The following is a 42248-nucleotide window of genomic DNA, read 5'->3' as shown; positions in this document are numbered from 1 at the left end:
ACCATCGCCTCCGCGACGGCCTTCCTCTACGCAGCCGCCGCCATGGTTCTTATCCGCCGCATCGCGCGAGCGTCATGAGTTCCGGGACGGACTCTGAGGGAATGCGACCTATCGAGCTGTGGCCCGTTTTGGCAGACCCTCGGGAACCGGGATGAACGGGTTCAGCTTGTAGGGTCGCTGATACCGATTGATCAGAATATTTCTCGCCATCTCCCACGGCGTTGCTGGGTTGTCCGCCGACACCTTCATGAGAGTGCCGAGTGGGTACCCAACATCCACCTTATAGGCCTGCGCCGCATACAAAAGCGCGCGTGCGATGAAGCCGTTCAGAGCCGCCGGCGGGACAAACGTGTGATCTCCCAGGACCATATCGCACGTGTCCCAGGGACGGCGCCCGCCTTCGACCTTCCCGATTGATGATCCCATGACGCGCTCAGCCACAGGAGATGGCGCCAGAAGCACGAGATGAGGGTCCGATACGGCAACCCTCATCGCAGTTTGGAGCTCGAGACGCTTGTTGCGCTCCACCATCCCGAGAGCGCTCGTAACCGCCATTTCCTTGTGAGCGTCTGGGTTCGGAAGCGCAGACCTCCTCAACCTGTCGTAATCGACAATTCGGAGGATCCCGAGCTTCGCGTGCCGCTCGCTGCCGGACTTCTTGATGGGCTCACATTGCTCTGCATTTACGGCGCCGCCGTCATCCGCAAAATAGCATCCACAAACGTCGTCGCGTGTCAGATCCGTGATCGGCCGGCCGTACTCGGGCGCGCTCCCTTGCGGCAGAGCGAAAAGCCGGTGGTGAGCCAGAGACTCGTAGATGGGAACCAACGACGCCGCGAGCTTTGCGCCCTCTGGGTCAATGAGGGCATCCTGTGCCATCTGGGAATTCGTCTGCGCTGCTGTCGCGATCTGTAGAAGCGCAACCGTCGCCGCTAGGCGAACGGCACTAGAGAACGACAACATCACGTATCCTCATCTCAGCACTAAGCGATCCGCCAAATTCGGAAATGACAGGCTCGCCAATGACGATTGCCTTCCGCCCTCGGCTCTCAAGAAGCTTCATCAGCCCATTGTGACTGGCGCGAAACGCAACGCCCTTGAAGCCAGCGTTCACGCGAATGGTGTCCTTATTTTTCCCGATGACTGCCACCTCGTAGAGCGTGCACGGGATACCGATCACCGGCTGCGGCCATCCTTGTCCGTACGGGGCTAGGCCCGAGAACGCGCCAATTTCATCGACGTTCAACGCCGCCACGTCGATGACCATATCAACATGGCTCGTCGCGCCGTGATCAGCCCGCAAAACATCCTCCTCGAGGAACAGGCGGAAGCTCTCCCACTGCTCGGGAGCACACTGGAACCCGCAGGCTGCAGCATGACCGCCGCCGCCCAGGAGGATGCCGGCCTGAACCGCCGCAATAACGGCCCGGCCGAGATCGAAGCCCGGGACGCTCCGGCCCGAACCATGGATGACATCGCCGATCCGAGTTGCGGCCAGCGCCGGCACCTGCAACGCGTCGACCATTCCGCTCGCAACCAGCCCAACCAGCCCTTTTTCCCAGTCATCACCGACGAAAGCGGCGATCGGACGGTTGCGGTCGACGGCGCCCATGGCCTCGTCGAACATGGCACTCTGGAGCTGCCTTCTGCCATCGTTGAGTTCTACAAGGCGCGCGGCGAAAACCTCCGCATCACCAGGCGCATCGGACATGAGCAAGCCGATCGCAATTTCGGGGGAAGAGAAGCGACCAGCACTGTTGATCGCGGGGCCAACGCCAAACGAGATCGTCGAGGTTCCAATTTTCTCATCCGCGCCCTTGAAAAGAGCCCCCAACAGCGCACGCAAACTTGGAACAGGATCAGATCGGAGTTCATCCAGGCCCGCGGTGACGATCGCGCGATTGAAGCCGGGCCCGATGTCCATCATGTCCGAGATGGTCCCGACCATCGCGTACTGGAGAAGGTGCTGCCGAACCGAGGATCGAACGGCGACCTCAAGAGAGGCCTCCAACCGATCGAACACTGCCGACGCAATCGCGTAGGACTGTCCAGCCGCACAAAGCTTCGCCAGCATCGGATCGGCGGAGAAATGACCATTTATGAGAACGGTCGGGCAGGACGCCTCCGCCCTGCCTCCCTTCGGCAAATGATGATCGATCACCAAGCTCCGCAAACCAGACTGCGAGGCCAGTTCGATTTCGCGCACCCGATCAGTTCCGGAGTCGACACAGATCAACAGGCTGGCGCCGGCGTCAGACGCCTGCTGGACGGCCTTTAATGACAATCCGTACCCGTCGGCGCGTGATGGGATGAGAACGTCCACGGAGGCTCCCAGCGCCCTCAGGACGCGCAGCCAAATCGAAGCAGACGTCATCCCGTCGACATCATAGTCGCCGAACACGAAAATGCGTTCCCCGGCCGAGATCGCGTTGGTCACGAGCTCGACAGCCTCACAGAACCCACTCTGCCAACTTGCGATGAAAAGGGCGTCATCGAGGCTCAGATCCAACGCGAGCTTGCTCTTCCCCCGATCCAGCAAAAACTGATCGAACAGCGCGACCTTCACGGGCGGCTGATCAAGGCCTCCCCAGCGTGCGCCTCTCAAAGACGTTCGCGCCATCGGACTATCGCTCCGCGAAGGCGACGCGGAACTTCGACAGGTTGGCCTTCGCCACCTGAATTCGCGCGAGGAGATTGATCACCGCCTGGTTTCGCTTCCGGGCAACGTCGTCATCCACACTTTCGCGGTCGATCAAGCTTCGGTCCTGCGACCACGCATTCCGAAAGGCGAGCTGAACCTGAAGCGTCTCACCGAGATTTCGGAACTGCGGACGAGCCAATGCCTCGTACCTCGACAGATCGATCAGCACGGTGCCTTCGACGCCAGGCTGCAATGAGGTGCGCAGCACTCCCTCGACCCTGGACGAGCCCAGCATCTGGTTTCCGGTGGGATCAAACAGATCGAAGTCAATTGCGACCCGGTCGAGGGCCACATCGAGCGGGTTGTGCATGAAGAACTTGAGATATGGCCGGCCGCCCTCCCACCAATAGGCAGGCTTGATGGCCTTGAAGCGTCCTAGAAGTACCCGCCGCCGCGAAGCCTCTTCGACTTCGTTCTTGGATCGAATGCGTGTTCTGGCCTGCCAGTTTCGGGCCCACTGCTCCTGTCGAGAAAGGAGCGCGCCGTCCTGAGACACGTAAACGTCGACAATCGAGGGTGGCGACATTCCATCGACCCGATGCGCATTGCGCTGAACGGCCGAGACGTACTCTGCACTACCCTCCGCAGGCAAAACGCCCCGATCCGTCGAGAGCTTGAGTTCAACATCGGGATCGAAATCGTCCCTTGGCGGCGCATACTCGATCGGGGTCACGGCTCGAAGCAAGGCAAGCGGAAATCCCTGCTGCTGCGTCTTGTTCTTGTGCAGGGACGAAACGACGTTCTCGTATGAGCTCCGGACCGACGCCTCGTCGCCGGCGACGATCGTCGCATCGCCGCACCCACCCAGAAATCCAGAAAGAACTGCCGCCGCGGAAAGCGAAAGAATGCGGTGCATGAAATGACCTATAAAAATGATCGGCGCGAACGCGCTGCGTCAAAAAATGTGATAAGATCTATGTAGCGTCATAAGCGCAAAAATTCCAATTAAATCGTGTTTAACCCCCGCAATGTGGCCCCTATGCGTGCGCTCTCCATTCTCATGTGTCTGGCCCTGACGGCCTGTCAGACCACCGACATCAAGCAGGCCTACGTCGACCCCACCGCGAACCTCGGGGCCGCCGATGCTACCCGGGCACCGGGCCAAACTCCTATGGGCATCCAGCAGGAGGCATTTTCCTCGCCGGCTTCCTCCGGCGATCTCAATTCCACGAGTTGGGTCGAGCTGCGTATGGCAGAAGCCCCTCCCCGCGCAGCTGCTCGACCGGTGGTGGCGGTCACGTCTCGCTCGCCCCAGCGACCTTTGGCCCTCCTGGGCGCGCCGGGGGAGCTGATGAACCCTTCAGAATTCCCGACGCGATTCCTCGCAAAGCAATGAGCGCGCATCCCTTTTCCGACCAGGATGTCCGCCTGATTCCAAAGCCGTTATGGGGATGCTCGCTTGCTTCCATATGCGCTGCGTCGTCCTGGAATCGCGTGCGAGACGAAGCGCTAGCCGAGGCCAATGGCAATTGCCGATATCTGTGCCTGCCAGGAACTCACGGAGGCACGATCGAGGCCCATGAGCGCTGGCGCTATGACCTCAATGGGACCGTCATTCTTGAGGCGGTTTGGCCACTCTGCAGAAATTGCCACGAACTCTTTCATCCCGGGCGGATCCTGGCCCATCAAGGACAAGCCGGTCTTGACCGGCTCACTCGCCGATATGCCGCCGCGGCCGGCATCGATCGCCGTGACGCGCACAGGCGCTACGCAACCGCATTCCGCACTCACGCCGTTGCGAGCAAGATCCCCCGATGGACGATCGACACAAACTGCGTTTCAGGCCATTTCCCGCTGCGGGCAAAAAGAGCCAAAGCGGAATTGATCGCGCTCCATCGCTGGACGCCGAACCCTTTCGCGGCTTCAACGCTCGCTAGCCCAAGCGCCTAAATCCGAATATACGCATTATTATATCGAATTTCCGGAGCGAATAATTCAATGAGGTTTATTCCGATTTTTGCAGTGGCAATGCTCGCCTCGAGCGCCGGCCACGCCAACGACACCACGCAGCAACCGCGACGCATTGCGACGCCGACGGAGGTCTGCAACATGATCACCGTCGCTTACAAGCAAGCGCTGGAGGGGACGCCGCAGATCCCGGCGACGAAGAACCAGATCCATGACGACCTGGTTTCCGTGTCAGCGACAATATCTCGTCACGAGACGTTGGGGCGACTTCTGACGATCGCCTGGGCGCAGCAGTGCGATCTCGGCGACATTCTCACGGCAGAGCGCACGCGCATCTCCCGCATCTACCCCCAGCTCCAGGCTCAGTGAACATGAAGACGCTCGCAATCTTGGCCACCGTAGTCGCCCTTGCAGCAGTAACTGGTGGATGCGGAGCCATCAGTGATGCCCCGGAAGCTGGATCGGAACGCCTGGTTCCCATATCCAACAACGCCTACCTTGTTCGCCAGGGGCCAATGCTCGATCGATACTGGATTGATGGACCACCGACCGTGACGGCCCCGCCGGCGCGCAGCCCCGGCGCCACAAGGCAACGCCTATACAAATGAAAAAAGGCCCGCCAGGATCAAACCGGCGGGCCTTTTCCTTGCGGCCTACGCTCGCTTTCGTTTCACAAGATCCGCTCGAAGCAGCGATTGCTCGTCGGTCAACCGCTGCTCGACCACGCGGACTGGCAGTCCGGACCAGTCGATAGGGGTGCGGGCCACCAGACGGCTCGTATTCCTCTCGCCTCCGATCGGGAAGCGCGCAGAGATGGCCCCCGTCGGAATGGCTTGCGCACGAAGCGACGGCCTCCGAGAGATCACGGGGAGCTCGAACAGCTTGGCCTCTGCCTTCTCGCGCTCGTCTGAAGACAGCGGCGGGATCAAGAGCTGCGCGGCAGGCGCAGCCGCCACCACAGGCGCGGCTGCCGCGGCCTCGAGCTTTTCGATGAAGACCTTCGTTGGGCTCGCAGCGGGTTGGCCACCGACGCGGACATCGAGCGTGCTGGCGTAGAAGCTCGCATCCCGATCATCGACGATGTCGCCGGCGTAGTCCTTCTCGAAGCGCAACCCCGCCGCCATGGCGGCGTCCCCGGCATCGAGGCACTCCTGCAGCTTGAGCAGGACCTTCCCCGCAAATTCCGGATGCATCGGCCGCTGCTGCGGGGAGCGATAGCCCGGCAGGTCCGGCAGCGTCGGAACAGGCGTGCTGCCGGGTCTGGTCTTGAGCACCAGATCGCCCGAGAGGGCTGCAACGCCCTTCAGATAGATGCCGAATGCGTCCGTCAGGGCCCCGACATGGACAAAGGGTCCGAGCACGTAGTCGAACGGTTCCGGGTCGAGCAGCGGCGTCAGACGAAACCGTCCAAACACCCGGCCGGCCTTGGCGAAGGCGAGCGCCTCGGCGCAGGCGACCTCGTCTTTGATCCAGGCGACGCTGTCGTCGCCGGCGATGTTGAGGATATGCATCACTTACCTCCGAACCACCGACAGGGCTGTCGACTGGGCGAAATCCTTGGCGCTGTTGGTCTGGTTTTCCATCTGCTCGCCCATGCCGGTCATGCCGTTGGATTCCACGAGTTCCGACGCGATCGAGAAGATCGCCTTTGACAGATTGGTCACCACCAGCGCGCAGCCGACGATGTAGAAATACGCCATCCAGTCGAAGCTGCCGACCTTTTGCGCGCTCCAGAAGGAGGGCGAGAACACGTCCGAATTCCCCGGAAAGGCCTGGGCGTAGCCGGCGACGATGACATAGGCCGCCACCACGACGACGACGCCGGAGACGGCAAAGGCCGTGGCTGCAAACAAGACTTGCCGAAGTGCCTTCATCGCGATCTGGCGGGTGCCATCGAAGATCCAAAGAAAAACGAAGATTGGCACAAGTGAACCCACGACCATCATGCGTACAAGTGCATCCACGTAGCGAAATCCAAAAGTCACGGTGAGCATGAAGTATATCATCGCGAGGATGACACCGCCGATCATGTAGGTGATGCGACTGATCAGTCCCATGCCCTCGCTGCTGGGCAGCTGGGTCGCAGTCCAGATCCCGCCGGTCACTCCCGTGACGCCAATTTTGTGAAACGTCAGAAGGATGCTCCCGGCCTTTTCCTGATGAGCCTTTTCGAGCTCGGTCAGGTTATCCGAATTCGTTGCAGTGCTCGAAGTGGCGCTCTGGCAAATTGGAAGCGCTGTGAGCGCACCGTCTTTGCCCAGTGTGCAAGATGCCTGGGCGAGCCTCATGCCGATCTCACTCCCGAGCGCGAGCGGCCCTGAAATGAACAGGTCGGAGACCGGCGAGAACGAACCGTTGTCCTTGACGCCTGCCATGGTCGACGAAAAAAGGAATATGGGGAAGATGACCCCGCAACGCAGAAGGAACGTGTAAACCCCGATCCATTCCGCCGAGATATTCTCGCGGAACGGAGAAGCGATGATCTTTAAGACCTTGAAACACAGGACGATCATCAGAATGATAAGCGCGAGGCCGACGATTTCCGTCGTTTTGTCGACAAGCGACTCGTACATCTTCACGAGGATGTCGTGGAGGCCATCGTAGAGCGATTTGTAGGTTTTGCAGGACCAGCAGTATTCCGGTGTGGCCGCCTTCTGGGCGAACTCCATCATCGATTTGCCGACCTCACCAATGTTTTTGAATTGGGAATCGACAGCTCCGTCAATGAGCTTATTGACCATGCCGAATTTCTCGGCCGCCCACTTGATCGCCTCCGACGAGCCGGATTGCAGCGTCTCAAAAAAACTGGACGCGCTTTCATTCAGCGACGGCGTTTGCGTCTCTGGCGAATTGGCCATCTAGCACCTTCACAATAACGGGCATTCGAAATATAAAAATCGCAGTGGCCGCTTCAAACCAACTACGGGCAAAAATGTTTTCTCGTTCAATTTCCATAGCATTTACGCTCGGGATCGCTTTCGTTCAACCGAATTTTTCCCTTGCACAGACAAGTCCGCTTGTTGACGACGGCGGCCCCGGACAAACACCGCTATCGCGAATTATCAAGAGCGGCTGCTCCGTCCGACACATGCACAATGCGCTCAGCGCCACAGCACTCGGCGGCTTGGCCACATGGCTCGAGCGACAGCAGAGATCGAAGGAAGGCGCGCGTGTCCGCGCGATCGAGGGCGCCGCCAACCAGCGCTTCGGCGAAATCGAAGATGCGCTTGCGACCTACACGGTCAACTATGTCGCGAATATCGGCAAAGGGACAGAGTGGGATCCCGACAGTCTCACGGCGACCGCGTTGCAGATGCTGGGGGGCGAAGCAGCCGTCACGAGAGTCGTCGCAGCTTCGAGAGACGTGCGCCTTGCCGCCTTCAAGGCACCCTCCGTCGCGTTTTATCGGCAACTGCAGGTCGATCCGACGAGTTGGGCGGAGGACAACGCCAACCCGGGCCTGGTCGAGATCAAGGGCAATAGCCAACTGTTTCCAGTGCGCGCATCAATGCGCATCCCTCTGACCTTTTACAGGTTCATGATCGAGGGGACGGCCTACGGAAATGCGCTCGCGCAGCCTCGCCCAGGGATGCCAATTTTCGTTGCTCCATTGGCAAATCAGGCCTACCGCGAAACTCTGATGCAAGCGACAGCGGACTTGGTGACAAATTCACGGCTCCCGCTGAAAGAAACGTTTTCAACGCTCCTCACGGAGGAGTTCAGCGACTCAAAATCCCCGTCCGATAATGCGGAGCGCGCGATGGCTTACGTCTCCGCTATTCCGAATATCTGCCTCTCTGCATTTTTGGCCGCAGCTCCGGGATATCTGGGCCAGGATGTGATAGAGAAGCGCTACATCCCCAATCTCAGAGACGCCGGCAAATGGTGACATTGCCGGCCCAAGGCCGGCACTCGGAAAATGACCGAAAACACCATCTCAGCTGCTATCGCGAAATTTCGCGCGCTAATTTCTGTCCAGAATAATCGCAGCACGCTGTATAACCTGCCTAAGGGCGGCAGCCGAACGCTCTTTATCGATGCCGACGCGACGGCGGTCCATGTAGCCCTCGCTAGCGGCGACGAATTTGAGATTGGCAGGGGAATTCTGGCCCCTGCCAAAGATGACGTTTCCCAGTTCGAGCTGATAGCCTCGCTCGATGACCAGATTATTCTCGAGCATGGACTGTCATCTCTCTACTGCGCGCTCGGCTTCGTCGAATGGGCAGAGTCCGCTGAGGTCAAGCCCAGGACTGCCCCGCTGCTGCTCGTGCCTCTGAAGGCAGAGCGCAACCCAGCCGGTACCTATATGGTTCGGCAAGCTGGCAGACCGATGTTGAATGAGCCCCTCTTGCAGCGGCTTGGACTCCAGAAATCCTCGATCCCTGCCGATGACCCTTTGTCCTACAGGCCAAAGAAGTCGCATACCCGCGTCAAGGGCTTCTCGAACCATGCCGCCATCGGGCTGTTCAGCACCGTGAGGACAATGCTCGCCGAACGGCTCGACGTCGCTTTCGATGGCACGTTCGCCTCACACCCTCTCGTCAGCAACCTGCTTCACCCCGCCCACAAGGAAGATCCTGGCAGGGCCGACATCGAGAATTTCTCCGGATCGATCGAAACGCACCTGCCTTGCGACACTCACCAGTATCAGGCGGTCGCGTTGGCATCGGCCGGACGGAGTATCATCGTCCATGGACCGCCTGGCACCGGCAAAACGCAGACGATCACCAACATCATCGCGCACGTCACCGAGGCCGGTAAGCGCGTCTTGCTGCTTTCTGAAGCCGCTATAGCGCTGGCCCCCATTATCGAGCGCCTCGGATCCAGGGTCGCCGCCGGCGACATGCTGGATCTCTCGGTCGACGACTCAACGAGCCTTCGTGGAAACCACGGCCGTATGGCGGACCTTCGCGACGATCTGAACGCCATCCCTGAGCCGAGGCGGCCCATCATCACAATCACAACGGCTGTCGGCTATCTCGCAGCGATACCGCCTCACTGGTCGTTCGACATTGTCATTATCGACGAGGCGTCCAAGATGCGGATGTCGTATGCCCTTCCAGCAATTGCCGCGGCGAAACAGGTGGTCATCGTCGGGGACCATCAACAATGCGGACCGTCGATCATCATTCAATTCTCACAAGATGGATCGGTCGCGATGGATGGCGACATGAGCATCCTGGAGGCTGCGCGCGTCGCGAAACTCGACGCGGTTCATCTCACCCGCCATTATCGCTCGAAACACCCCAGTCTCATCGATTTCTCGAATGAACGCTTCTACATGCGGCGCCTCATAGCCGCGCCTTCGCTCCATCCACGGGGCGAATACGGCTGCATCCTCCACGAGGTGCGGGGAACCTTCGAAGGTTGGACCAACCTTGCGGAAGCGGATGCGCTCACAAAGCGCGTGCTTCACCAGCTCGCTTCCGATGAGACATCAACCATCGCCGTCATAGCTGCGACTTACCAGCAGTGCGTCGTCATTGCCAAAAGGATCAGAGCTGCCGATCCCATCGGGTACAAACGAATTTCGGTGATGCACGCCAGCGCATGCCAGGGCGTGGAATATGACGTCGTCTACCTATCGCTTACGCACGGCCCTGACAGCCGCGGATTTCAAAGACGAAACTTCGGCATCCTCAGCGACATCGACGGCCACAAGGTTCTAAACGTCTGCCTCACACGCGCTAGGAAACGCACAGAGGTCTTTTCCAGCGTCGAAACCAGCGGGTTAGATCCATTTGCCCGAACGCCTATTGGGGCGCTAGCCGACTTTCTCCTTAGCTATTCAGGCCACAGGGAATTAGAAGCCGCGGCCGTCATCCCAACCCCCCTCTTTCGAGTCCTCAAGCTGAATGGGTACGGGGTTCGAGACAATGACCACAACGTCCTGGTGACCTCAGACGGTCAGAATTTGGCGGCCATTCAGATTATTGGTCTTGCAGACGCCCTCGACGAAAAGTCAGAGCGCGCTCAGCTGGAAAATTCAGGATGGAGGGTGACATCCATCCCTGCTGAAATCCTCGATAAGGACCGCTTCGTGCTCGATCCGGCGGTAGCCAATATGCTAAAAGACCTCGATAATTTCAAAGGCCGCGGAATTTTATGAGCATTTTCGATCGGTCCCCGCCCACGCGGCGCGGCATTCTCACGGGCGCTTTGGGTCTGGCTGGACTTGCCATACCAACATGCGCGCAATCGACAACCACGCCTGCGGAGGTAGCCCTCTCGCGCATGAACGGTGGGCTCACCACCAAAGACCTTATCCAGATCGACCAGGCTGCGAAGCCGACGACCGCCGGCCTCCCCGACACGCGTGGGCTGTGGCTTGAGAATCCTCACACAGGCGAGACTGCGACGGTCCTGTTCTGGGTATCAGGCCTGTACGACAATCACGGCTACACCCAGGTTTGCCGGATCATGCGCGATTGGAGGCAAAACGCCGTTGCCTACATGGATCCCAAGCTGCTGCATTTGCTCTGGGCTATCCAACGCGGCAGCGGCTTCACGAGGCCGCTGGTGATCAATTCGGCCTACCGCACCATCGCGACCAACAACCTCCTCCGCGCCGAGGGCGCGGCGATCAATTCGCTGCACCTGAAGCGTCAAGCTTGCGATCTCAAGCTCGACGGAATCGCTCCTGGTAAGGTTTCGGAATACGTCCACTCAATGCTGGTCGGAGGCGTCGGGTTCTACCCCACCTTCACGCACGTTGATACGGGAGTCATTCGCACGTGGAGGAAGCGTTAAACGCCGTTGGCAGGCTTTCTAATCTGCGGTTTCAGATAGCTTCATTAAAAACGACCTAGAATTATTTTATAGGTAATCCCAAAGAGGAAAACATGGGAATTCATTACACCGACGTTCTGAGCGCGGCGCAGTTCCACCTCGCCAGTCAGCGCAGCCTCGCGCTCAAGATCGAGATCGCCAATCGCCACCGCGAAGAGATGTCCGTTCTCGTCGAGCGTCATGCGCGCGAGAAGGAGGCCAATGCCGCTGACATCGAGAATGCGCGGACCAACTACGTAGCCCTGGTGACCAAGATCGCCGAAGACGCGTCCGCAACCAAGAAGGCGATCGAAGAGACCGTTGCCCGCCAGGCTGCGCTGATGATCGAGGCCCAGGTCAGCATTCCGAACCTGATGATCGACGAGGAGACGTCGGCGGACGAAGGCTCGGCTCAGCCCGAAACCGAAGGCGGCGTTCCGAGCTCGCCGACCGGCAAGAAGCGCGGCCGCAAGTCCAATGCCGAGAAGGCCGCTGAAGCCGCCGCCGCAGCCGCTGCTGCGCTGGCCGCGGGGACTGCCCTGCCTGAATCGGCGCCGGCCAACGAGACCTCCGCATCCGCAGCCAACGAAACCGCAGGCGACGAGCGGGATCTCGATGAGAGCGCGAACGACGCCGGCGACGAGACCGAGAAGGTCGAGCCCGACATGTCCACAGGCGACCTCGTCGAGCGTTCCGCTGATGAACGCGCTGAGAGCGGCGAGACCGCCGATTCCGACACCGGCGCAGGCGACCTCCCTCTCGAGGCAACACCGGTCAGCGCAGAGGTCGTGGAGAGCCTTGTGGCAGGCTCTGAAGCCGGAGACGACACGTCCGAGGTGGCCGCCCCCGACACGACGCTGGCGACCACGAGCGAAGCGATCGTCGAGACCACCCAGGACAGCGAGTTCGCTGCCCCCTCCGCAGCTTCGGAAGCTTCAGAACAGCCGGAGGAAGAGCTGGACGGCTTTGCCGCTCTGGACGCTCTTTCGAGCGCTGCCCCAAGCGCCGCCGAGGAAGAGTTCGAGGTTCCGAGCTTCCTTCGAGCCTGAACGGGTCAGGTGCGGCGCCACAGGCGCCGCACTGCCACGCGAAACTGGATCCTGATCCAGAGCCCAAGAACACCGACCAGGGTGCTAGGTGGATTTTCCACCAGCGCCAGATCCGCCACGACCGCTGACCGATCAGCGTTCGGGGCTTTTGCGAACGCCAAAGCGTGCCGGGCCAGATGATGATCGCCGGCAGGACGCCCGCTCAACGATGAGACTCGCGTCCTCAGGGCCGTGACACCCCTCGTAATCGCCATGAGGTCCTCAAGCGAGGACGCGCTCTGCAGCGAGGTCAGAAAGGCGGGGAAATGATCGTAGAGATCTTTCCGCTCCGATTCCGACAAGCTCTGAAGGACGACGGAAATCTCGTCAGCTCCCTCGTTCATCGCACGCTCGATCGATCCTACGATCTCACTCAGACGCTCAGCCCGAAGCCGCTCGTGACGCTCACGCGTACGAGCAGCCTTGTTCTCGATATCGCTGAAAGTGCGAATATTTTCTGCCATGCAAGGGTCCAAAGAAGGCAGCTACGCTGCCTTCGCTCCCTTTTTCTCGACCTGCGAAACCCCATGGGTTTCAGCCGAGGGCTCGGCACCCGGTGGAATGAGCCCTGCGCCACGGAACGCCTTCAGAGTGCTCTCATTCCACTCATCGAAGGCAGCCTCCGACCCAGAAGCCGCAAACATGTCCAGATCGAAAACCTTCTCGTAGTCCTCGATCTCCATGCCAGAGAGGCGCTCGAAGCTGATGTTCTTGGCCTCGATGTTGCCCCAGATTTCGACATTTGCCTTGCCGAGATGGACGACCGTCGTCTTGGGCTCATGAACGCTTGGCGTCACCAGCTTGAGGAACGTCCGATCCTCCTTCAGTCGCGCGAACGAGCCGTGATAGTCATTGAGAACCACGAAGCGCTCGGCGATCGGCAGCGCATCTTCGTTCCCCGCAGCCAGCTTGAGCATCTCGACGGCATCGGCGATCGACTGAGCCTGGGCAGTCACCGGAATGACCAAAACCACCCGGCGATCCTTGAGCAAACGGCCGGCCTTGCGCGCACGCGCCCACTGAAAAACGAGGGGGAGGATGTTGGCGCCGAGATCGACAACGCACGATCCATCACGAAGGTGCTTGCCCAGCCGGTCCCAATAGCGAACGGCCTCGTGGTTGTTCTCGAGCACTTCCGACATGTTGGCGCCGGTGCCCAGCTCGTCGACGTTGCCCTTGCCCAGAAAGCGGCCGAGTTTCGACTCAGCGCCGACCTCCGCACTGTCCGCAGACAACGCGGAAATCGGCTGGCCGGCGAGTGAATACCCGTAGTGGATCATCTGAGAAATGAGGGTCTTGCCCTGGCCACCAGTACGGTTGCCAACGAGAATCGCCGGAGCGGTCATGAGCCTGTTCCTTGAAATGCTGATTTATGAAAATGACGGCGAGCGGCAAAACCGCATATATCGCTAATTAAACCAATTTCCGGCAAGTCGCCATGAAATTCTGGATGCCCTCGATACGGAGATTTTCGAGAGAATAACGGTCGTCGATCAACAGCACGTCGACCAGCATCTGACCAGCAAGAGCTGGAACCATGAACCCGTTGACGCGGTCTGAGTCTGCAACGACGACACGCCTTCTGCTCTGCCCCTCAGTCGCGCAGTGATAGAAGTAAAGCGACATGCTCGATCCCGTGAGATCGAGATACAGGATTGCGTCCTTATAGTCCGACTTCTCGACCGGCTTTCCCCACGCGATGAGATAAAATCGGCCATTTGGGCGACATACGACGTCGACCTCTGAACGTATTGTGGGATAGGGGCTGATCATGCGAACGCCCCATCGCCGGCGCTCGCCGCAATCCCAGGCGTCGCAGACGCACGAGAATGCCCCTCTTTGCGCATTTCTGCCTTATGCAGAGCGATCTTATGCCGCTCCAGTCCGTTGAGAACACCGCGATCGCGGCCGTCCTGGACGACTTTGTCGGGGATCGACTTGATGACGGAGGGCTTGGAGATCTTCGCTGCGACCAAGGTCGCCATCGTATCCGAAAATAGCCCCTTAATTTCGCGGGGATTGAATATTCCAAATCGCTCCGCTGCCCGCGGCTTCGCATCCTGAATCAGGGGCGCCGCAACCGTGGAAAACTCCTCGGGTTTTTCGGCAGATGCTGCGCGTTCTCGCAGAATGAGGACCAAACGGTCTGATAGCTTCTCAATATTCGCTTCGTTATGAATCATGCTGAAACCAAAGAAAGAGGGCGGGCATCTCTGCCCGCCCTCTTATACTGCACTCAGCGCTCTTTGGAAACCGATTGGGTCTGAGACTTCAGCCTCTCGGATCGCGCGATGTAGTTCTCGTTCATCTTGACGACCGCGTCGGCGATGTACGGTGCGATCTTCGGAGACTTGTCGAGCCGCTGCAGCAGTTCGTCCTTGTCGACGAAGGCATAGTAGGCCTTGTCGTCTTTCCTCACGAGCGCCTTGATGCCCGTGAGCGGAACGCTCTTGGTGCCGCCGTTCTCGCCTGGCTGCCGGGCCGTGTTGCGAAGCATGGCGATGTTGTCCTTGTCCGCAAGGAACTGCCGCCCACGATCGAGCATCAGCGTCCGGAATGCGGCCTGCTGGATCACCGGATTGTCCATCTTGGCCTTCAGCGGCACGGTGAACGACTGAAACCGACCGTTCTCGCCACGCGTGACCTCGCCGCCGTCGAACTTGACCGGATCGTCCTTGCCCATCTTGCCCTCTTTCACGAGGCGATCGACAACCTGGCCGAGAGCGGCGCCGTCGATCGGGAGCTGCTGCGCCTTCCAGAAGAAGTCGCCCTTCTCGTTGAGCGTCGGAACCCGGATGTCAGGGAGCGCGATGCCAATGCGGTTGTTGTAGTCGCGCATCTCCGAAATTGTCTTCTTGGCCGCCTCGAGGCGCTCGGCCTGAGCAGCGGCGCGATCCTCGGCGCGCGAGGGGGCGGAATTCGACGCGTTCGTATCGGTCATTTTAAATCCCTTTTTCTTTGCCGCGAATATTGCCTGCTGGAAGCGAAAATAGCGCCTAATCCGACCGCGTCGCTTCCGATAATGAAATTATATCAGGCGCAAAAGAGGGCTGACAACTGGGTCCGTTCAAAAACTACGAATAAGACGACGCTGCTCGATAGGTGCCGCATCGTAGTCACCGCGCAGCGACGTGAGCGCGGTCCAGATCAACAGCGCGACCAGCCCCGCGCTGGTCGCGTACCAAATCAACTTGCCCATGGCCCGCTTAGAACCCGAGCGCCCGACCAGCCGCGCTGTCGAGCTCGGACGGCCCGAAAAGCCGCGCGGGATCGTTCATCGCTTCGTCGATCGAGAACACGCAGCCATGGCTCAAGCGACCGACTTCGCCGGCGACCATCACAATGCGCAAGCGCGTCACCCCCTCGTCGCTAAAGCCCTGCGAATTTCTCACGGACGCGCAGAGCTTCAAGAGGTCGATTTCCATCGCCCCGTCACCTGTCGCGAGCTTGGTTCCGTCGACCACCTGCCACGACATCCCATGCCCGTGGACGAGGACCACAGCCATCTCTCCGCCCGCCACCGGCGCCTTCAGCCTCGAAGAGCCCACCAGTGACATGCGACCATCGCGCTCGACCAACTGGCGAGCGGCGCTGACGAGAGCATCCATGACCGGCAACTTCCTCGCGGCGTCCTCGCACTCGTGAAGGAGGCGATCGCGCTCAGCCAGGTCAGACGTCAATGCAGCGACGCTCAGGTTGAGCCGCTCGAGCTGAGTGGCCTCTTCGCGATTGCGCAGCACCGTCCGCTCGATCTCGTCCTGGTTTCGAACGATGGCCTCATAACGCGCACCGAGATCCTCCTGACGTGTCTTGATGATCGACGGAATTTCGGCCCGCAGCTGCGGCCTCCGTTTCAGCTCGTCGAGCAGCACCCTGATCTCCAGGAGGCCGCGATACTGCAGCTCCATCAGCATCGGATGCATGGGGTGCTTTTCAGGCGCCTCGCCCGAACGAACGCCCTCGTCGATGATCATGAGGTCGATCGGCTCAATGAGCTTCCCAATGCTGATGAAGCGCGAGAGCGCTTCCTGTGCAGACGCCGGCATACGGCTGGCGAGCAAACGGCTCACGCCAACGTTCACCGAGGCGCCGGGCGAACCGCGCGGCACAGAGTCGACGAGCCCCCCTTCGACCAGCAGGTTCAGGTCTTGCCGGCCCGCGAACGCGAAGTCGTATTCAGCTCGATCAAGGAGCGCCATGAAATCCTGCGCCATCCCCGCGAGCTGCGGGAAGACGATCTGCAGATCCTCCATGAATGCGCCCAGACCGCGATAGGCGGTCACCGCCGCAAGGTCCGAGAAGCCATCTTTCAGACGCTGCTCCATGTCCCCGACCATCTTCGACACCAGGTCGTGGAACAGCAGGAACACGATCTTTCGGTTCGCGTCCTGCGCAGACTGGAACCCCCAGCGCTCGAGAGTGACGTCCGAGCCAGCGCTGATGATCCCCTTGATAAGCGCGACCTCATCCGCCGAGAAATTCTCGTCGTCCTTGGACAAAATCGATGACATCTGCCGAAGCGCGTTCCGGCGCGTCGACGGCGAAGGCGCGTACTCCTTCAAGCGACGAAGCGTGTAATCGACTTCCTGATCGTCTGGCCGCTCCCGACCGCGCTCATCGAGAACGCGATCGATATCGTGCACGGGAAGAGGCTCGATCGCGAGCCACTCCTTCAGACGAACAAATTCCGCGTCATCGGCAATCGAGACTGCTGCGACGGCGCTTGCGGCCACGGGGTTCTCCTGCGCAGTGGCGGTGGTAACTTCAGGCAGTTCAGCAAGCATTTCGGTTGGCTCTTTTGCCGCGTTCTCGGAGGTGGCTGGCGCCTGGAAATCGTCGTCGACGGCGGCCCCCTCTTGAGGCGCCCTCTCATCGACCTCGGACGCGTTGGGATCGGGCTCCGGCGCATCGCTGTGAGCCTCATCTGAGGGAGCTGCGCCGTCCGTGACATCGCTCACCAGAGGGAGTGGCGCATCTTCACTTGCCGCATCAGAAGCACTCGGGAGCACGGCATCCTCGACCGGCTCGACAAGATCAGGCACCTCGAAGGCCTGATCGGATGTTGTTGGATCCGCCTCGCTCTCCGTCTGCACGACGGCGGGGTCAATCTCTGGCTCGACTGGATCGGAAGAGCCATCGTCAAACGCTGTGGCCGCCAGGAAGCCAGACCGCAGTTCGAGGAGATCGCGTCCGTCTTCAGTCTCGTAAAGCGCCGTCTCGATGCTCTCGTCGATAAGCGGAAGAAGCCGCCCCGCAAACTCGCTTTCAAGACGATCATCGGCCTTGAGCCGCTTGAAAACAGCAATCACCCTCATCGCCTTGGAGGCAGTGACGCGCACAGCCACCTCTTCCGACGACTCGGGCATCTCGTCCGCGATCTCGAACTGTGCGACAGGGCTTTCGACGACCTCCGGTTCACTCAAATCCGCGATAGGCTGAACCGAGCCAAAAACCTCGGCCTCAACGTCGATGTCCGCCGCGCCAGCAGCGATCGCATCAACCATTCCCTCGGCGGATAGATCGTCGGGATCTTCCTCGTCGACGAACTCGACAGACTCGACGCCCAAGAAAACCGGGACTGCCACGGGATCTACGGGTGCCGCAGTTGCAATCGGCTCCTCATCCAAATCCGGTGCCTGGCTTGGATCATAGAGGTGGCGCAGAAGCCCATAGGGGTCATCGCCATCTTCGAATTCGTCCTCGCTCGATCCCGCAAACAGGGCGTGAAGGTCCCGCTGTGGAATGCCCTCCCTGAGATCGAGGGACGCGTGGGGCCAAGGCCGGTCATCACCGAGCGCCGCATTGATCTCAGCTTGTGCTCGAGACACGTCCTCAGCGTCGAAAATTTTCGTTTCATTCGAGCCGACCGAAATGATCCGCTCAGCCGACTGGAACGCGGACGCTGCAACCGGGGCTTCCACCTCACGGATGACCGATGCAACCCGGACCGCTTGCACTCTCTCGGGTGAAGACGAGTGCCGCTCAGCAGAAACGATTACGGTATCTTTTGCGCTTTTGACCACCATCCCCTTGAGTTGGTCCAAAGCGATTCGAAAAAATGCGCTCACAATCAGAGCTCCGAGAAATAAAAAAATACGGATAAAAAATGTGCCCTCACCTAACATGAATTTCGATGGGAGGGCTATTAAAATCCATGAAATGAAAAATAGCCGTATATTTCGAGCATTGCCGCGGCTGATCGACAACTCAAGCCGCAGCGCACCGGCCCGCGGGAACGCAAGAGATAATGCGACCGCCGTAAAGCATGACAGCGGCAGCCACCATCCGATCACCTCATTTGCTGTCCATTTGCGCGCGAGGTGAACCCAAGATCCCGGGTCGACAGCCAAAAAGCCAGTGCCCAGCCAAATCAGAACGCACCAAGCGCCGGCAACCGCGCCGCCCCAGATAGCAACGGCCCGCGGGAACATAACCGCCTGAGCGATGCCAACAGCCACGAGCGGCACGATAAACCACTGCGACATGGCCGCGAGCAACGCCAGGGCGAAAACGCTCGGTGCCCAAAGCCAGTCGTTTCGTGCGATCGTATCGAAACCCGGCGCCCTCTGTAGCGCCGGGAGCAACCGTTCAAGCGCAGCCTTCCAAAAATGGAGAGCCGACGCCAAAGACGATGGGATCATTCAAACTCGCGCCCGTCCGAGCCCCGCCCCCGCTCCCGACCTGTGCGCTGGCGGTCGAAATCGCTCTTTGCGATCTGGTGCGTCGAGCGCTCAAAGCCCGGGTAAGTGATCGGATCGAGCCCCTTCTCGGCCGCAACCCCAATTGCAGCGCCAAGCTTCATGCTCTGCGACTTGCCGGATTCCGGAGCTTCCGGATGACCGATTTCTTTGCCGGTCAGCATCTCTTGCATGCCCTTCGAAGCGTTGGACAAGCCGTCCTTTGCGAGGTTTGAGAATTTATCGAACACACCACGTGCATCGTCCAGGCCGATGCCACCGCTCTGATCATCCATATGTGAACCTCTGATTTTCACGCCGACGCAAACACGATCACCGTTGCGAATTCGGCTTATGATAGAATATCAGACCACTCTCTCATTGGCAGCAATTTTTAATATGACGAAAATCGAAACCGGCAGCAGGCCGAACGAAAATTCTAAGCCGAGAATTTTCTCCACCGACTTGCTCACAATAATTCGGGCCCAAAAGCTGGCCCCTTCTGAGTGGCCCGGGCCGGTCTATCACGAAGGGCAAATCTATATGTCCGTGCAGGTCATGCTCAAGGCATTCCGCCTTGCGCAAATAAGCCCGCCTGACCATGTGCATGCCGCCAAAGCATCGAATGTGTCGGCGGATGCGGAGAGCATTCTGGGTTTCATTTTTCCGGACGGCCTCCCAAGTTTCGACAGCATCCCGCCGGAGACGTCAAAAGCGCTTCATGCGCTCATCGCTGCCGCGCACAAGATTTCCACTGCCCCCGGAATGCAACGGCTGGTGTCCGATCGGGATACGATTGTCGTACTCGATGAAAAGAGCTTCAATAGTAATGTTGTCTCAGGGCTCAAAGAGTTGTCCCTCTAGGTCCACTATATTTTAAATCCCAAATTCAACCTTCATGCGCCGCGTCCCAACGCGGCGCATTTTTTTAGAAGCCTATCATGATCGCAGAAGAAGTTCGCCTCGCATATGCCGCTCGCATGATCGACCGATTGATGCTGCAGGGCAAAAACGACGTCGCTTTCTCCATCCTGAACTACGCCATAAAGAACGGTCCCTATTTCGGCGTTCGCAAGCCAACAATCGAGGAGCGCAAGCACATCAATGCGCTCAAGCACGGCTCGGCATCGTTCCCGTACCTCACGACGATCCGCGCGATCGCCGGCGACAAGTTTCGGGAGCCGACCTGGGATCTGATGATCACTGCGGAATACCTCTCAGCGCTACTCTCGGACCATGGCCCGGAAGCCCTGAAACTGGTCGCATTGGCCGTCGCGGACACTCACGTCCAGAACCTGCTGCTCATCGCCGACGCAGGCGCAGCAAGCGAGACGCCGGTGGACGCCGTTCCGCTATCCGGCATCGCTCTTGCCGCCTATGAAGAGGGGGCCGTCACCCCAGACGTCGCCAAAGCCGACATCCTATCTGGTCAGGCTTATCTCGAGGCCTTGCTGATCGAGCCGCGCCATCTTTGCAAAGATGGGGAAACCCAAAGCTTGAGCGGCATCTACAGCGAATGCCAGGCGTCGGAAGGATCTAACGCCACCGCCGCGCCCATCAATGCAGTGCGGTTGGCCCCAAAACTGGCCCAGGCCCTTCGGGGCGAACTCGCGCCCTCCTATGATCGCACCCCTGACGCGGTCATTGCGCCGCCCCAGGACAGCATTCTCAGGCCGCTGGCCGAAACGCTCAAGCTTGCCCAAAGCAAAGACGTCAACGGACTGCACTTCGCTATCCGTGACAAAAATCCGAGGCACGGTCTGAAGGTCGTTCACCGCTTCCTCGCGGACTCTGGGACCAAGCCCGTCATCGCCCTTGCCTCCGACGTCAACGATCTCCTGTCCGACATCGTTGCGCACCAGGTGATTTGCCTTCTGCACGCAAACGGCGGCGCGCTCCCGCCGCTGGTCATCGTCGACCATTTCGATCTGCTTGGCGCCCACGAGGACATTCAGCAGGTGGATATCGGCGTCGACGAACACACACCGTCGATCCAGCAGGTTTTCGACACGATCACGATGACCCCGCAGAAGACAATCCTGCGCGACAAGGCAGACGCTCTCCTCTCGCCAGTCATCTGGATCATCGCGGACGCGCGGCCGATCAGCGAGGAACTGATCGGGACGCTCTCGGAAATCGTCAATCTACCGACCGACGAGCTCACCGAGAAAGCCAACGCAATCATCGCCATGGGCGAACGGCATGGCTTCGTCATCGACGAGGCGACAAGCCGGAGCGTTGCCGCCTGCGTCACAAACGTCGAGGACGTCGACGGCGTCATCAAGCTGGCAGCGTTGCGTGACTCGACTGAGGACCTGGTTCGCCGCTGCAAGAAGCTTCTCGCCGGCTCGAAAACGAACCAAGCGATCCCAACGCAGGCGCCAGATCGCTTCGATCTCAGCTACGTCCGCTCTCCAAAGAGCATCCCTGAATTCATCGAGAAACTGGTGCCGCTGCGCGACAAGCCGATCGGCGTTCTGCTGCATGGCGAGCCTGGGACCAGCAAGACAAGCGTCGCGCGCCACATCGCGGAGCGAATGGGCATGAAGGTGCTCAGCAAGCGGTACTCCGAGATCTCCGGGTGGCGGGTCAGCGACACCGAGAAGGGGATCAGCCGCGTCTTTCAGCAGGCCGTCGCCGAGGACGCCTTTCTGATCCTCGACGAGTGCGACTCTATTCTCCGATCGCGCGATCTCGCGATGAACCAGTGGGAGAAGTCCGCGGTCAACGAAGCGCTGACCTGCATGGATAACCACCCGCTGCCGTTCGCGTGCACCACGAACTATATCAAGGAGCTCGATCCCGCCGTTCTGCGTCGGTTCAGGCACCGGCTGGAGCTGATCGGCATGGACGCCTCCCGCGCTCGCCTGGCGTGGGCAAATGTGCTCCAGCTTCCTCCTGAACAGTTCCCCGATGATGGTTCGCTCGAAAATCTCACCATTGCTGATTTCGCTCTGGTAGCGAACCAGATGGACGACCTCGGAGATCGAACAGCTAAATTCGCGATAAACGCCCTGGCGGCCGAAAAGGCCGTTAAAAATCCAAGGACGTCGGCGCCCATTGGATTTCTCGCTAATCGCGAACGCATCTGAATCGCGCTCGCAACGACCGCTTTACCAATGCCGGGGGAAACTCAGAAAATCCCCCGGCAGGCGCTCATCAACGCTTCCTAAGGCCGAAAAAACACCCTAGAATGCGCGCACTTAATCGCTTGCCAATTTTTTTGCTTCGACACGAAAGCCGCAGCTATGCATGTTTCATTTGCTCCCCCCGCTGACGCGGGCGTGATCACGCGCGCTGCCGGCGCAGATTTTACGGCGAATTTTCTGACCCCCGAATTTTCAATCTCAGACCGCCTTTTCGAATTCGCGAAGAGCGGCCTTTCCATGAAAGAGGCGACCGAGAAGCTGGGGCTATCCCGCAATCGGACGATCTTCCTCTGTCTCAAGATGGGCGTCGATCTGGGCGGGGCGGCAGCTCGCAATGAAGCCGAGCTCGCGGCGCCAACTGGAGGTCGGAACTTCCAGACCAGCGAGGTCAGCGTTCTCCGCGATCTCATCATCCGGCAGGGATGTTCGCTCGAGACCGCCGCCCGGATCATGACCATCATGGTCCACGACATGGTCAGCGCCGACGAGGTGCTGAACGCCTGCCTTCAGCACAAAATCGAGTCGTCTTCGGTTCGCAACGCAGCCCTGAAGCCCAAAGTCATTGCTCTCGCTGCTGCCGCCGCCCACAAGACCCCCGTCGAAAGCGCGCAAGCCTCCCCCGTCGAGAAGTTGCCGTTCTCGGCACCTGCTCCGGCTCCCGAGTATCGGCCGCTGCGTCTTCGACTCTTCGAAATCGCCGACGACCAGTGCCACAATCTGGCAGGCCGCGACGAGGAGGGCGTCACAGTATACTGCGGGCTCCCCCGCTATCGGACTCGTCAGTATTGCAAGGTCTGCCACAACCGGCTCCTCGTCGAACCGACGCCCATCAAGGGCATCTCCCTCAAGAAGCGCACCTCCGCCCCGGTCGCAGCTCCGAAGCAGATCGCCAAGCCGGCGGCCCCCAAGCCGGTCAACCGGTACCGCGAGTACGCCATGGCGCTGGAATCGCGATTGCGCATGGGGTAATGTCGCCTAAGGCGATGCCTCAGGAATATTTTCGATTATGATCACCATCACCGACATTGATCGGCAGCAACTGCTCAAGAACGGGCAGGAAGCAAAGGCCGTAAAGAACTTTGATCCTCGGCCCGTTCTGAAACTGTTCGCGCCCTGGAGCAACATGACTTGGCTCATTTCGGAAATGAGCCCGGATGACAATAACGTCCTGTTTGGCCTCGCCGACCTCGGCAACGGCGCGCCAGAAGTCGGCGTCATTCTTCTGAGCGATCTGTCCTCGATGGAAGGGCCCGGTGGGCTCAATGTCGAGGCTGATCGCTTTTTCACACCCACAGCGACATTGAATCAATACGCCAGCGAGGCCTCGCTCGCTGGCAAAATCATTCTCTGAAACGTCATAGCGAGATTTCCAATGCCGCGTATTTTTGCCATCGCCGCGACCGCGGCGATGCTTGCCGGCTGCGCGGGTGATCACCAGTCAATCACCACGACCAGCCCCGGCAAGTGCTTCTACGATTCCAACCGCAACCAGCAGGTTTGCTCGAACGCCCTCGCATATGAGGGCGAAGCTGCATCCGAGAGGCGAGCTTACCGATACCCCATCGGACACCCCTGGATCCCGTTCACCAGCTACGTTTTCGGAGACAGCTCGCGCAAATCGACCGCCTACAAGTACGGGTATGACGCGCGCTTTGAATCAGGCTTCAGGTCGCCGACGCGGTTCGACACAACCCTTTCCCGCGGAGATCGCCAGTGAAGAGGCCCTATCTCGCTCTCGTCGCGATTATCCTGTCCGGATGCGGGGCGAAATACGACGGAACGGCCATTCCCGTTCTTCAGCCGGTTCCGAACGCGCCTGGTCGCTATTTCGACCAAGGAGTGTCGGCATGGCATTATGTCCATGTACCGGGCGAACCCGAAGTGGTGAGCCAGCCACTGCGGCCGCCGACAACCCGCCCACAGAGCCGCAACGCGGCATGCCCGGCCGATATCAGCCGTGAGGTCTGCCGAGACTGGATCCGCAACGGGCGGCGAAACAGGTGAGGCCGGAACCAAGCGCTCCTCGCCCCTCCTCGTTTATGTCTTTCCGGATGCGCTGATGACCCTGGTTCTTCGAGCTCTGGAGAGGGACGTAAAGGCCACCCTGGCGGAATTCGTACTCTGCCATGATCGCGACGAAGCAGAGGCTTTGATGGTTGCCTTTGAAGGTGCCGGAGTCGACTTTGTCGATCTGATTAGCGATCCGCATTTTTATCTTCAAATCGGAAAGCGTCCCGACGCGAAAGGAATGGTTCGGGTCGGCCGAGGCAGGGTTCAGCAGAAGACCGCCAGCGCGGTAATAGACGCCATCATCGCGTCAGCGCGGCATTCTCGGGATAACAATGTCACTTTGGCCCTGGTGGACCTTGAGACGATAAATTAAAGCCCAGGAATTCGACTAAGATGCGGAATGAAGCTGCGCCCGCAGAAACCATCTCTATTCGCGGCCGTGTGGACTCGATTCGTCACCGCAATGACGAATCGGGTTTTTCCGTTTTTGTCGTCAAAAACTCCTTGGATAAGGCCTCCTACATTTGCAGCGGCGTATCCAGCCCCCTGAAAGTCGGAGAAACGGCGCACGTTGCGGGCAAAATCGTCAACCATCCGAAATTTGGCCAGCAGGTAAAGATCACCGGCGTCACCATCACACCGCCCGAGACCCAGAAAGATATCGAGAATTATCTGGCTTCAGGCTTCATCAAGGGAATTGGGCCTGAAACCGCGCGCCAGATCGTCGGTAAATTCGGCGCCGACGCGCTTCTGATCATCAATCATCATCCGGAGAAAATTCGGACGGTGAAGGGCATCGGGAAAAAGCGAGCGGACCTTATTCTCTCCGCGTGGGAAACTCACCGCGAAATCTCTTCGATCATGCAGTTCCTGAATGAGCGCAATGTCGGCGCCCAGCGGGCCTATTCCATCTACAAGGCCTACAAGGACAAGCCTGGCGGCGCGTTCCGGGTCATGTCCGAGAACCCGTACCAGCTGACGTCGGACGTTCGCGGCATCGGCTTCAAACTCGCAGATCAGATCGCATCCACTCTCGACTTCAAGAGGGACGATCCGCGGCGCCTGCGCGCGGGCGTCAACCACGTCCTGGAGACGGAAACGAGCAAGGGCCATTGCGGGCTGCCGTTCCTCGAATTCATCGATCGCTCCGCCGAACTCCTCGAGGCCAACCGCGCCGCCGTCGAACGGATCGTCCATGAGGAGCTCGAGGCCAATCGCATCCTGTCAGACACCATCGGCACGACCTGGTGTGTCTTCACCAGGCGAATGCACGAAGCAGAGGGGATCATTGCGGAACGGCTCAAGATCCTTCGAGGTGGACGGGTTCCGTGGTCCGTTGGCTCTGTCGACAAGGAAATCGCCGCGGTCGAGGCTCAGACGAAACGAAGCCTGTCGTCCAGCCAGCGAGAAGCGATCAAAACCGCAATCCAGAACAAGGTCTGCATCATCACCGGCGGCCCCGGCGTTGGCAAAACCACAACGCTCGACACGCTGCTTCGCGTCTTATTCCGCCATATTGGCCCAGACGCGATCAAGCTTGCCGCACCTACAGGTCGCGCAGCAAAACGGATGGCAGAACAGACCGGCCTTCCAGCCATGACGGTGCACCGCCTCATTGGGTTCGGACGTCGTGAGGAGGGCGACCAAGATGAGGCCGCGGACCCAAAGGACGGCGACGACAAGAAGCAGCGGAAAAAGGAGGATCACCTCAAGGGCGCCAAGCTGCTGGTGCTCGATGAAGCCAGCATGCTCGATGTCCGCCTCTTCCAGTCGCTGCTGGATAAGATTGCCAAGAGCGCTTCAGAGGGCGTTGAGGCACCGGCGCTCATTCTGGTTGGCGACGTTGACCAGATCCCCTCCGTCGGAGCCGGAGCTGTCCTTCGTGACCTGATTGAATCAGGCGCCCTCCCCGTGGCCAGGCTGGACCAGATCTTTCGACAGGCTGCCTCCAGCCGCATCATATCGAACGCGCACCGCATCAATCAGGGCGCATTGCCTGAGAATCTTCCGAACGGGCAGGCGTCCGATTTCTATCTCTGGCCCTACGAGGAGCCAGGATCGATGCATGCGGGCAAAACGCTGACACAGGCGCTCGCCCTCGAGCTCGTGGAAATCGCCACGAAGCGAATGCCAGCGAGCCTGGGCCTCAACCCGCTCACCGACATCCAGATCCTTGCCCCGATGCGGCTCGGCGATCTCGGCACGATCGCCCTGAACAAGGCGATGCAAGCCGCGCTTAACCCGCTCACGCCGGGCGCGCCGGCCGTCACCTGGAACGATTGGCAGTTCCGCGTTGGCGACAAATGCATGCAAACGACCAATAATTACGACAAGAATGTTTTCAACGGCGACTCCGGTTTCGTTGTGGCAATCACCCCGGAGGAAAAGAAACTCGACGTCCGGTTCGATCAAGAGATCGTCAGCTATGCTTTCGACGAACTCGACCAATTGCAGGCGTCTTACGCCATCACGATCCACAAATCGCAGGGTTCTGAGTATCCTGCCGTCATCATACCCATGGTCAATTCCCATTACATGATGCTCGCCCGCAATCTATTATACACCGGCGTCACGCGGGGAAAATCAATGGTGGTCGTGATCGGTCAAAGGGACGCGATCCGTCGGGCCGTGAAGAACGACAATCCCAATCGCCGTTGGACCCGATTGAGAGAGCTCATGGCAAACCCTGGCTTCAGGAGCTACTCGGTGAAGCCAGAGACGCCGCTTCCGCGATTTGGAACCACACAGGCAGTGTTGGTCTAAAGAAAAGGGCCCCGAAGGGCCCTTAAATCCTCAGCGTCGCGGCTGGGCTGGTGCAGGTGCCGGGGCAGACCCGGCGCCCTGCTGGCCGTATCGCTGCTGCGCTTGGCTTGATGCTTCGCTGAAGAATGTCGGTGTCGTTCCGACATGGACCATCGGCATGCATCGGGGCGTGCAGGAGTACGCCTCCTTCGTTTCACCCTTCTGGACCGTGACCACGCCAGCACGCGGGGGGCCGACCTGAATAAGGGTCTCGCCCGCCACGCGGCCCTCCTCGTCGATCAGCACGAGATTGGTGCTGCCGTAGGACTTGCCGGTGATGACCAGCATGCCCTTTCCCTCCGAGGCGATGTCTGCGATCGCCGGGTTGCCCAGGATCATCGTCCTGATCTTGTCGGGCGCGCGGACCACCAGCGCTTGATCCATGACGACTGAAACCGTCTCACGCTTGGGGCGCGCGATCGGTAGTGACGCCGCGCCCGAGCTCACGGTGGAGCTGCCTGACGCTTCCTGCGAATGGGATGAAACGGCGCCGAAGGTCGAAAGGCCAGCGGCGAGCAAAAGGGCGCAAATCTTCATAAAACAAAATGCCTTAAATTGGGGGCGACGACCGGTTGTACATTTTCTCGGCCGAAAGCTCAAACAAAATGAGGATAAAATGGCGCTCTCATAAATCGCGCTTGACGCATCGAGTGCGCCGCACGTACAAGAGCGACACCGGCAAGCCGGGTTTTCAAAAGTCGACATATTGCCCGTTTGGGCGCCGAAATAGTCAGTCGCACCGTGCTTTAGCGCGCCTGCGAAGCCGTTTTCAGTATCCATACGTCAAAGCTGTTCATTTGAGAATTTTGGGGCGCTCGAGTTTCGGGCGCCCCATTTTTTTGCCCGATTTAACGTTGGATATTTTTCGACAGAATGTCGCAGCGAATTTTGACAGAAAGTCGCACTAACCGATTTTAGCGCGAATTACGTTGACCCTCGGAATCGCTCCAACTAAACCTAACTTCAGTCGCAGCGAACAACTGCCGGCGACACGGTAACTGACTTCCACCCACGGTTTGCAAAGAAAGATTTCCCAATGACCAAGATGCTCAAGAAGGTTCTGAAGGACGAGTCCGGCGCCACCGCCATCGAGTACGGTCTGATCGCTGGCGTCGTCGCTGTCGGCCTCATCGGCGCGCTCACCACGCTCCGCGGCAACCTGACCACCGGTTTCGGCAACGTCGGCACCGCGATCACCAACGCCACCGCCGCGAACCCCTGATCCGACCTTCTTCCAGGCAACGAGGCCCCGGGTAACTCCGGGGCCTTTTTGTTTGTGCACGTGCTCGATCTGCTTCCGTCTGATATTTCCCGATTATCAAATCTCCCGATTTAGGGTACATATCGCGGACGGCATTTTTGTCTGTTTTTTGAATTTCTGAAAATCGAAGAGTCTGGGTTTAATCCCTCAAAGGGAATTTTTGATGAGATCGGCTCGCGCCCTAGGCTTTGCTGCGTGCACAGCCCTTTTTGGCACACTCATTCTCACCTCGAGCCAAGGGGTTGAGAGCACCACAGCGCCTTATGTGTCGGAGCCGCGGCCCGACGCTGCGCCGGCACCAATCATGATCGGCACGCCCATCTTCTATGATGGCCCCATGGCGGGTCGCTATCCGAATGCGTCTTGGCTGCGCGAGATCAACTCAGCGCTGGCCAATCGCGGCTTTCAGCACGTCGAAAGCTGCCTGCAGCGAGTGCGGTCGGATTCATTTGCGTATCTGGTCGGCTGCGACGGCCGCTTCAAATTCGTCAGCGACATGTATCGGGCTGCCGCCTCCATGAGCCCGCCGATCGAGGTCGCCGCGGAACCGGAGCCCCAAGTCGTCAAAGCGCGCGCTCCCGGCGAAAAAATACCAGACATCGTCGACAGCACGGTGCCGCTTCGCATCAAAACGTATGGCGCGGCGCACGAAATGGCCGCCGCTGCGTCGCGTCACGACGTGCCGATCTATGGTCGCCCGGCGAGCGAGCCTTTCGTTGATCCAGCTCTCTCCGCTGCCGTCCCTCGCGTCGCAAACCGCAGCGCGGTCCCGCAGCTCCTGCATCCGTCTGGCCCGGTTACCGACCCGCTGCCGAGCGTCGCTTCAGCAAGCGCGCCAGCACCACGGCCCAGCGTGTCCGGGACGCCCACGCCGGCTGCGCGCCCCAAGATCGTGACGGTCGAGACCCCTGAAAAGGTCGATCGCCCTCGTCTCGCCGATTTCACCCCAGGGGCAGCCGCGGCTCCACCCTCGGAAAAGGTTGATCAGCCGCCCGCCCCGGCAGCCAGCAAGGCGGCGAAGCCCGTGAAGGCGGAGAAGCGGGCGTCCGCGAAATCTCGACAGGCTGGAAAGATCGAACCGGAAAAGACGAAAATGGCGTCATCACCCGACGCCTAATTTCTTCGGCTTTTATGCGCATTTTCATCTTGTGATTTTACGGGTATATAGCCCATAAGAAATCGCGTTTTTACGTTTCATTAAATCGGCTCGCAGGGCCTTCTGCGGCGGAGACAATCGTGCAGAAAAATCTTCCCATATTTCTCAGCTGCAGCGTGCTCGCGCTCTCATTCAATGTTGCTGTGAGCTTTGCCCAGCCAAGTCGCCAGATGGCGATCCCCGGCCAGGCGCCCACACTCGTCACTCCGCCCCTCATGATCGAGGCCGGTGATTGGGACGCTCCGGCGCCGGGCGCCGTCACGGGACGCAGCCTCTTCGCCGAGCCCGCAACGGCGCGACCGACAGAAGTGAAGAAGGCGACGCCGGCCAAGGAATCTCTACCGGCGACCTCTTCAAAGCCGGTCTCCGCCAAGGTGGAAGCGCCTGCCACCGTGAAGAAGGTGCCGTCTGCGCCCGAACCCAAGATCCAAGAGGTTGCCTCGCCAAAGGCGCCAGCCCCGGCATTCATCCCGGTGGACACCACCCGCGCCGCGTGGGGTTCTCTCAATGTGGGCGGATCGTCGGCTTACCCGTCCGAGTTGCCGGCAGCACTGGCGCAGCCTGAGGCGGACAAGCCCGCAATTGCGGCACCGTCGGATATCGGCCCACGCGCGGTGCCGGTGAAGCGCCCGGCTTCCGTTGAAAAGCCAGTCGAGAGCGTCAAAGCGGCTGTGACGGCGCCTGCGCCCACCCCCGCCCCGGCGGCGGTAGCCAAGGTGAGGTTCACCGGCAACCAGGGCAAGGCAAAGGCTCCCGAACTGGCTATCCTGCCAAAGGGAACCGTCGATAACGGCGATGTCCTGAAGATGACCCGTGCTTTCGGTGACTGGTCGCTGTCATGCGACATGCAGCTCGACCTGAATGAGCGCATCTGCCGGATCGAGCAGTCGATCAGCAGCGGAGCTGACGAAAAGCTGAACTGGAAGATCGCAACCAAGCCCAACGGTCGCCCGGTCATCGTCTTCGACTTCACCGACAAGATCGATCCCGGCCCGGGCCTCGAGGTCAGCTTCTCGGGATTCGAGAAGTCGCTCGCCTCAACCGAGTGGTCTTGCGACGCCGGAAAGTGCCAGACCTCGATGGACATTGTCGGTCCAGTGGCAGGCTGGTTCTCCGATGCGCCCCAGATCGCGTTCAGCTTCACGCGGGATGGCCAGAAAGTGCGCCTCAATGCTTCGATGAAGGGCTTCCAGCAGGCAATGGCAGCTTCCCAGAACCCGCTCGGCACTCAAAAGGCCGATCCGAAAACGGCCGCTGATGCACCGGCGACCAAGAACGAGAAGACGGCTCAACTCAAATGAACGCCATCGCCGCGCTCGGCCCGGCCGAGACGACCCTCCTGGCGGTCTTCAGCGCGCTGATGATCGCCGCAGGCGTCCAAGACGCCCTCACCATGAAGATCTCGAACAAGATCTCAATCTTGCTGATCCTGGGCTTCTTCATCCATGCCGCCGTCGCATCGATCGGGCCCGTGGAGATCGCCATCCGAGCAGCCACCATGATCGCGATCTTCGCGGTACTGCTCGTTCTGCACCATCACAATCTCATGGGCGGCGGCGACGTGAAGCTGATGTCTGCTGGATCCCTCTGGTTTCAGGCGCCTGAGGCTCTGTTTCTCTACATCGGCATGACCAGCATTTTCGGCGGCCTCGTCACGCTGGCGCTTCAGTTTATGCGCCACACTCCAATGCCCCTTTTCGTTTATCGATGGGATGCATTCGAGCGATGGCAGAAGAATTTCCGATACGTGCCCTACGGCATCGGCATCGCTATGGGGGCGATTACCAGCCAGTATTTGCTTCTAACCCCAATTATGAGATAAACACCGATATCTTTAAAGGCATTTTTGCCCGCCATTTTTAATGCGATTTATTTGGGGATAAAATGATTTCGACTCGATCGATCATGGCAGGCGTCGCGATTTCTGCGATCGCAATTGCCGCCTACACCCTCGGGAAGGGCTCGGCGCCGCCGCCTTCGGCCGCGCCTGCAAATCAGCAGGTCATTGTCCGCGAAAAGCCGGCCGACCCGATGGTCGAAATCCTCGTCGCGGGCAAAGCATTGCCGGCGGGCTCGCGGGTTGGCGCCGAGGACCTGAAATGGGTCGCTTGGCCTGAAGCGCACCGCCCGCCCACATCGGTCCTTCGTCGCGATCGGCCTACGGCACGAGAGGATTTCCAAGGCGTCCTCGTTCGCGCGAACGTCACGGTGGGCGAAACCGTTACCCCTGACCGCTTCATCCTGGATCGCAGCCGCAGCTTCATGTCAGCGGTCCTCACAGAGGGCATGCGCGCAGTCGCGATCCCGGCAAGCCCCGTCGACACAGCCGGCGGCTTCATCCTCCCTGGCGATCGCGTCGACATCCTCCGCGTCGTGACCTCCGCCGGCGGCGCGAAAGCCGAGCCAATCCTCACCAACGTGAAGATTTTGGCGATCGGAAACCAGATCAAGGAAGAGGACGGTCAGCGGACCATGACCGGCGCAACGGCTACGATCGAGGTTCTCCCGGCTCAGGCCGACCTGATCGCTGTCGCGCAAAAGTCGGGCTCCCTGACAATGACTCTGCGCCCCTTCACCAAGGACGCCGGCGAACATCCCGTCCAGGCTGCTCCGCTGGAGAAGAAGGAAGAGGCGAGGTCACTTCGCATCGTCCGCTCCGGCGTTGCCAGCGAACTTCCCCGCTAAGGTTTTTCACATGTCCCTTTTTTCGCTTCAGAAGACGGCGCACGCCGTAGGCCTCGTCGCGGCCATCATGTCAACGCCGGTGATCGCGCAAACGGTTCCGATCATGGCGTACGGTGAGAAGGTCGTCACAGAGACAGCCAGCCGCTCAGGTCGCGTCAGCCAAACCCGCGGCACGAGCCAGATCGTATCGGTCAACGTCGGGAAGTCGGAGGTTATCGACCTGCCCGAGGACGCTGCGGATATCTTCATCGCCAATCCGACAATCGTGACGGCGGTCGTCAAGTCAGCCCGTCGCCTCTTTCTCGTGGGCGTCAACACGGGCACCACGGCAATCTATGTCATGGACGGCAGCGGGAACCGCTTTGCCAACATCGAGATCCACGTGACCCAGGATCTCGCGCTTCTCCGGGAGGTGCTTCGTCAGACCATCCCCACCGCGAAGATCGAGCCGCGCATCGTCGGCAACATGATCGTCCTCAATGGCGAAGTCGACACGCCGCTGGATGCGACGCGCGCTACCGAGATGGCCAATGCCTTCCTCAACGGCCCGCAGGGCGCTCCGGCAGCAACAGGCAATGGCGCGACCACCATGCTTTCGCCGGCTTCGGCTGGAGGAGGGCAGCAGCAGAGCCGCGTGATCAACTCGCTGACCATCCGCAGCAAGGACCAGGTGATGCTCCGTGTGACCATCGCGGAGGTCAATCGCAACGCCCTGAAGCAGCTCGGCATCAAGACTGACGGGAAATGGTCCGTTGGGAACACGGCGCTGAACTTCATCAGCCCGCCGACGGGTCTTTTCAACCCACTGACGACGAACAGCGGCGCGCTGCAGAGCGTAAGCCGGGCCCTCGACGCCGCCGGCGATCCGAAAAGCAGCCGCGGTCTCACGTTCAACGCGATGGAGCAGAATGGTCTCGCCAAGCTGCTGGCAGAGCCGACGCTGACCGCTCAGTCGGGAGAAAGCGCCATCTTCAAGGTCGGCGGCGAGGTTCCGGTTCCCACGCCCAATTCGTCATCGTCGACGGGCGGGAATAACGCCCCCACCGTCGAGTTCAAGGAATTCGGCATTTCGCTGGAATTCACGCCCGTCGTCCTGGGGCCAGGCCGCATCAGCCTCAAAGTGAAGACCAACGTCTCTGATATCGATCAGTCGATTGGCCTGAACATTCCCGTCGGCACAGACGGCCAGACCATGCTGGTCCCCGGCTTCCGCTCGCGTTCTTCGGAGACGACCGTCGAGCTCCCCAGCGGTGGCAGCCTGATGACGGCCGGCCTCATTCAGCAGAATTCGCGCACGTCGCTCGGAGGCATCCCGGGTGTCAGCAATCTTCCGATCATCGGCGCGCTCGCAAGGTCGCGTGACTACACCCGACAGGAATCGGAGCTGATGATCACCATCACCCCGTACCTCGCCAAGAGCGTCAATTCGAAGGAGCTGACCCGTCCGGACGCCGGCCTACGCGACGCATCTGATGTCGCTGGCGTCGCACTGGGCCAGATCAACGTCATCAACGGCTCGCGCAAGGCAAAGCCGTCAACGCGCGCGCTCGACGGCGCCGGTTTCATCGTTAAGTGATTTTGGAGCGCACCTTGTTCAATTTTCGCATCTGTTTCGCTGCCGCAGCAGCACTCTCGCTCGGCGCCTGCTCGCAGCTCGCCGAGAGCAATCCCCCGGCCTATGCGCCGACCCACCAGGAGCGTTTTCCGATCAAGCTCGCCAATGCACCGGAGACCCTCGAAGTCTTCCCGATGCAATACGCCTCGCTCGACAATGACCAGAAGCTCACCGTCGCCGACTTCGGGAAAGACTTCCGGCGCAGCAGCAAGAGCGTGATGAGCGTCGCGGTTCCTGCCGACGTCAATGGTCGCGTCGACGCTCAGACCGCAGCGCATGCAAAGCAGATCCTGAAAACGCTCCAGGACAACGGCGTCGCTCGCTCGGCGGTTCGGGGCCAGACCTACCTGCCCAACGACCCGACCGGGCTCAACCCGATCAAGCTGACATACGTCAAGGCCAAGGCTGCCGTGACCGAGCAGTGCGGCCTGTGGCCCGACGATACCGGCTTCGCCTCGATCGAACCGGGCATCGAGAACCTGCCCTACTACAATCACGGCTGCGCGACGCAGCAGGCGATCGCAAAGCAGATGGCGGACCCGATGGATGTCGTGCGCCAGCACCGTCCCTCACCAGTCGACGCGGCGCGGGCGACAGCTGTCATCTCGACTTACCGCGGCGGTCCGACAACCAGCAGCGCCGACGCCAACACGTCGTCGACGAACGGCGGCGGCTCCAACGCAAGCGGCAACTCCACTTCGAGCCGGAGGTAATCAGCCATGCTCGATCTCGAAAACATCACCGTTCCTCGGATCTCCATCGAGGCCTGGTACACAACTCCGCAGACGGCCGAAGCGATCGCTGAAGCGACCAAGAGCCGCGCGCTTCACCGCAAGCGCAAGGTCGACATCAATCGCTACGACCTGGATGAGATCACCCAGCGATACACCGACAATGCGACGCCGGACCTCATCATTCTCGAAATCGATGGCGATTCGGCCACAGTGCTCGAAGCTCTGGACAGGATCGCCAACGTCACCCAGGGCACGACGAAAGCCATCGTCGTAAGCCAGGTGAATGACGTCAAATTCTACAAGAAGATGATCGATTTCAAGCTCTCCGGGTACCTTCTCGGTCCTGCAACGACGCCTGAAATCCTCAATGCGATCGCGCAGATCTACGCGCCCAACGGCTCGACGAAGGGCAGAATGACGGCCGTCATCGGCGCCGCGGGCGGCGTCGGAAGTTCGACGATCGCGCAAAACATCGCCTGGAACATGGCTGAGGTACACGGGCACCAGACGCTTCTCGTCGACGCGGACATTGCGTTCGGAAGCGCGCTCTTGAACTTCAATCAGGCTGCCGACCGAGACCTCGGTGACGCTCTTTGGGCCGAGGACGTCGACGAGACGTTTCTGAGCAATATCATGATCCCGCTCGGGGATCGCCTTGAGCTTCTCCCCTCGCCGGCGAGCCTCGAGAAGGCAACGAATTTCGAGACCGTGCGGGTCGAAAGGGTTCTCGACGCGATCAAGAATTCGTCGCCGAACATCGTGATCGACCTGCCCCACGATTGGGGCGTCCTGTCCAACCACGTCATCAACGAGGCCGATGACGTCATCGTCGTAGGAACGCCCGACATCATCGGCCTTCGCAACACGAAGACGATGATCAAATATCTGGCCGCACTTCGCGCCGATATCAGCGCCTACCATTACATCATCAACAATGCCGGGATCCCGAAGCGCATCAGCGTCAGTGAGGAGGAATTCCTGCAGGCCATCGGCATGCCGCCACTGGCAGTCCTCCCCTATGACCCGGCGCTATTCTCGGCGGCTCTGGCAGAGGGGCAGGCTTTCACAGCAATGCATCCTTCATCGCCTATCACCGGGCAGTTTTCCAACATCGCGTTGAAGCTCGTCGATGAAGCGGCCGTCATCAGTGCCCCTGAGCCCATCGAGATCAACACCTCAGCCAGCAAGAAGCTGATGGCCCTCCTCGGGGGCGGAGCGCGTAAGCCGGCGAGCACGGCGAAAATCGACCTAAGCCCCTCGCCCAAAAAGGCCGGGCTGCTCGCAAGCCTAAAATCGTCGGTGAAAAGAAAATCGGCTTAGGCTATAAGCCAAGGGCTCGCTCAAAAGGGCGGGCCCTTTTTTCATTGATATTTTTCAACCTCGATTTATCGGGAATATTCTCATGTTCGGCCGTCGCAATGACGAAGCACCTGTCGCATCTCGCGCGCCCAATTCTCGCTCAGAGCCCACCCGCAAAGCTCTGCCTATCGCCCTGGCGGAGCACATTCCGAGCGAGGATCGATCGGTCATCTTCCTCAACAACAAGCGCGAGATCACCGAGTCTGTCCTCCACACAATGGACGCCGGTCGCTTCAATGACATGGCCGAAGAGGAGGCCCGGAGCGAGCTCGCCAAAAACATCGCCGAGGTCATCAATCAGAAGAATCTGACGCTGACCCGAGAAGATCGGGCAACGATGACGTCGGACATCATCAATGACGTGCTCGGCTGCGGCCCGCTCGAACCTCTCCTCGCGCGCGACGACATCGCCGATATCATGGTCAATGGCATCGATGACGTGTTCATCGAGACCAAGGGCAAAATCTCGCGGACCAACATCAGCTTCAATGACGAGAAGCAGCTCGAGAAAATTTGCCAGCGCATGGCAAACCAGGCCGGGCGCCGCGTCGATCTTTCGTCGCCGATCTGTGACGCGCGTCTTCCGGACGGATCCCGCATCAACATCATTCTGCCTCCGCTTTCCATTCGCGGCCCCAGCCTGACAATCCGAAAGTTCCGCAGGGACCACCTGCGCATGCGCAATCTGGTCGAGTTCGGCGCAATCTCGCCGGAGGGCGCCGAGCTGCTTCGGATCATCGGCCGGGTACGCTGCAATGTCATCGTCTCTGGTGGAACGGGTTCCGGCAAGACGACGCTGCTGAATTGCCTTGGCGAGTTCATCGACGACGACGAGCGCACCGTGACCTGCGAAGACACGGCCGAGCTGCAGATCCAGAAGCACCACGTCGTGTCGCTCGAAACCCGCACGAAGAACCTTGAAGGCGCCGGCGAGGTCAAGATGGCTGACCTCGTCAGGAACTGCCTCCGCATGCGCCCAGACCGCATCATTGTCGGTGAGGTTCGAAGCGGCGAGGCTTTCGACCTACTGCAGGCGATGAACACGGGCCACGACGGCTCGATGGGAACGCTGCACGCCAATAGCCCCCGCGAAGCGGTCTCTCGCCTCGAGTCGATGGTGATGATGGGCCAGTCGGCACTCCCCTCAAAGGTCATCCGAGAGCTCATCAAATCGTCCGTCGAGATCATCGTCCAGACGAAGCGTCTTCGCGACGGCTCGCGACGCATCACGCACATCACCGAGGTGACTGGCATGGAAGGCGACACGATCACCCTCCAGGACATCATGATCTTCGACATCACCGGCGAAGGCGCAAAGGGCGCAATCCTGGGGCACCATGCATCGACCGGCGTGATGCAGCCGAAGATGATCGAGCGAGCCCGCTATTTCCGCGAGGACGCGAACCTGGTCGCGGCCTTGCAGAACGCCCCGAAGAGCAAGAAATGAACGCGAGCAGCCACGTGCTTTCCGAAAACCTATGGGTGGTGGCGATGCTCATCGTCGCCATCGGCTTCATCGTCTTTATGCAGCTCAAGCCGGAGTTCGGCGCAGAGCGAGCCGCGACATCGCGCGTCAAGGCGCTCACCAAATCCCCCGTCATCGAGAACCGCAGGCGCCGGAAGCTCTCGCCTGACGAGCGCCGCCGCCAGATGATCGCCGAGGGACTTCGCCAGGTCGAAAAAGGACGATCAGCCGATCCGAAGTCGCTCGAGGTTCTACTGGACCAGGCCGGCATTCTCTGGTCGACCCGCCTCTACTGGACCTACAGCGTGCTCGTCGGCGCCATCATCGGTGTCGCCGCAACCTTCATCACCAGCAATGCCTATATCGGCCTGATGATGATCGCGCTGGGGTCCTATTTCCCCATGCGGCTTTACGTCCGTCGCGCTCGGGCAAAGAGGCTTCGCCTGTTTGTGAACGAACTGCCAAACGCACTGGACATGCTCGTCCGCGGCGTCAAGGCGGGCCTGCATATGACGGAGTGCTTCCGCAGCATCGCGCGAGAAGCGAAGGAGCCTCTTCGCTCAGAGTTTCAGCGCGTGGTCGATGCCCAAGCCATCGGTATCACGATCGCTGACGCGATCGCGCGCCTCGCTGACCGAGTGCCGACGCCCGAGACCAACTTCCTGGCGATCTCCGTTGCGCTTCAGTCAACGAGCGGCGGCAGGCTGTCGGAAGCACTGGACAACCTGTCCAAAACGCTACGCGACCGGAAGGCCATGTATGGCGAGATCGCAGCCATGAGCATGGAGGCCAAGTCCTCGACGGCCATTATCGGCGCCATGCCCTTCCTCTTCCTCGCCGGAATTCATTTCACCGAACCGAATTACGTCCTGCCCCTCTTCCGCACCACCATTGGCATCATGGTTTTGATCGGTGCGGCGAGCTGGATGCTGATCGGGCTCTACATCATCAACAAAATGTCGCAGATCAAGGTCTGAGCCATGGGCAATGAACTCGTTATCGGAATGTGCCTCGTCGTGGGCTTGGCGGCATGCGTCGCCTACTTCCTCCCGACGTTCTCAAAGCGTGAGAACATCTCCATCCGGCTCGACGCACTCACATCGACGCCGGCAATCCAGACCTTCGGCCGCGCCGGCGATCCGCAGCGGCGTCGGATCAGCCTTCTTCAGGAGATCTCTAAGTTCACCGTCGATCGGTTGAAGCTTCGCTCTCTGCTGCGCCGCGGCGACTACAAGGACAAGCTCTTCAGGGCCGGCTATCGGTCGCCGTCCGCTGAGACCACCTTCATTTTCGCGCGGTTCGCAGCTCCGATCATCTGCTCACTGATCGCGTTGATCTACCTGTTCGGGCTGCAGGTGACGGACTGGCCAGCCCCCGCGAAAGTCACCGCCGTCATTGCGTCAGCATTGCTCGGCCTGAAGCTCCCCGACATCATCATCAAGAATGCCATGGATAAGCGGCAATCCGACATCCGCATGGCGTGGCCGGACGCACTGGATCTCATGGTCATCTGCGTCGAGTCCGGAACGACCGCTGAAGCCGCGTTTCGCCGCGTGGCAAAGGAAATCAGCATCCAGTCCGAACCGCTCGCACAGGAGCTCAACTTTACCCTCGCGGAGCTGAACACCCTCTCCGATCGGACAGCAGCCTATAAAAATCTCGGCCTGCGAACCAATATCGATGAGGTGAAAAGCACATGCACCGCCTTGATCCAAGCTGAGACTCAGGGTACACCAGTAGCGTCGGCGCTTCGCTCAATGTCTGCGGAGTCGAGGACGTCACGAATGCAGGTCGCAAAAAAGAAAGCGGCCTCCCTGGGACCGAAGCTTACGGTTCCGATGATCCTATTTTTCTTGCCTGTACTGTTCGTGATCATCATTATGCCTGGAGTGATCGACGTTATGGGTTGGAAATAATTCCGGCTCGTGCAAAATCGAATCTCATTCCCGATGAGACTGGCCGCTGCTGGGGCGTGAAAATTTCACCCAAGCTCATCGGATAAGCGGCTTTGAAATGCACAGCCAGGCCTCCTAAAATCAGATATAAGAAGACGGATTATTCAATTTTAATCCCATTTTTTTCGCCATCCGGCGCCCAGAATAAAAGCGGAATTCGATGTTTCAAAAAGCCATCAGGATTTTCAGCGTCAGCGCGCTCGCATTGAGCCTCGGCGCGTGCATGACACTGCCCGGCGCGCCGACGGCGCAGGCCACGGTGGATCCGGCTCTGACGTCCCCCGACCTGAACACGCGCGCCCAGGCGCAGGCTAGCGCCTACAAGGCCAATCCTCAGGATGCCGCGAATGCGCTCGCCTATTCCGAGACACTCGCGTCTCTGAGCCAGCACGAGCAGCAGAACGCTGTGCTCGAACGCGTCGTCATGAGTGGTGTGGGCGACGCTGACGTTATGGCCGCCTATGGGAAATCACTCATCTCGATCGGCGAATATGCTCGGGCCGATCAGGTGCTCTCCCAGGCCTTTCAGGCCGACATGCCCGACTGGCGCGTCCTTTCAGCGCGAGGCGTCGCCAACGACAAGTTGGGCAATCATCGCGAAGCGCGCACGCTCTACGAACACGCACTACGCGTGAAACCAGAGGAGCCGTCGGTTCTCGCCAACCTCGGCCTTTCCTACGCATTCGAGCGTGACTACGGTCAAGCCGAGGTTTTCCTGCGGCGCTCGATCGCTCAGCCAGGTGCGGATCCGCGGGCTCAGCAGAATCTCGCGCTGATCCAAGGCCTTCAGGGCAAGAAGGATCAGGAAAAGGCCACGCTCTCGAAGGTGGCTTCAGGTGAAGACACGAACGACGCTCTTGCGGCGACCGCCAAACTGAAGCGCGCTCAAGAGGGCACGCCTCGCAATGTGCCGGCGGCATCACAGCGCACGCGGCCAAAGCTCGCTTCCCAGTGAGATCAAAGTTTCGGTGAATGGCGCCGCGCGATGCGGCGCCATTTTTTTATTTCCCCGAAAAAATCCCGCAATTCCTACACAGTTTCGTTCTTTCAATTGATCCGCCCGCGCCCAGCCGCTATCAGGCTAAACGCTTCAAGAACCAAGAAAATTGCGATGATCAATTCTTCGATTGTTTCCGACCGCGTCCGTCTCGGCATTGCGCTCGTCAGGTCTGGTCACACCGTGTCCTCGGCCGCCGTAAAGGCTTCCCTTCCCGAGGCTGAACTTGGCTTTTGGCACGAGATCGACCAGCGCGGGATCATGCCGCGCGAAAGCGACGCCACTCGGCGTAGGATGAACTGAACCAACTGGAGGTCATCCCTCCAGCTTGAAATCCCGTCTAATGCACATTGAAGCTGAAACTCTTGCTCATCTCGAGGAAGACGAATTCCTCGCTGGTGAAGAGCGCTTTTCCCGGTTCCTCGAGGGCGAGCTCGACGAGGATCTCGTGATCGTCGACGACATCTTCGAAAAGTCCGTCGTCGACATCCTCGCGGACTACCCTTGCGACTTCGACAGCCTGAGCTCGCCGACCGCATCAATTCGAGCGCCGGGCTACATTTTCGCCGACCACGACGCCGGCGTAGTTCTCCTGGCACCGACTGGCGACATCGCCGGCGTCTACCTGGGGCCCGATCTCGCGATCTCCGACGAACACCGCGACCGCGGCTTGGGCGCAGAGCTTGTGCTGGAAAGGGTCTTGCGTGAAGGCGGGTCGCCAGTCTGGGAATTATCGCGGCCTTGCTACACACGCGCCGGCCGACGTGCACACGCAAGCGCATGGCGGCTATTGCGCGATCCGCCATTTATCGATCAGAAAATTCGATCGCTGAAAGTCGCATATACGGGTGCTGGCTTCGTTGAAGCCCCAGCGGCCGCATGACATAATATTCCTGCCTAAACCGCTGTTATTCGATCCGAACGCATTTTTGGAATTGCCATGAAATCCGATTATCATTCTTCCGCTTCTCTGGCGGGAGCGGTTTCGCTTGTCGCCCAAGCCCGCTCATCTGACGAACGCCTGGAGAGCCTGCAGCGTCTCATTTCGGAAGCCCGAGCCGAAATTGAAGGCATCGAAGCAGCTCCGCGAATTTTCACTGCCGAGCTCGAACACCCGCGACACGGGATTTACAAGATCGGCGTCGATCCCGAGAGCTTGGACGGGACCACCGGCTCTCTCATGGACATCTCGCTCGCCCTGCTCACGTCGGCAACGCGCCTGGCGGCGAGTCGCTCGATTGACCCTCGCTCATTCGACACAGAGGCGGATCATGAAGCGGCGATCGGCAAGCGAGCTGCCAGCTTCCAGATCATCGGCATTCGCCACAGCGACGACGCCTTTCGCTGGATGGCCAAAGGAGCAACAGGTCAAGGGGAGCCCTTTGAGACCTATGTCCACGCGGTCGACAAGCAGGAAGCCGACTTCCAGGCACGCTGGCATGCAGCGACGCTGAAACGCCGCGCGCCGATCGAGCTAGAAAGCCTCCCGAGCTTTCTCGGGAGCCTCTACGAGGTATCCATCGATCTTGTGGAACCGCGGCCGGTCGACCTTCAGGAGCTCGCAAAGGCAGCAACAGATCTGATCGATCATATCCGCGGCATCGGCCAGGCCGATCCCGCAATGACCGTCATTCGCAGCGCGCAATTCGCAGCCCTCGAGGACATGCTTTCGAAGATAGCGGCCGCTAACGTCCCCCAAGCCTCTGCGAAGGCCGCCAAGGCTATCCCAGCTGTTGCGGCACCGGAGCCCATTGCCGCGTCTTTCCCCGCCGCTGATGACGCCCTGGCCACGCAGGACCTGCCCCACAGCCCCCCAGATGTCCAGCGACATTCGGAACTGACCCCTTTGCGTCATGAAGAACTGACCCCCATGCCGATTGCCTTTAGGCGGTTGCGGATTGCGGCGTCGCAGCGGCCT

The 42248-nt window shown here is 59.9% G+C and carries 42 protein-coding genes; 28 read left to right on the top strand and 14 right to left on the bottom strand.

What is annotated here, in order from left to right; translation table 11 throughout:
* Positions 1 to 108: 108 nt before the first annotated feature.
* The 3 genes from ACFPN9_RS13230 to ACFPN9_RS13220 form a co-directional block, all read right to left on the bottom strand.
* The gene (locus ACFPN9_RS13230) at positions 109 to 879 is read right to left on the bottom strand and encodes an HNH endonuclease family protein (RefSeq protein ID WP_377817181.1); all 771 of its coding nucleotides are present in this window, start codon (positions 877 to 879) and stop codon (positions 109 to 111) included.
* 67 nt (positions 880 to 946) lie between these two features.
* On the bottom strand, positions 947 to 2566 hold the full coding sequence (locus tag ACFPN9_RS13225) for a single-stranded-DNA-specific exonuclease RecJ (RefSeq protein ID WP_377817180.1): 1620 nt from the start codon (positions 2564 to 2566) through the stop codon (positions 947 to 949).
* A 58-nt stretch (positions 2567 to 2624) separates the two neighbouring features.
* Positions 2625 to 3557 (bottom strand): hypothetical protein, encoded by a 933-nt coding sequence (locus ACFPN9_RS13220; RefSeq protein WP_068203647.1) that lies wholly within the window; start codon positions 3555 to 3557, stop codon positions 2625 to 2627.
* Between the two features lie 1193 nt (positions 3558 to 4750).
* Between ACFPN9_RS13220 and ACFPN9_RS13215 the strand changes: the two genes are divergently transcribed.
* Positions 4751 to 4978 (top strand): hypothetical protein, encoded by a 228-nt coding sequence (locus tag ACFPN9_RS13215; protein ID WP_156449885.1) that lies wholly within the window; start codon positions 4751 to 4753, stop codon positions 4976 to 4978.
* Between the two features lie 284 nt (positions 4979 to 5262).
* Here ACFPN9_RS13215 and ACFPN9_RS13210 read toward each other — a convergent pair whose 3' ends face one another.
* Together ACFPN9_RS13210 and ACFPN9_RS13205 are read right to left on the bottom strand one after the other, a co-directional pair.
* Positions 5263 to 6120, bottom strand: coding sequence for a hypothetical protein (locus ACFPN9_RS13210; protein WP_377817179.1), 858 nt, complete (start codon positions 6118 to 6120; stop codon positions 5263 to 5265).
* Between the two features lie 3 nt (positions 6121 to 6123).
* The gene (locus ACFPN9_RS13205) at positions 6124 to 7467 is read right to left on the bottom strand and encodes a hypothetical protein (protein WP_068078612.1); all 1344 of its coding nucleotides are present in this window, start codon (positions 7465 to 7467) and stop codon (positions 6124 to 6126) included.
* Positions 7468 to 7697: 230 nt separating this feature from the next.
* Here ACFPN9_RS13205 and ACFPN9_RS13200 point away from each other — a divergent pair, with 230 nt between their 5' ends.
* The 4 genes from ACFPN9_RS13200 to ACFPN9_RS13185 all read left to right on the top strand — a co-directional run bounded on the left by ACFPN9_RS13200 (position 7698) and on the right by ACFPN9_RS13185 (position 12426).
* On the top strand, positions 7698 to 8498 hold the full coding sequence (locus ACFPN9_RS13200) for a hypothetical protein (RefSeq protein ID WP_068203653.1): 801 nt from the start codon (positions 7698 to 7700) through the stop codon (positions 8496 to 8498).
* A gap of 30 nt (positions 8499 to 8528) precedes the next feature.
* Complete coding sequence (locus tag ACFPN9_RS13195) at positions 8529 to 10718, top strand: AAA domain-containing protein (protein WP_377817178.1); 2190 nt, start codon at positions 8529 to 8531, stop codon at positions 10716 to 10718.
* Positions 10719 to 10843: 125 nt separating this feature from the next.
* Positions 10844 to 11359 (top strand): peptidoglycan L,D-endopeptidase MepK, encoded by a 516-nt coding sequence (locus ACFPN9_RS13190; RefSeq protein WP_068203657.1) that lies wholly within the window; start codon positions 10844 to 10846, stop codon positions 11357 to 11359.
* Between the two features lie 197 nt (positions 11360 to 11556).
* Positions 11557 to 12426, top strand: a complete 870-nt coding sequence (locus tag ACFPN9_RS13185) for a hypothetical protein (RefSeq protein ID WP_377817177.1) — start codon at positions 11557 to 11559, stop codon at positions 12424 to 12426.
* 5 nt (positions 12427 to 12431) lie between these two features.
* Here ACFPN9_RS13185 and ACFPN9_RS13180 read toward each other — a convergent pair whose 3' ends face one another.
* The 8 genes from ACFPN9_RS13180 to ACFPN9_RS13145 all read right to left on the bottom strand — a co-directional run bounded on the left by ACFPN9_RS13180 (position 12432) and on the right by ACFPN9_RS13145 (position 19438).
* Positions 12432 to 12929 carry a hypothetical protein gene (locus tag ACFPN9_RS13180; RefSeq protein WP_377817176.1) on the bottom strand — a complete coding sequence of 166 codons (498 nt, stop codon included), beginning with the start codon at positions 12927 to 12929 and terminating at the stop codon, positions 12432 to 12434.
* A 21-nt stretch (positions 12930 to 12950) separates the two neighbouring features.
* Positions 12951 to 13811 (bottom strand): hypothetical protein, encoded by an 861-nt coding sequence (locus tag ACFPN9_RS13175; protein ID WP_377817175.1) that lies wholly within the window; start codon positions 13809 to 13811, stop codon positions 12951 to 12953.
* 67 nt (positions 13812 to 13878) lie between these two features.
* A complete protein-coding gene (locus ACFPN9_RS13170) occupies positions 13879 to 14238 on the bottom strand; it encodes a hypothetical protein (RefSeq protein WP_068203668.1) in 360 nt (119 codons plus the stop codon).
* The gene (locus ACFPN9_RS13165) at positions 14235 to 14648 is read right to left on the bottom strand and encodes a hypothetical protein (protein ID WP_156451679.1); all 414 of its coding nucleotides are present in this window, start codon (positions 14646 to 14648) and stop codon (positions 14235 to 14237) included. Before ACFPN9_RS13165 ends, ACFPN9_RS13170 begins: the two co-directional genes overlap by 4 nt.
* 53 nt (positions 14649 to 14701) lie before the next feature.
* Complete coding sequence (locus tag ACFPN9_RS13160) at positions 14702 to 15406, bottom strand: hypothetical protein (protein WP_377817174.1); 705 nt, start codon at positions 15404 to 15406, stop codon at positions 14702 to 14704.
* A gap of 126 nt (positions 15407 to 15532) precedes the next feature.
* Positions 15533 to 15664: a hypothetical protein gene (locus ACFPN9_RS13155; RefSeq protein WP_377817173.1), complete on the bottom strand. Its 132-nt coding sequence runs from the start codon at positions 15662 to 15664 to the stop codon at positions 15533 to 15535.
* A 7-nt stretch (positions 15665 to 15671) separates the two neighbouring features.
* A complete protein-coding gene (locus ACFPN9_RS13150; RefSeq protein WP_377817172.1) occupies positions 15672 to 19106 on the bottom strand; it encodes a hypothetical protein in 3435 nt (1144 codons plus the stop codon).
* Positions 19103 to 19438, bottom strand: coding sequence for a hypothetical protein (locus tag ACFPN9_RS13145; RefSeq protein WP_068078591.1), 336 nt, complete (start codon positions 19436 to 19438; stop codon positions 19103 to 19105). The genes ACFPN9_RS13150 and ACFPN9_RS13145 overlap by 4 nt, the downstream gene beginning before the upstream one ends.
* A 103-nt stretch (positions 19439 to 19541) precedes the next feature.
* Here ACFPN9_RS13145 and ACFPN9_RS13140 point away from each other — a divergent pair, with 103 nt between their 5' ends.
* From ACFPN9_RS13140 to recD2, 8 genes are all read left to right on the top strand, one after another.
* Positions 19542 to 20006, top strand: a complete 465-nt coding sequence (locus ACFPN9_RS13140; RefSeq protein WP_156451680.1) for a hypothetical protein — start codon at positions 19542 to 19544, stop codon at positions 20004 to 20006.
* Positions 20007 to 20083: 77 nt separating this feature from the next.
* On the top strand, positions 20084 to 22234 hold the full coding sequence (locus tag ACFPN9_RS13135; protein ID WP_377817171.1) for an ATP-binding protein: 2151 nt from the start codon (positions 20084 to 20086) through the stop codon (positions 22232 to 22234).
* Between the two features lie 192 nt (positions 22235 to 22426).
* Positions 22427 to 23260, top strand: a complete 834-nt coding sequence (locus tag ACFPN9_RS13130) for a hypothetical protein (protein ID WP_377817170.1) — start codon at positions 22427 to 22429, stop codon at positions 23258 to 23260.
* A gap of 37 nt (positions 23261 to 23297) precedes the next feature.
* The gene (locus ACFPN9_RS13125; RefSeq protein ID WP_068203686.1) at positions 23298 to 23642 is read left to right on the top strand and encodes a DUF2958 domain-containing protein; all 345 of its coding nucleotides are present in this window, start codon (positions 23298 to 23300) and stop codon (positions 23640 to 23642) included.
* 21 nt (positions 23643 to 23663) lie between these two features.
* Complete coding sequence (locus ACFPN9_RS13120; RefSeq protein ID WP_377817169.1) at positions 23664 to 24008, top strand: hypothetical protein; 345 nt, start codon at positions 23664 to 23666, stop codon at positions 24006 to 24008.
* Complete coding sequence (locus ACFPN9_RS13115; protein WP_377817168.1) at positions 24005 to 24295, top strand: hypothetical protein; 291 nt, start codon at positions 24005 to 24007, stop codon at positions 24293 to 24295. Before ACFPN9_RS13120 ends, ACFPN9_RS13115 begins: the two co-directional genes overlap by 4 nt.
* Positions 24296 to 24350: 55 nt before the next feature.
* Positions 24351 to 24674: a hypothetical protein gene (locus ACFPN9_RS13110; RefSeq protein WP_068203690.1), complete on the top strand. Its 324-nt coding sequence runs from the start codon at positions 24351 to 24353 to the stop codon at positions 24672 to 24674.
* A gap of 20 nt (positions 24675 to 24694) precedes the next feature.
* Entirely contained in the window at positions 24695 to 27064 is a 2370-nt protein-coding gene (recD2, locus tag ACFPN9_RS13105; protein ID WP_377817167.1) for an SF1B family DNA helicase RecD2, read from the top strand.
* 30 nt (positions 27065 to 27094) lie between these two features.
* Here the strand turns inward: recD2 and ACFPN9_RS13100 are convergent, their stop codons facing one another.
* On the bottom strand, positions 27095 to 27883 hold the full coding sequence (locus ACFPN9_RS13100) for a pilus assembly protein N-terminal domain-containing protein (protein ID WP_377817166.1): 789 nt from the start codon (positions 27881 to 27883) through the stop codon (positions 27095 to 27097).
* Between the two features lie 256 nt (positions 27884 to 28139).
* Between ACFPN9_RS13100 and ACFPN9_RS13095 the strand changes: the two genes are divergently transcribed.
* From ACFPN9_RS13095 to ACFPN9_RS13025, 15 genes are all read left to right on the top strand, one after another.
* Positions 28140 to 28325 (top strand): Flp family type IVb pilin, encoded by a 186-nt coding sequence (locus tag ACFPN9_RS13095; RefSeq protein ID WP_068076085.1) that lies wholly within the window; start codon positions 28140 to 28142, stop codon positions 28323 to 28325.
* 343 nt (positions 28326 to 28668) lie between these two features.
* Positions 28669 to 29481 (top strand): hypothetical protein, encoded by an 813-nt coding sequence (locus tag ACFPN9_RS13090; protein ID WP_377817165.1) that lies wholly within the window; start codon positions 28669 to 28671, stop codon positions 29479 to 29481.
* Positions 29482 to 29600: 119 nt separating this feature from the next.
* Positions 29601 to 30821: an invasion associated locus B family protein gene (locus tag ACFPN9_RS13085; protein WP_377817164.1), complete on the top strand. Its 1221-nt coding sequence runs from the start codon at positions 29601 to 29603 to the stop codon at positions 30819 to 30821.
* On the top strand, positions 30818 to 31342 hold the full coding sequence (locus ACFPN9_RS13080; protein WP_377817163.1) for an A24 family peptidase: 525 nt from the start codon (positions 30818 to 30820) through the stop codon (positions 31340 to 31342). The genes ACFPN9_RS13085 and ACFPN9_RS13080 overlap by 4 nt, the downstream gene beginning before the upstream one ends.
* Positions 31343 to 31425: 83 nt before the next feature.
* The gene (gene cpaB / locus ACFPN9_RS13075; protein ID WP_377817162.1) at positions 31426 to 32205 is read left to right on the top strand and encodes a Flp pilus assembly protein CpaB; all 780 of its coding nucleotides are present in this window, start codon (positions 31426 to 31428) and stop codon (positions 32203 to 32205) included.
* A 10-nt stretch (positions 32206 to 32215) separates the two neighbouring features.
* Complete coding sequence (locus ACFPN9_RS13070) at positions 32216 to 33781, top strand: type II and III secretion system protein family protein (RefSeq protein WP_068203702.1); 1566 nt, start codon at positions 32216 to 32218, stop codon at positions 33779 to 33781.
* Positions 33778 to 34533, top strand: a complete 756-nt coding sequence (locus tag ACFPN9_RS13065) for a CpaD family pilus assembly protein (RefSeq protein WP_377817161.1) — start codon at positions 33778 to 33780, stop codon at positions 34531 to 34533. The genes ACFPN9_RS13070 and ACFPN9_RS13065 overlap by 4 nt, the downstream gene beginning before the upstream one ends.
* Positions 34534 to 34539: 6 nt before the next feature.
* Positions 34540 to 35874 (top strand): CpaE/TadZ family protein, encoded by a 1335-nt coding sequence (locus tag ACFPN9_RS13060; RefSeq protein WP_068203706.1) that lies wholly within the window; start codon positions 34540 to 34542, stop codon positions 35872 to 35874.
* 82 nt (positions 35875 to 35956) lie between these two features.
* Positions 35957 to 37360 (top strand): CpaF family protein, encoded by a 1404-nt coding sequence (locus ACFPN9_RS13055; RefSeq protein ID WP_377817160.1) that lies wholly within the window; start codon positions 35957 to 35959, stop codon positions 37358 to 37360.
* A 203-nt stretch (positions 37361 to 37563) separates the two neighbouring features.
* Positions 37564 to 38355, top strand: a complete 792-nt coding sequence (locus ACFPN9_RS13050; RefSeq protein WP_377817159.1) for a type II secretion system F family protein — start codon at positions 37564 to 37566, stop codon at positions 38353 to 38355.
* Positions 38356 to 38358: 3 nt separating this feature from the next.
* A complete protein-coding gene (locus tag ACFPN9_RS13045) occupies positions 38359 to 39294 on the top strand; it encodes a type II secretion system F family protein (protein ID WP_377817158.1) in 936 nt (311 codons plus the stop codon).
* Positions 39295 to 39493: 199 nt separating this feature from the next.
* Entirely contained in the window at positions 39494 to 40288 is a 795-nt protein-coding gene (locus ACFPN9_RS13040; protein WP_377817157.1) for a tetratricopeptide repeat protein, read from the top strand.
* 30 nt (positions 40289 to 40318) lie between these two features.
* Complete coding sequence (locus ACFPN9_RS13035; RefSeq protein WP_377817156.1) at positions 40319 to 40633, top strand: hypothetical protein; 315 nt, start codon at positions 40319 to 40321, stop codon at positions 40631 to 40633.
* Positions 40634 to 40673: 40 nt separating this feature from the next.
* Positions 40674 to 41213 (top strand): hypothetical protein, encoded by a 540-nt coding sequence (locus ACFPN9_RS13030; RefSeq protein WP_377817155.1) that lies wholly within the window; start codon positions 40674 to 40676, stop codon positions 41211 to 41213.
* 57 nt (positions 41214 to 41270) lie between these two features.
* Positions 41271 to 42248, top strand: a 978-nt coding sequence (locus ACFPN9_RS13025) for a hypothetical protein (RefSeq protein WP_377817154.1), incomplete at its 3' end; no start/stop codon positions are given.

Origin of the sequence: Allobosea massiliensis (genome assembly GCF_042655245.1) — a bacterium.
GTDB lineage: Bacteria > Pseudomonadota > Alphaproteobacteria > Rhizobiales > Beijerinckiaceae > Allobosea > Allobosea massiliensis.
The sequence above is the reverse complement of the archived record's forward strand: the minus strand, read 5'-3'. Positions and strand labels throughout refer to the sequence as shown.

What these genes read in the sequence shown, in the direction of transcription:
- ACFPN9_RS13120 (WP_377817169.1), top strand. Translation starts at nt 23,664, where the DNA reads ATGCCGCGTATTTTTGCCATCGCCGCGACCGCGGCGATGCTTGCCGGC.
- ACFPN9_RS13045 (WP_377817158.1), top strand. Translation starts at nt 38,359, where the DNA reads ATGGGCAATGAACTCGTTATCGGAATGTGCCTCGTCGTGGGCTTGGCG.
- ACFPN9_RS13210 (WP_377817179.1), bottom strand. Translation starts at nt 6,120, where the DNA reads ATGCATATCCTCAACATCGCCGGCGACGACAGCGTCGCCTGGATCAAA.
- ACFPN9_RS13175 (WP_377817175.1), bottom strand. Translation starts at nt 13,811, where the DNA reads ATGACCGCTCCGGCGATTCTCGTTGGCAACCGTACTGGTGGCCAGGGC.
- ACFPN9_RS13180 (WP_377817176.1), bottom strand. Translation starts at nt 12,929, where the DNA reads ATGGCAGAAAATATTCGCACTTTCAGCGATATCGAGAACAAGGCTGCT.
- recD2 (WP_377817167.1), top strand. Translation starts at nt 24,695, where the DNA reads ATGCGGAATGAAGCTGCGCCCGCAGAAACCATCTCTATTCGCGGCCGT.
- ACFPN9_RS13190 (WP_068203657.1), top strand. Translation starts at nt 10,844, where the DNA reads ATGAACGGTGGGCTCACCACCAAAGACCTTATCCAGATCGACCAGGCT.
- cpaB (WP_377817162.1), top strand. Translation starts at nt 31,426, where the DNA reads ATGGCAGGCGTCGCGATTTCTGCGATCGCAATTGCCGCCTACACCCTC.
- ACFPN9_RS13095 (WP_068076085.1), top strand. Translation starts at nt 28,140, where the DNA reads ATGACCAAGATGCTCAAGAAGGTTCTGAAGGACGAGTCCGGCGCCACC.
- ACFPN9_RS13100 (WP_377817166.1), bottom strand. Translation starts at nt 27,883, where the DNA reads ATGGATACTGAAAACGGCTTCGCAGGCGCGCTAAAGCACGGTGCGACT.
- ACFPN9_RS13060 (WP_068203706.1), top strand. Translation starts at nt 34,540, where the DNA reads ATGCTCGATCTCGAAAACATCACCGTTCCTCGGATCTCCATCGAGGCC.
- ACFPN9_RS13110 (WP_068203690.1), top strand. Translation starts at nt 24,351, where the DNA reads ATGACCCTGGTTCTTCGAGCTCTGGAGAGGGACGTAAAGGCCACCCTG.
- ACFPN9_RS13200 (WP_068203653.1), top strand. Translation starts at nt 7,698, where the DNA reads ATGCACAATGCGCTCAGCGCCACAGCACTCGGCGGCTTGGCCACATGG.
- ACFPN9_RS13135 (WP_377817171.1), top strand. Translation starts at nt 20,084, where the DNA reads ATGATCGCAGAAGAAGTTCGCCTCGCATATGCCGCTCGCATGATCGAC.
- ACFPN9_RS13185 (WP_377817177.1), top strand. Translation starts at nt 11,557, where the DNA reads ATGTCCGTTCTCGTCGAGCGTCATGCGCGCGAGAAGGAGGCCAATGCC.
- ACFPN9_RS13150 (WP_377817172.1), bottom strand. Translation starts at nt 19,106, where the DNA reads ATGATCCCATCGTCTTTGGCGTCGGCTCTCCATTTTTGGAAGGCTGCG.
- ACFPN9_RS13215 (WP_156449885.1), top strand. Translation starts at nt 4,751, where the DNA reads ATGATCACCGTCGCTTACAAGCAAGCGCTGGAGGGGACGCCGCAGATC.
- ACFPN9_RS13050 (WP_377817159.1), top strand. Translation starts at nt 37,564, where the DNA reads ATGATCGCCGAGGGACTTCGCCAGGTCGAAAAAGGACGATCAGCCGAT.
- ACFPN9_RS13220 (WP_068203647.1), bottom strand. Translation starts at nt 3,557, where the DNA reads ATGCACCGCATTCTTTCGCTTTCCGCGGCGGCAGTTCTTTCTGGATTT.
- ACFPN9_RS13170 (WP_068203668.1), bottom strand. Translation starts at nt 14,238, where the DNA reads ATGATCAGCCCCTATCCCACAATACGTTCAGAGGTCGACGTCGTATGT.
- ACFPN9_RS13140 (WP_156451680.1), top strand. Translation starts at nt 19,542, where the DNA reads ATGACGAAAATCGAAACCGGCAGCAGGCCGAACGAAAATTCTAAGCCG.
- ACFPN9_RS13205 (WP_068078612.1), bottom strand. Translation starts at nt 7,467, where the DNA reads ATGGCCAATTCGCCAGAGACGCAAACGCCGTCGCTGAATGAAAGCGCG.
- ACFPN9_RS13030 (WP_377817155.1), top strand. Translation starts at nt 40,674, where the DNA reads ATGCACATTGAAGCTGAAACTCTTGCTCATCTCGAGGAAGACGAATTC.
- ACFPN9_RS13195 (WP_377817178.1), top strand. Translation starts at nt 8,529, where the DNA reads ATGACCGAAAACACCATCTCAGCTGCTATCGCGAAATTTCGCGCGCTA.
- ACFPN9_RS13040 (WP_377817157.1), top strand. Translation starts at nt 39,494, where the DNA reads ATGTTTCAAAAAGCCATCAGGATTTTCAGCGTCAGCGCGCTCGCATTG.
- ACFPN9_RS13155 (WP_377817173.1), bottom strand. Translation starts at nt 15,664, where the DNA reads ATGGGCAAGTTGATTTGGTACGCGACCAGCGCGGGGCTGGTCGCGCTG.
- ACFPN9_RS13070 (WP_068203702.1), top strand. Translation starts at nt 32,216, where the DNA reads ATGTCCCTTTTTTCGCTTCAGAAGACGGCGCACGCCGTAGGCCTCGTC.
- ACFPN9_RS13055 (WP_377817160.1), top strand. Translation starts at nt 35,957, where the DNA reads ATGTTCGGCCGTCGCAATGACGAAGCACCTGTCGCATCTCGCGCGCCC.
- ACFPN9_RS13080 (WP_377817163.1), top strand. Translation starts at nt 30,818, where the DNA reads ATGAACGCCATCGCCGCGCTCGGCCCGGCCGAGACGACCCTCCTGGCG.
- ACFPN9_RS13125 (WP_068203686.1), top strand. Translation starts at nt 23,298, where the DNA reads ATGATCACCATCACCGACATTGATCGGCAGCAACTGCTCAAGAACGGG.
- ACFPN9_RS13160 (WP_377817174.1), bottom strand. Translation starts at nt 15,406, where the DNA reads ATGACCGATACGAACGCGTCGAATTCCGCCCCCTCGCGCGCCGAGGAT.
- ACFPN9_RS13145 (WP_068078591.1), bottom strand. Translation starts at nt 19,438, where the DNA reads ATGGATGATCAGAGCGGTGGCATCGGCCTGGACGATGCACGTGGTGTG.
- ACFPN9_RS13165 (WP_156451679.1), bottom strand. Translation starts at nt 14,648, where the DNA reads ATGATTCATAACGAAGCGAATATTGAGAAGCTATCAGACCGTTTGGTC.
- ACFPN9_RS13035 (WP_377817156.1), top strand. Translation starts at nt 40,319, where the DNA reads ATGCGGCGCCATTTTTTTATTTCCCCGAAAAAATCCCGCAATTCCTAC.
- ACFPN9_RS13230 (WP_377817181.1), bottom strand. Translation starts at nt 879, where the DNA reads ATGGCACAGGATGCCCTCATTGACCCAGAGGGCGCAAAGCTCGCGGCG.
- ACFPN9_RS13090 (WP_377817165.1), top strand. Translation starts at nt 28,669, where the DNA reads ATGATCGGCACGCCCATCTTCTATGATGGCCCCATGGCGGGTCGCTAT.